Annotated in this window: 26 protein-coding genes and 1 pseudogene; 9 read left to right on the top strand and 18 right to left on the bottom strand. The window is 67.5% G+C overall.

Features of this window, described 5'->3' with window-relative positions; all coding sequences use genetic code 11:
* The 3 genes from HT134_RS24650 to HT134_RS45925 form a co-directional block, all read right to left on the bottom strand.
* The coding region (locus HT134_RS24650; RefSeq protein WP_175602829.1) for a hypothetical protein at positions 1 to 1,440 on the bottom strand (1,440 nt) is incomplete at its 3' end.
* Positions 1,441 to 2,033: 593 nt separating this feature from the next.
* Positions 2,034 to 3,119, bottom strand: coding sequence for a DUF2075 domain-containing protein (locus HT134_RS45930; RefSeq protein WP_312888395.1), 1,086 nt, complete (start codon positions 3,117 to 3,119; stop codon positions 2,034 to 2,036).
* Positions 3,120 to 3,236: 117 nt separating this feature from the next.
* A complete protein-coding gene (locus HT134_RS45925; RefSeq protein ID WP_246365274.1) occupies positions 3,237 to 3,914 on the bottom strand; it encodes a hypothetical protein in 678 nt (225 codons plus the stop codon).
* A 297-nt stretch (positions 3,915 to 4,211) separates the two neighbouring features.
* Between HT134_RS45925 and HT134_RS24640 the strand changes: the two genes are divergently transcribed.
* Positions 4,212 to 5,018, top strand: coding sequence for an HAD family hydrolase (locus HT134_RS24640; protein WP_175602828.1), 807 nt, complete (start codon positions 4,212 to 4,214; stop codon positions 5,016 to 5,018).
* On the opposite strand, the pseudogene HT134_RS45920 reads toward HT134_RS24640, so the two are convergent.
* The 6 genes and pseudogenes from HT134_RS45920 to HT134_RS24615 form a co-directional block, all read right to left on the bottom strand.
* Positions 5,002 to 5,157, bottom strand: a pseudogene (locus HT134_RS45920) (transposase); the annotation flags it as partial. The gene HT134_RS24640 and the pseudogene HT134_RS45920 sit on opposite strands and share 17 nt — an antisense overlap.
* 567 nt (positions 5,158 to 5,724) lie before the next feature.
* Positions 5,725 to 6,612 carry a hypothetical protein gene (locus tag HT134_RS24635; RefSeq protein ID WP_175602827.1) on the bottom strand — a complete coding sequence of 296 codons (888 nt, stop codon included), beginning with the start codon at positions 6,610 to 6,612 and terminating at the stop codon, positions 5,725 to 5,727.
* Between the two features lie 703 nt (positions 6,613 to 7,315).
* Positions 7,316 to 9,127 (bottom strand): MrfA Zn-binding domain-containing protein, encoded by a 1,812-nt coding sequence (gene drmB / locus HT134_RS24630; RefSeq protein ID WP_175602826.1) that lies wholly within the window; start codon positions 9,125 to 9,127, stop codon positions 7,316 to 7,318.
* Positions 9,114 to 12,284 (bottom strand): helicase-related protein, encoded by a 3,171-nt coding sequence (locus tag HT134_RS47730; RefSeq protein ID WP_175602825.1) that lies wholly within the window; start codon positions 12,282 to 12,284, stop codon positions 9,114 to 9,116. Before HT134_RS47730 ends, drmB begins: the two co-directional genes overlap by 14 nt.
* Positions 12,281 to 13,798, bottom strand: a complete 1,518-nt coding sequence (locus HT134_RS24620; protein ID WP_175602824.1) for a nuclease-related domain-containing DEAD/DEAH box helicase — start codon at positions 13,796 to 13,798, stop codon at positions 12,281 to 12,283. Before HT134_RS24620 ends, HT134_RS47730 begins: the two co-directional genes overlap by 4 nt.
* On the bottom strand, positions 13,795 to 18,513 hold the full coding sequence (locus HT134_RS24615; protein WP_175602823.1) for a DEAD/DEAH box helicase: 4,719 nt from the start codon (positions 18,511 to 18,513) through the stop codon (positions 13,795 to 13,797). The genes HT134_RS24620 and HT134_RS24615 overlap by 4 nt, the downstream gene beginning before the upstream one ends.
* 1,533 nt (positions 18,514 to 20,046) lie before the next feature.
* Here HT134_RS24615 and HT134_RS24610 point away from each other — a divergent pair.
* The 5 genes from HT134_RS24610 (at position 20,047) to HT134_RS24590 (ending at position 26,731) form a co-directional block, all read left to right on the top strand.
* The gene (locus tag HT134_RS24610) at positions 20,047 to 22,245 is read left to right on the top strand and encodes a Z1 domain-containing protein (protein WP_175602822.1); all 2,199 of its coding nucleotides are present in this window, start codon (positions 20,047 to 20,049) and stop codon (positions 22,243 to 22,245) included.
* Complete coding sequence (locus HT134_RS24605) at positions 22,242 to 23,228, top strand: PD-(D/E)XK motif protein (protein ID WP_175602821.1); 987 nt, start codon at positions 22,242 to 22,244, stop codon at positions 23,226 to 23,228. The genes HT134_RS24610 and HT134_RS24605 overlap by 4 nt, the downstream gene beginning before the upstream one ends.
* Positions 23,225 to 25,108 carry a hypothetical protein gene (locus HT134_RS24600; RefSeq protein ID WP_175602820.1) on the top strand — a complete coding sequence of 628 codons (1,884 nt, stop codon included), beginning with the start codon at positions 23,225 to 23,227 and terminating at the stop codon, positions 25,106 to 25,108. Before HT134_RS24605 ends, HT134_RS24600 begins: the two co-directional genes overlap by 4 nt.
* A gap of 82 nt (positions 25,109 to 25,190) precedes the next feature.
* Positions 25,191 to 25,985, top strand: coding sequence for a hypothetical protein (locus tag HT134_RS24595; RefSeq protein WP_175602819.1), 795 nt, complete (start codon positions 25,191 to 25,193; stop codon positions 25,983 to 25,985).
* A gap of 41 nt (positions 25,986 to 26,026) precedes the next feature.
* Positions 26,027 to 26,731 carry a DUF6339 family protein gene (locus HT134_RS24590; protein ID WP_175602818.1) on the top strand — a complete coding sequence of 235 codons (705 nt, stop codon included), beginning with the start codon at positions 26,027 to 26,029 and terminating at the stop codon, positions 26,729 to 26,731.
* Between the two features lie 83 nt (positions 26,732 to 26,814).
* On the opposite strand, the gene HT134_RS24585 is transcribed toward HT134_RS24590, so the two are convergent.
* Entirely contained in the window at positions 26,815 to 28,170 is a 1,356-nt protein-coding gene (locus HT134_RS24585; RefSeq protein WP_175602817.1) for a DNA cytosine methyltransferase, read from the bottom strand.
* Between the two features lie 438 nt (positions 28,171 to 28,608).
* Entirely contained in the window at positions 28,609 to 29,037 is a 429-nt protein-coding gene (locus tag HT134_RS24580; protein ID WP_246365271.1) for a very short patch repair endonuclease, read from the bottom strand.
* An 872-nt stretch (positions 29,038 to 29,909) separates the two neighbouring features.
* Here HT134_RS24580 and HT134_RS24575 point away from each other — a divergent pair.
* The 3 genes from HT134_RS24575 to HT134_RS24565 all read left to right on the top strand — a co-directional run bounded on the left by HT134_RS24575 (position 29,910) and on the right by HT134_RS24565 (position 34,994).
* A complete protein-coding gene (locus tag HT134_RS24575; protein WP_175602816.1) occupies positions 29,910 to 34,031 on the top strand; it encodes a LamG-like jellyroll fold domain-containing protein in 4,122 nt (1,373 codons plus the stop codon).
* A 97-nt stretch (positions 34,032 to 34,128) separates the two neighbouring features.
* The gene (locus HT134_RS24570) at positions 34,129 to 34,407 is read left to right on the top strand and encodes an Ig-like domain-containing domain (protein ID WP_175602815.1); all 279 of its coding nucleotides are present in this window, start codon (positions 34,129 to 34,131) and stop codon (positions 34,405 to 34,407) included.
* Positions 34,404 to 34,994: a hypothetical protein gene (locus HT134_RS24565; RefSeq protein WP_175602814.1), complete on the top strand. Its 591-nt coding sequence runs from the start codon at positions 34,404 to 34,406 to the stop codon at positions 34,992 to 34,994. The genes HT134_RS24570 and HT134_RS24565 overlap by 4 nt, the downstream gene beginning before the upstream one ends.
* Positions 34,995 to 35,469: 475 nt before the next feature.
* On the opposite strand, the gene HT134_RS24560 is transcribed toward HT134_RS24565, so the two are convergent.
* The 7 genes from HT134_RS24560 to HT134_RS24530 all read right to left on the bottom strand — a co-directional run bounded on the left by HT134_RS24560 (position 35,470) and on the right by HT134_RS24530 (position 52,167).
* On the bottom strand, positions 35,470 to 38,355 hold the full coding sequence (locus HT134_RS24560) for an NACHT domain-containing protein (protein WP_175602813.1): 2,886 nt from the start codon (positions 38,353 to 38,355) through the stop codon (positions 35,470 to 35,472).
* A gap of 144 nt (positions 38,356 to 38,499) precedes the next feature.
* On the bottom strand, positions 38,500 to 40,530 hold the full coding sequence (locus HT134_RS24555) for an SWIM zinc finger family protein (protein WP_312888393.1): 2,031 nt from the start codon (positions 40,528 to 40,530) through the stop codon (positions 38,500 to 38,502).
* A gap of 47 nt (positions 40,531 to 40,577) precedes the next feature.
* On the bottom strand, positions 40,578 to 44,069 hold the full coding sequence (locus tag HT134_RS24550; RefSeq protein WP_175602811.1) for a vWA domain-containing protein: 3,492 nt from the start codon (positions 44,067 to 44,069) through the stop codon (positions 40,578 to 40,580).
* Positions 44,066 to 45,238 carry an ATP-binding protein gene (locus HT134_RS24545; RefSeq protein ID WP_175602810.1) on the bottom strand — a complete coding sequence of 391 codons (1,173 nt, stop codon included), beginning with the start codon at positions 45,236 to 45,238 and terminating at the stop codon, positions 44,066 to 44,068. Before HT134_RS24545 ends, HT134_RS24550 begins: the two co-directional genes overlap by 4 nt.
* 27 nt (positions 45,239 to 45,265) lie before the next feature.
* A complete protein-coding gene (locus tag HT134_RS24540) occupies positions 45,266 to 50,194 on the bottom strand; it encodes a DNA-binding protein (RefSeq protein ID WP_175602809.1) in 4,929 nt (1,642 codons plus the stop codon).
* Positions 50,191 to 51,051 (bottom strand): DUF4132 domain-containing protein, encoded by an 861-nt coding sequence (locus tag HT134_RS24535; RefSeq protein ID WP_175602808.1) that lies wholly within the window; start codon positions 51,049 to 51,051, stop codon positions 50,191 to 50,193. Before HT134_RS24535 ends, HT134_RS24540 begins: the two co-directional genes overlap by 4 nt.
* 114 nt (positions 51,052 to 51,165) lie before the next feature.
* Positions 51,166 to 52,167, bottom strand: coding sequence for a WD40 repeat domain-containing protein (locus HT134_RS24530; protein WP_175602807.1), 1,002 nt, complete (start codon positions 52,165 to 52,167; stop codon positions 51,166 to 51,168).
* Positions 52,168 to 52,197 lie beyond the last annotated feature (30 nt).

Here is a 52,197-nt window from a genome sequence, read left to right as displayed (position 1 = left end):
ACCGCTCGACACCAGCCCGGAAGTCAACCTGGTGCCCGAGATGTAGGTCGTCGACGAATAGTCAGACCAGATCAGCCCACTACCCTGACCCGGCACGGACGGATCATGCTCCACCTCCACAGCCAAACCGACCCCACGCCCTTCCGGATCGGAAACCACCGCCGAGAACCACGGCCTATCACTCGAAAAGGTCCAAAGGCCGGAACTCAAGGTGCCCAGGGCTGTAGGCGAGGAAACAGCTGGCTTGCTGGTGTCGACCTTGCCCGCCTGCCACTCAGACCAGGGACCCTTGACGGCGTTGTTAGCAGTAAGACCACGCACCCGCCAACGGATCAACCAACCGTCTTTGAGATCATCGCTCGGCATCTCTTCAGAGAACACCCTGCTGCCTGACGTACTGCTAACCGACGAGGCGTCCGACCAGATGAGTCCGCTGCCTTGTCCCGCTGCGGAGGGGTCGTGCTCAACCTCGACGCCGAGCCCGACCAACCGCCCCTCCGGGTCGGTGACGACGGCCGAGAACCACGGCGACGTTCCAGATAAGATCCACGTGCCTGAACTGTACGTTCCGAGTGTCGCGAGCGAAGTAACGGCTGGCTTGCTGGTGTCGACCTTGCCTGCCTGCCACTCAGACCAGGGACCCTTGACGGCGTTGCTGGCAGTAAGACCACGCACCCGCCAACGGATCAACCAACCGTCTCGGAGAGAACCGCTCGACACCAGCCCGGAGGTCAACCTGGTGCCCGAGGTGTAGGTCGTGGACGAATAGTCAGACCAGATCAGCCCACTACCCTGACCCGGCACGGACGGATCATGCTCCACCTCCACAGCCAAACCAACCGCACGCCCTTCCGGATCGGAAACCACCGCCGAGAACCACGGCCTATCGCTCGAGAAGACCCACACGCCCGAACTCAGCGTCCCGAGCGCCGTTAATGCCGACACCGAGGGCTCCGAAGCGGCGGTGCTCACGTCCATAACCTTGCCTGCTGCCGCTTTCGACGTTTTCACGGGCTCATCAGCATCGCGGGTGGACTTGGTCGACTTCGCGGGAGTCGACAAGCCTCCGTCGGCACGCTCGCCGGTCACCTGGTGGTGTGTCTCCAACGGGAGCGAGCCTGCGGGACGTTTCCACTTGCCGGGGCTTCTGACAGGCTCACCGGTCTCGGTGGCCTTGGAGTCCACCAAGTGGGGAAGTCCTTCAGCGGAGCGGGAGGACTTCTGTGGAAGGACGGTGGATGCGCCCTTCGTGGGTGAGGTGGGGATGTCCAAATGGGCCGGAACAGGGTCAGCGGAGACCGGCTGGAATTGCATCTGAACGAGACCGGGGATCAGCGCCATCGTGGCGATCAGTGCTGACCGGACGAGCCGGCGCCGTGGGTCGGCAGGGCTGCGTCCCGTGACGACGGCTTTCCGATTCCGTGCATGCCAGATCGCCATGGGCCACCAATCCCGCCGTAGAGAAGACGAATCGCTGGATCAGCAGGCCCCCGCGCCAGCCATAAGATCCATATAAAGAAGATCACCATATGTATAGACGGAAGGCCACGGGCGGCATAGACGCGAAGGCCTTAGCTTTCAAAAGAGGGCGATCCCCTAGCACTTGCCCCGCCTTTGACGTGGCTCTTTACCGCATGATGTGACAAGAATCACATCTATCTCCATCGTCATAGCCACGCCTTGCCGGACCATCGCATGGCAGAGCCGTAACATCATGATCACAGATGTGTACAGATGATCTTCGTTCGTCTTTCCCGGGTCACCAGGGTCATGGGGCACCGAATCGTTCTCAGTAAGCGAAGATCACGTCGTGTGACAGCGAGCCGGATGTGATGGACTCGGATGCGAGCCGTCCTGGTCCGGATTCCAGAAGAGCAGGTGACGGAATAGCTGATGGTCGAAACAGCGAAGTCATAGAGAAGGATTCGATGCGTCTCCGATCGTGGTCCCGAACGGCAACTTGTCGCTGGTGGGAACCCGGCCCAGGGCCGACGCACTGAATCGATGGGCGCTCTAGATCCTGCGGTCGGCACTCATACACGCGGCTCCAGCAACTTCTCCAAGAACTCCTGCGTAGCCGGATCAACCGAGTACACAGCGGTGCCCATCATGCCGCGAGTCAGCAGCACCTTGTAGGTGTTGCGGATCAGCCGGTCCGCCTGTTCGTCACTGACCTTCTTCCGCATCAATTCCGGGTCCTTGCTGGCATTGCGGACGGTGGCCAGCCTGCCGTCTCGATAGACCAGATCCGGGCCGAAGATCACGCCGTTCCAGTCGTACTCGAAGCCCTGGGCGGTGTAGACGCACCCCACCTGCTCGAACCCGCCGGGTACGGTGGCCCACAGAGCGCTGGCCGGAGCGTTTCCCACAGCCCTGTCACCCTTGACGTTCCACGGCCGCGCCCAGTCGCCGACCCGCACATCTGCGACCAAGCTGTCGTCCCCGTTCGGGGCACTCCAGGGCCAGCAGAACCCCGCCGTCATCCGTGCCGCGTATCCCGCGTCCAGCCGGCTCCTCAGCAGAGCTTCCAACTTGTGGGGCGACTCGGCGAGGGAAACGGTGAAGTGGTCGTCATCCGACCATGCCTCCGGAGCGTCGCCGTCCAGGCCCAGCAGCCGCAGCACCCACTCCTCGTACTTGCGGCTCCCGCCGCAACGGAACTGCGCGTCCAGATCGACCTGGTGGACGGCGAGGCCGAGAGAATGGGCGTGGGCAGTGATGTCAGCGACCCGTCCCATCTCACCCGGCCGTACCACCTGATGCTCGTCCAGCAGGAACACCGGCACCCTTGCGGCGGCAATCAGTTCGTCCAGCTGTGGCCGGCCCGTACGCTCGGTCGACTTGGTGAACCGGTTGGCCGACGTCTCGCGAATGCGGTGGGCCTCGTCACAGATCAGTACATCGAGTTCGTTGGGGTTGGCGGTCATGAAGTTGTTGAAGTACTTGAACATCGCCCTCATCCGAGTCGAGCCCTTGGCGACAACGCGCCTCATCGTCTCGGTGAAGGAGCGCGAACCGGTGGCATGCAGAGCGGAGTAGCCGCGGTCGGAAAGTTCGCCCAGCAGGGACAGTGCGATGACGCTCTTGCCAGAACCCGGGCCTCCCGTGATGATCACCACTTGCTTCGAGTTGCCCGCCCGCCTTCTCCACCGCGTGCAGAACCATCTCGTACGCCAGGCGCTGCTCGGCCAGCAGACGGAACCGGTCGCGGTTTTTGATCTCACCCGCGGCGACCTTTAGCAACTGCCTGGACGGACGGATAGCGCTGGAGAGCAGGCGATCGGCCGCCACAGCCCCGGACTCGGGCGCGAACTGGGCCTTGAGGTAGTCAATGAACTGACCTCGACGCGTCTTGCTGAAGAGCCGGGTGCGTTCGTCTTCGACGTGATCGTAGAGATCGTGAATGTCCGGATCACTGGCGTTGTGCAGGTAGCGACCCCGCGCACCGCGTTCTGGTGTTGGTCCAGGGCTCCGGCGAAATCGGCCAGGTATTCGCAGTAGCCCCGCACCTGCAAGACCGGGTGAAGCTTGGGCCGGTTCCCCATGCCCGACACCAAAACCATGTTGGCGTCGTCCTCGTACAGCTCGGCCTGGCTCCACTGCTTGAGCTCGACGATGAGGTAGGAGTCCGCTCCGGTCCGCCTGTCACGTCCGGCGAGGATGACGTCCGCCCGCTTGCTGGTTAACGGGAGTTGGTACTCGATGAGCATCTCGACGCCACCCAGGCCGGCTTCGACCAGATCCCGGGCCAGAATCGGGATGCTCCGATCCCAGGACTTGCGTTCGCTCCTGCCTGGATTGATCCCTTGGGTGGCGCGCAGGTAGTCGGCGATCACATCACTGAGGACGCGCTCGGGCACCGACTCGGACACCAGCTGGACCAGACTTTCCGCCGAATGCCGGAAAACGGCCACGGATCTACCCCCAGGCAGCACGAAAGACTCGTGCGGTATGGGGGCGTGTCCGCCATCAGAGCGGAAGCCCGTCGGGCCGCATCACCGATACGTCCTGAAGATTACCGGGATCTTCGCTTAATCCAGCCCGATCAGCCAATCAAGCGTGTGGAACGGCGTCCCCGGGTCGTCACCTGTACGCGACCGGAGGATCCTGATCGCTCGATATAGCGCGATGACTTGGAGGGCATCCCTGACGGGATATATCGGATCAGGGACTGCCGGTGCCGGCGAGATGCTCACATCTAGGGTGGCCTCGTGCAGCGCCTCGCCCTCTTCGACCTCGACAGGACTCTTATTGACCTCGACGCCGCGTTCTTCCGATGGGCAGAGGAGTTCGTCGAGCATTGGCGCTTGGGACCTGAGGGCGTGGCCTGGCTCGTCTCTCTGGATCGAGACGGGTACCCGCATCGAAAGATCTTCTTCGGCAAGGTACGCGAGCGCTTCGCTCTGGCGGAACCAGTCGATGAGCTGTGGGCGGCCTACCGCCGGCGTATGCCTCACCTTGTGCGGTGCTACCCCGGCGTTTTGGCAGGTCTTGCCGAGTTGCGCGCCGAGGGATGGCGAGTCGGCATCGTCACGAACGGCATGGCCGACAACCAACTTGGCAAGCTCCGGCGAACCGGCCTGGCCGACGCGGTTGACGGCTATGCGGTGTCCGGAGTCGAGGGCATCCGCAAGCCACAGGCCGGCCTCTTCCACATAGCCGCCGAGCGCTGCGGAGCTGCCTTCAACCAGGGCGGCTGGATGGTCGGCGACAACCTCGTCTCAGACGTGGACGGCGCCCGAAAAGCGGGCCTGGGTGCGATCTGGATCGACCGAGGAAGGCAGGCAATCGACGAGCATCAAGCCGATCACGTGGTCACCAACGTCATCGAGGCCCTACCAGCGGACGTAGGCGACTGCGGACCGGCAGGGACCGCTGAGGCGTTTCGGCTACAGGTAGCGCCTGCGGATTGGGACCAGGGTGGGCCCACCAAGGGTAGAGGACAGGGCCGCGGTGATGAGGATGGCGCCGCCGACAGCGAAGGTGGTGGTTGTGTCCACCTGCCCTCAGAACATTAGTGACCCTGCGAAGCCAGCACCTCTGCTCCTTAACCTGCGGGAACACCTCACGCAACGCCGACAAGAACCCGAGCGCGCCATCCCCGATCGCCAGCACTGGCGCTCGCATCCTACGCCGTTTGTGGTCGTGGAGCAGATTCATCCTCCTACATCAACAAGCGAACGAACCGCATCGCACGTTCGTTTGCTCCTCTCGTCGAAACTACGCTCCCGGATCTCTTGGTTTCGCCGAGATCGCCACCTTTACGGTTTTTTCTGTTACCCACAACATATGCGTAATGACTATAGCAGCAAAGGCAACACCGGCGAAGCACACAACGACGGCGACCCTATTCGCGCTGGCTTCCCTGTCAATGATTAACACAAGGAAGGAACAAAGCGTTGTAGCGGCAGTCCATCGCATACTTCTCGTATACGAGTTGAATAGACGTGGCCATTGCCTAGTGCGACGCAGTATTTCGAATCTTGGAGAGCTTGCGAAACTCAACGCGACTGCGACAGTCGCAATTATGAAGCCAAGAAGGCTACCGTGAAGGCCAAGGATCGCTGCATAGATCTCTTTTCGGCGATCCTTTAGAACGCCAAGGATTATGGCGTCAACCGGGGATATCAGCGATAGCCGATACAGGGCAGACGAGACTAGGGCAAAGACGATGAGTTCACTGGCGAAAGGGGGGACACGCCGACGGACCACCGGTTACACCTCTTAGGGGACATAGTTGGAACCCTCAGAGGACACACTAGCGGACGAGGCCGACAAAAGATCTTCACGCAACTCCACGTAGGCCAAGGCTATCTGACGGTAGGCGTCTTCGCTGTTAAGGTCTCGAGATCGCTCGTTCTGGCGGAGAAATTTCCTCCTGCTAATGAGTTGGTCTTCGAGAAGATTGATCTCATCCGCCCGACCGGTCTCACTATCTACTACCGTCGCTTTGAGCTCCTGAGTCTGGTATCGGAGGTCTTCTCTGCGAATGATTCGCCGCAAGAAGGTGATGAGATCGGACTTGAGATCGACTCGTTTGTATGGTTCGGGCTGCAGAGTCAGCCCGACGACCGCGGCGTCGCTTCCGGCAGCGGCAGTATCGAGGGCCTTACCCAGCGACTCATTCGCTTCCTGAATGACTGACGCGTACGACCTGCGGACACGAATCGTGAGCTTTCGGACGGACTTTGCCCCTTCTAGCTGCCGTGCAACGTCATTCCGGAGCAGGGCTTCGAGTACGAATGAAGGCGCGGCCCCTGACAACGCATGCGTCATATACGCCGGGAGGCGCTTGGCTCTCGGACCGTAGAAGTTATGCTCAACGCCGATGATTCCGTTGGGGAACAAGCAAATATGGGATGTCTCACAGAGCCCTTCATCATCCCCGAGGTTAAGACGCCGGAGAGTCCCCCGCCTTTCCGACTGGGGGAGCGCATTTCTGCGAATTGTTCCAAGGCGGATTTTAGCTATCTCGCTGGAAGTATCGTCGATCCAGACGCACAAGCTGCTACCGTCGGCCTGACTCATGTACCGACGGCTGTCGCCTTCGAAGGGAAGATCTTCTATCGTCTTGAGTCCTGCGAGCAGCTCCGCGTCGATGTTCTTAGGCATGCCAGATTCATCGGAAGCCAGCGTCTATTCGGTAGAAGTAGACACTGCGCTTGATGGTGGGCAGCTTGGGGCGAGACCGCCGAGGCGGGGATGTCGCGGAGCTCATATGCATAGGATGCCATGATACAGAAGCCTTTGTACGCATGGCGTAGTTTCATCGGGTATGCTGCAGGCCCCAATATCCCTTTTGTGTCGATCTGGCCCACAGCGTTCCTCCAGGTGCCGTGTTGCTTGCAGAGTTCCTGCGTAGAGCGCCCGGTGGGGTGCTTGTATGCGGGCACCGAACGAGCATCGATGTGTCCATCCAGCTCGAGGATCATTGGGTGCAGGGAACGAATCGAGGTAGGCAAACATCTGGCTGCCCACATGGACACCGCGTGGCCGTGAGCAGTTGACTCTTATGCTTCCCATAGAAGGCGATCTCGTATCTGCAGGCCGTTGCAACGTTCAGGACGTCGCCGCGAATCGGGGCGGCGGCGATCAGGTGGTGGGTGGCCTCATCAGATTCGGGTACAAACGTGGGATGATCTTTCTGATAGCGTGAGCGCCGCAGAGCTTCTATCCAGGTCAGAGCACATAAGGCAGGCGTACAGCCACCACTCTCCTAACCCGGAACCCAAGGAGGTGTTGTAGGGGACCCGGCCCCCTCTCGATGTCTGGCGCCGCCGACGTTTCCGATTCATATATGACGGGCTGATTCTTCTCAGCCCGCACCAGTCGCCTGGCGCACCTCTGCCAGGACTCCCTCCAGAAAGCCGACGACGCTTCCTCCTCCAAGCAGCAGTTGACGATCGAGCAACCTGTTGCCCGTCTCGCACGAAGTCTCGCTCACAAGGGAGCAGCCGTGGCATGCAGACAGGTTGAGTTGCGACGAGCCCTGCTTGTCCCTCTCGATGCAGACCGGGTCGTTCGAGCAGACATCTGCGTCGTCGAGCGCTGAGACGAGAAGCGGGATCAGCTTCTCGGGCCGGCCCAGCCGAACGAGTCCTCCAAGAGTTCCCTGAACATCTCCTGCCGCGGTGAAAATCAGAATCCCGGCGGTCTTGTCCTTCCGATCGGAGTTCGCATAGATCCGTTCCTGAAGGGAGGCTGACGCATAGCCACTGGCGTATGCAAGCCGACGGATGAGCAGGTGCGACAACGTGTGCAGGGCGATGTAGCGCGGCTCGGGGACGTCGAGGCGCTCCGCCCATGCGATGCCCGCACGGCGCTTCAGGAGGATGCCTGCCCGCGCCTGGACATCTGGTTGCGTCTCCCATTGCGCGAGTTTGTCCTCATCTAACCTCAGGAAGATCCCTTCGCCGAACATCTCCATGGCGGGATAGGTGGGAAACTTTTGGTGGTTGACTCCGAGGTCGGCTGTGATGCGATCGGCTTCCGCGCTGTAGCGCCTGAACCCGCGAAGAGCAGTCACCTCACGTACCCGATGTACCTGTCCGACGCCGGCGATCCGGCTGACGAGGCTCTCGGGGCCCGAGGTTGTCTTGAGGCTCCATCCGTCGACGACAAAGTCGCCACCGGTACGGTCTCGTCCACTGTCGAGCTTCTTCAGGAAGGCGGCCCACTCCCCGTCCTTGAGGTCGAGGAGCACGTCGTCGTCCGGAACATCGCCCCCTGCCACGATCTCGAGCACGGTCTCCGGCGCAACCCCGAGCTCGCCGGCAATCCATCCCGCGATCATCTCCGCCTGAGGGCCACCGTTGTCCGCGACGAGTCTCTCAAAGAGCATATGACCGCGTACTTTGTCGGCGATCTCCGCTGACTGAGGACGTTCCTCAGGGATGTCGAGCGCGGAGATCCGTTCGGCGATGTAGTTTCCCGTCGCTCCTCTCTGGACCGCGACAAGACGATGGTTGCACGGCTTCTTCGTCGGGTCTTTCGGCTCCCAGGGCTGCCGGCCCGCACACTGGAGACCGTCGCGCTGCAGGGCGTCTTTCGTCACGAGCTCTGCCAGTGACCTGGCGTGTCCGCACCCGTAACACTTGACCCGGAGGGAGGCCAGGCCCTCGCCCTGACCGGACAACCTCTCGAAGCGGAGCTCCTTGTAGGACTGACAGAAGCGAACGGCATCATCGAGAGCCGCCTCGCGGCCCCTGTGCGCCCACTGGAACCATGGGACATCCTGGGCGTGGCTGCCTTGTTCACAGATCGCGATGTAGCGCATCGGGACAAGAAGCCCTCCACACTCACAGGTGTTGCTCCACTTGCCGTGCCTCTTGCCGGTCATCTTTGAGAGCTTCGAGCACCTCTCGCAGAATCGCCAGGCGGGAAAGCGCCAATAGAGCAATGCGGCTGTGTCCTTGCCCGCATGGCCGGCGTGGGTCGGTGGCTGCCTGAGGGTACCCGGACCAAGCCTGGCGAGGAGTCGCTCACAGCTGATCTCCGGACAGTACTTCTTGTCCCACCAGGAGGTGTCGGGCGCGATCAGGGACTCACCTCGGATGTCCACGATCGCTCCGACCCCGAAGGGTGTGATCGTCTCCGACAACCGCAGGTCATGCCTAATCTTCTCCACGTTGTGCCTCCTCCTGGGGTTCCTGGACGTTCACGGCCACACTTGGTTCCACCGACCTCATTGAGTCGCCGACGAGCCACCCTTCCCCCATCTGCCCGAACCTCTTGAGCAGCGCGGTGTCGATCTTCCCCAGCCGCTCGTAGCCCAACGTCTCGTCCGTGTCGCGGGCCGAGTGCGCTCGGCGGTCCCAGTCGCGCAAGAGGCTCCAGGCGGCTCGTCGTGTCTCCTCCACCTCGAGGTCGTCGGCTCGTGCCACGTATGTGAGGAAACGATCGAGAAGAGCCGTCACTCCGTCACTGAGTGCCATGTCGTCGAGGTCGAACCGGCCTGCTGTGTCGTTCTCGGCCAGCTGGTTGAACGATTGCCGCACCAGTGCCACGAGTGCTCCGGCCAGTGAGCGCTCCCTCGAGGCCAGCGACCATGGTGTGACGCTCGTGGGTTCGACGCTGCGGTAGAGCGCCTCGTGGTATCCGCGGAAGGTTTCGAAGTGCGACCGGTCTCGGGCACGACTCGATCTGAAGAGCGTCACCACGATGCCCCTGGTGTCGCCGCGCCCGACGCGGCTCGTGGCCTGGATGTACTCCGCGGTCGTCTTCGGCTGCCCGACCATGAGCATCAGGGCGAGCCGGGGAATGTCGATGCCGACGGAGAGCATGTTCGACGACAGGACCACGTCGATCGCCGCCGGGGACTCGTCCACCCGGACCCGAAGGGCCCGCAGATCGCTCGGAAGCTGCTCCGCTCCCCGCCGGCTCGTCAGCTCCAGCACACGCTCCGCTCTGACCGTCCTTGGCGGCAGGCCCAGACGTTCTGCACGGGGCTCGAGTCGGGCCCGTACGTCGTCGACGACGAGCGTTCCGGTACGTCCGAGCTCGCGGAGGGAGTTGTGGTACATAACCAGAGTCCAGTAGGCGTCCCTGGGAACGACAGCCTCCCCACGGCTGGAGAGGACATCGGGTATCTCGATGAGCGGAGTTACCGCGGAGATGACCGCCGAGGGCTGGGACACCGACTGAGGCATGAGTCCGACGTAGAGCCGTCCTTCGCCGTTCTGGACGGGTCGGGAGAAGAAGGTCCGGTCGTCGTCCAGCCCTGATGGCGGATAAAGCGCCACCTTGCGCCCGTAGAGCCCTTGCACCTGTTCGTCCGAGGCACGAATGGTCGCGGTGGAAGCGACGATCTTAGGGCTGGTACCCATTCGGCTCAGCAGCACCTGGATCACGGCGTCGAACACGGCGACGGTGGTACCCAGCGGCCCGGACAGAAGATGCAGCTCGTCCTGGATGACCAGGGAGGGCTGCTTGAACGGGGTCCCGAGGCCCAGAAGCCTTCCCGCGGCGGGTTTGAACTGGAGCCGGGCGAACTTGTCGACGGTCGCCAGGAGGATCGTGGGCGGCTCGTCGTACAGGACCTCGTCGACGACGGCGAGCGGCAGTTCGTCGCTGAATCGACACGAGGTGTCGACACAATGCAGTACGACGTCCTTGCCGAGCAGACGCATGCCGTAGTCCTTCGGCCGTGTGCTCCTGGATTTGGGCACCATCGGTGTCAGGCACCAGGGGCAGCTCTCCACCTGGAACTCGTTGGCCTCTTCAGGTCGCGCCGCCTTCATCAGTCGATCCAGCGCTGCCTTCGCCGCGAGGCGGTTGTTCGGGGTGACGTCCTTGCCCACCCAGAGGCCGATCGTGAAGGGTGTCATGCCCATCACCCGAGGATCCGTACGACGCAACAGCTCCATTGCACAGACGAGCGCTGCTGCTCGCTGGAACTGTTGAGACGTCAGGAGCCGGAGGGTGTACCTGGTGATCACAGCGGTGCCGCCCCCCGCCGTGCCGTGAAGCAGTCGCCGGTGGAAGATCTCGATCGCTGCGAGGCCCAGGTATGCCTCGGTCTTGCCACCGCCGGTCGGGAACCAGATGAGATCGACGAGGTCACGGTCGCCGTGCTTCTCGTCGACTGTGGAGGCGAGCGAGACGAGGAGGAACCCGAGCTGGAAAGGCCTCCACTGTGGTTCCTTCGAACCGGCCTCAGGCCCACCCCTGTTAATCGAGGATTGACTCATCTGCAGACGCATCGCCGCCATGCCCAGAGCGAATGCCGTACGGAGGCGTCCCTGAGCCGGATCACGAAGCAGCGCCACGCCGGCCCGCATTCGTTCGAGCGCATCCTGGGAGCGGCTGGCAATTCGTCGAGCGACCTCCGCCTCGTCACCGAAGCCTTCGGCCCGCCACGTCTGTTCGTCCACCCATTCGGCGAACGCATCGGCGAACGCATCCAGAGACTGCAGCACCGGCTCCGGGTCCGAATCCATCCTCATGAGATGTGCGAGTTCCAAGGACTGCGCTTCGGGGGTGTTCTCCGGGAAGCCCGTGGTCTCGACGGCAGGCACGACGAAGGCCGGCACTGGCTCGAGGAACACTGCAGTACAGCTCCCGTCCGTGACGTCCCAGTCTGCGGCCATCCCGTGACCGACGGCATAGACCTTGCGGTTGCGATACCTGAGCCGAAGCTCGGCTGTCTCCTGATCACCGCCGGACAGCCGGGTGGTGTCGTACTCCATGAACTGCGCGCCCGCGGCCGGACTGACGGACAGCCCCACCTGGAAGAGCATCTGAGGGATGTCGAGACGCTCGTCTCCGGTGGACTCGGACATCACCCTGACGTGCACCGTGACCAGGAAGTTGCCTCTGAAGTCGCGCCAACGCGACCCGATCTCCACAGGCACGTCGCCCACTGTGAGAAGCTCCGGGCGCCGGCCTTTGGCCAGCGAGATCTTGCCTGAGGCAAACGGCCTACGACGCCACTTGGGGGGCCCTTCAACCGACTCCTGTGAGTACGTACCGCACGAGAGGCTTGCTTCCACGGAAGCACCGTCGGTGACAAAAGAGATCGCGACGGATGATGGGCGCCAGTCCTCGGCCAGCGGAACAGCCGCCCCGTCCTCCTCGAGATCTCCCTCGGGTACGTCCGCAGAGATTTCGTCCTGGAGTTCGGTCTGAGCCTGGCCATCGGTCTCCGGAGCGGCGGGGAACAACATCCCGACGGCGTACTGCCGATGCGGGAGGTTGCGCGTCACTTCTTCCGGTCCCGCGTCCGGCCCGACGTAAGTGTCCCGGAGATGCTGCAGTGCGGCACGCTGTGCCTCGGTGAGGTTCACTTCCCGACCTGCTTCCGGACGAGTTCCTGGAGCCGCTGTTTGTCGTCCTTGGACGCGACGACATGGAGCGTGACCCGTGGTCTGGTGACGGCGACGTAGAACCCGGCGAGCCCGTGCTCGTCATAAGCCTCGGGCAGGTCGCAGACGATCACGTGCTCCGCCTCCAACCCCTTCGCAAAGCGCGGGCTGGTCACGGTGAAACCTGCGGCGCCCCGCATGGGAGCGGCGTCGGACGTGGCTCTGATGATCCAGATGCTTTCGTGACGGACGCCGTCGTCGACGAGCTGACGTGCAACGCTCTCCGCGGCGGCTACATCGGCCTCCGCGTCGGCCCATCTCCAGTGCACTCGCTCACCATTGACGATTCCCGGGTCTCCGATGTCGGCCCCCAGGTACTCCTGGACCACGTGGACGATCGCTCTCGTGTTGCGGACATTGCGGTTGAGGTCGAGGAGCAACGCCTCGTCGGACACGAGTTCGTAGACGTCCTGGTCGAAGGAGCCGTCCACGTGTGCCTGGTTGTTGGGGTCGAGGAACATCCGCCACCGACCTTTCGCCCGCCCTCCCTTGATGACGGCGTCCAGCGCGTCCATTCCCTTGGCGTTCATGAGGTCCTGTGCCTCGTCGACGAGGACGACGTCGTACTTCTTCTCTCCGTCGAGTTCGGAGAAGGGGCGTAGGTCGATCTCACGGCCTGTGATCCGCGGTGAGAAGAAGCCGACCAACGCCGGCGAGTGGAAGGTGATCAGAACGGATCTGCCCTCGCCGGCCTCTTGTTTCGCGGCTTCGGCCAGCACGAGGGACTTCCCGGTACCGGCGCCTCCGACCACCATCATTCGCTGGTTGCGTGAGAGTGCGGCCAGCACACGTGCCTGGTCGTCCGTCGCGCGGTTCTGCTCCTCGATCACGGCCCCGCGCTGAGCATCGACGACCGGCATCCGGGTGAACTCACCGAAGAGACGTGCCCGTAAGAGGTCTGTACGCGCGATCTTCACCCCATGCGGCGGCGTCCTCGTCCCGTCGGCAACGGCCTTGAAGGCTGCGGTCATGGCAGCGACGCTCATCTCCTCCTTGGCCCACCAGTGGCTCCCCTTCCACTCGACCGTCGGAGGAGGGGCGTCGATGTCAGGGGTGATGACGACTGCCTCGCTTGCGTACCAGCCGATGCCGTCCTCGTTGAAGATCGCTCGTAGCGCGTGCATCGCCGACTGGGCCTGCCGCATCGGGGATTCACGGAGCCTCTTCCAGTCGCCGCGTCGGTCGACGGTGTACCAGAGGCCGTCGTGCTTGCTCACGCCTCCGCCCTTGACCTCGACCAGGATGACGATGTTCTCCCACAGGACGACGAAGTCGGCCTCCGCCTGTTGCTTGGTCCCGTGGGTACGGAGCGACACCGAGTGGAACGCGACGGCGCCTTCTGGTCCCTCGATCGCATTAAGGACACGTGCGACCCGGCGTTCGGCACCGCTCGTCGCTGTCGCCTCGATGTCCGCGAGGTCCGGAACAAGAATCATGCGCGATGCTCCCGCCAGAGTTGTTCGTACTCCCGGTAGCCGAGGAAGTCGTTCAGCGCACCGAAGTTGTCGGCGATGTCCACGATGAGACACTCCTCCTTGCCGCCGTTCTCCGGACCACGAAGACCCCGACCGGCCATCTGGATGTAGGCGCTCGGGCTGAACGTCGGGCGCGCGATGTAAAGAGCACGGACACCAGGAGCGTCGAATCCCTGGATCAACAGGTCGCAGTTCGCGAGCACACGGATCTCTCCCGATTTGAACTGCTCGATGACATCTCGACGTTCCTGCCGACCGGTCTGGCCGCTCACCGCGGCGGCCTCGACCTTGCGGTAGCGCAGGGTCGCCGCGAGCACCTGTGCTGACAGCACGTTCGGGGTGAACACGAGGATCGGCCATTCCGGATCCTGCTGCATGATGTGATCCACGAGGATCGCCATACGTGCTTGGTCTCGACCGATGCGATCGAGAACCTGTGGTTCGAGCTTGCGCTGACCCCGAACGTTGGCCTCCTCTGCGGGCTCCAGAGCGACGTCGATTCCGGGAAGCACCTCGTGCCGGACGCGGGCAAGCACACCCATCTGGGACAGTTTCCGGTAGGCCTCGCCCCCTTCAAATGCCTTGATCATGCGGCGTCCGAAGCGCGCTACCAGCTCCTTCGTCTGAGTGTCGCTTCCCATGGAACCCTTGAACGGCGTCGCAGAGAGGCCGACGAGAGGCCGCTCCCAACTGCGCCCGTCCACTCCCAGCCATTTGAGGATCTTCGTGTATCTGGAAGAGCCTCCCGCTCGGTGGGCCTCGTCGACGATCACTGCGGACGCGTTGCTCAGCCACGTGTATTCCGGGCGATCGATGACCTTGACCAGCTTCGCGTCCGTGGCGACGACGACGCCGAACTGCGTGTCGGGCTCGTGCACCGAATTGTTCTCCCAGAGCCTGCCGATCGTCAGTGGTCGTTCGTCAGCCAGGCCGCGCCACACCATGCTGAAGGTCTGCACCGCCTGTTCACAGAGCTCGGCCGACTGCGCGATCCAGAGCACGGGTCCGCTCAGGGAGCCGTCGATGAACAGCCGCAGCACCGTCTCTGTCGCCACGCGCGTCTTCCCTGCACCTGTAGGGAGCTCGACCATGGCCTTGAGCGAGTTGCCGTTCGGCTCCTTGAGGATCAGGACGTCCCTCAGGCGGGTGCTGAGGTCTTGCTGGAAATCGTGCAGGGGGTTCAGCTTGACGGCTCCAGGGATGACGAACTCGTCGTCCTGACGCTCGTTCCGTTGGCCGGCGTACTCGGCACCGAACCCCATCTTGCGAAGCCAAGTGATGGTCGGCGCCCCGCCGGCCCACGTCGTGGGAACGTCCGTGTATCCCTCGCCGCGGAACTGGTCGGCGAGCAATCTGATCGAATCGCTTCTGTAGACGGTGAGAAAGAGTTCCGCGACAGAGGTCGCGTTGTTCACCAGGCCTTGTCTCTCAAGTGCCGACCAGAGGCCCTTCGGCAACGCCTCCCGGAGGGTGTCGTCCCCGAAGAACACCTCCAGACGCTCCACGTCGGTGAGGGCTGCCTTCGCGGCTTGGCGCTGCCCCTCAAGACGCTGGTCCAGCCCTGCCTTGAGCACTTCGCTCAGCTGGGCGTTGTCCAACCCCAGACCGAATGCCTGGTTGATGACCTCCAGGACTTCCCGCTCGCCGAGGTCTGCCTGCACGATCAACGTATGTCCGTCGAGATACCTGTCGCGCGACTGGTCCTCCACACCGTCCTCGGTGGTCACACGCTTGGCGATGTGCACAGCCCTCGCCACCGTGGCGTTCATGACCTTGTCCACCGTGTAGGTCGAGCGGAGTCCGGTGTACAGGTCGATGATGCGTTCGCCGTCCTGCTGCCCCTCGATCAGCATGGAGAAGGAGAAACTGTCCTCGAACCTACGGCATCCCACGGCCTCGACCAGAGCTACGGCCTCGTCACCGCCTGCTCGGAGGTAGGGCTTCTGCCGAGACGCCAGGAAGCGCTGCTCCTCGTCGGTGGTAGCGATGTAGACCGTGTCCGGCCGCCGTGATTCGATCCCCTGCCCGATACGAGCCGGGATCCGAGACGGATGTCCTTGCGAGAACGCGAGTCTGCTCGCGGCAATGATGAACTTCGTCAGGGCGTGATCCTTGACGCGTGGCGGGAAGAGCTCTGCTTCGAGAGCTTCCCGCAGCACGTCCGACGGCACCTGAGCCAGCTCACGGGGCAGGTTCAGCTTGTGCTCGATGTTTCGAGGCCCTCGGTACAGCGGAAGCAGGTCCTCGTACTCGACCATGGCTGCCGACACGATCTTCTGTGGAGATTTGCGGCCCCGGGTCGAGGGGAGCACGCCTGCTCGGTCGACCGCCCATCGAAGCGGTGAGGTCACCCGATAGGTCTGACGGGAATCGAGGTCCTCGACGGTCCAGGATTCATCCTCGAACCCCAACAGCTGCGTCGTCCATCTCTCTCGTAGCTGATCGGGCGCGCCTGCGTCCCGCAGCATGAGAAGGACCGAGAAGGGGCCGGGGCCCGCATGCTCGACGAACTCGATGCGCTCGATCTCTCGTTCGCCGGGCCCTCGCCTGGCGTTGAGGAAGTCCCTCACCCATCTGCAGTAGTTCCCGAAGAAGACCTCATCCTCGGTGGGGTACTCCTTCACGGGATCGTGGACGACGCCCACTGCGTGAGCGACCTGTGGGACACACCGGGATCGGTCCAGGAGGCGCCCGCCGAACTCATCCCCCAGTCCGTCCATGTCCACTACCTGGCTGGGCCACGACCACTTACCGTCAAGGGTAGGCACCTTGATGTGTCCCGACGTGTCCTTCGACAGCATCTTCGCGGCGTCTGTCGGCGAAACGTTGACGACCGCGTCCCAGAACCTGGTCAGCGCCTCGTCGTCGGAGTCGACAGAGAGCTTGTTGAGACGTGCTCGCAGGATGGCGAGGGGGTCCAGGTCGCGGAACCCCTGGCCGCGTAGATGCTCCTCGATCTTCGGGATCGCGAGAAAGTCTTCGGCGACGAAGCGTGCGCCCTCGATGTCGACGTCGTCGACACGTCTCAGGAAGACGTTGCTCCGGTCCTTCAAGGAGCACAAGCCATCCGTGGTCGGGATCACCCGCGCGGTCTGAATCCCCTCGATGGCCGAGTGGTTGACGACAAAGGCGAAGGCTCTCGCCGCCGCACCGGGATCCGTGCCCTCGGCCCACTCTCGCAGCCATGTGAGGAGGCCGCGTTTCGGCATTGCCTCAAGAGCTCGCTTCTCGTCTCGCGGGTTGATCTCCAAGCTCTCGGCGACACTGAAGACGCAGAGCTGCCGCAGACGGGCGATTCGCTGTTGGATGGCGTAGCAGCGCCAATGCGGGACGTCGTTGCCCGTGTTCGGAGAACTGATCCAGTTCCTGTGGTCCTGCTCCGAGACACCGCTGACCATGAAATCGAGCGGGCGAAGCTCTCCGGCGAGCCTCAGCCTGCCTGTCGCGTCTGGAACGATCTCGCGCTGCGCCGCGATGCTCGGCACGTGCGTGGAGAGAATGTCGTCCCCGAACGAGAGCGCCTCACGACCACGCGCAGGCATGTACTCAAGGTGGGCGGCAGGGTCGTCACTCGACGCAACCTTGGGAAGCATCCCTACGAACATGTCGGAGAGAGTCTTCAGAATCTCTCGGTTGTAGGTGTTCTCGAGCAGCGTCGTCCGGTCGTCGTTGACGCTCCAAGGAGCGTTGAACAGCGCCGAGGCAGTGGTCTTGTCCTGCAGAGGGAAGTATGACCAGAACTCGCCGATCCTGAGCTGAGTCTGGCGGGACGGCATCGCGACCGTGACCTTGACCTGATCCCGCGAAACAGCCTCTCCGACCTCGAGCCGAGCCTCATGGGACGGAGAGTGCATCCGATGCTCCACGACCCACTCATCACCGGACCCGTCCGGGCGCTCGATCCTGAAGCTACCGTCGCCGAGGTCTCTGGACATGTGGCTCGTGCTGTAGGACTCCTCCTCGGACCCGATGACACGAAGCCGCACTTCGCGCACCTCGGTGACGAACAGGAGGAACTCCGACCGGAACTTACGGATCTCATCTTTTAAACGTTCCAAGTTGGAAGCTCGTGGCAGCTTGACCACCGTGGTTGCCCACTCAGCCAGCTCAGCGAGCACGGGGTCTTTCTCAAACGCCGCCTCAGCATCGATCAGAGTCGCGGTCCGCAGCGCAGGGAGCCTCGTCACAGGCGCTCGGACAGCATTGATCGCCGCCTTTGCCTTGTCAGAGTTGAACTCGAAGGACACCGATCGGCTGTACACCTGGGGAGCATCGGTCACCGCCAGGACCGATTTGAAGCCCAGACCGAAGCGCCCGATCTCGTCACCGCGCTTGCCGCTGAGGTGGGCGTGTGCGATCGACGTCAAGCCGCTCTTCGAGAACGGACGTCCGGCATTGGCGCAGTACAGCGTCGCGGACCGCAGGTCGAGGACGATCTCCACCCGCCCCCCACCGAATTGATCCGAAGACCCCCCGGACATGGCGTCCGCCGCGTTTTGCACCAGCTCAAGGAGCGTTCGGTTGGCGTACCCACCAACCCGGATGGACTCCTCGTGGTTCGCATGCTCGGTGATGAGGTTGGGATTCGCCCGGTACGAGGCGATCGCTCGATCGAACTGTTCCTCGACTTCTTGCGTGAGTCCGACATCCGGTGCCCAGTCCTGCCGCCTCGCCATTACGACCTCATGCCTCTCGCGTCCGGTCCTGAAAGGCTGCCGCCACCCCCGGCCTCACAAAACCGTCGCGGCGCGCATCACACCGCATTCACGCCTAATCGTGCATAAAGCAGCCAGAACAGACCTATGGCCGCGAGGGGGCGTCACCGACATCACCGGCGCAATGATAGACCCGACTACCTCCATGCTGGCAAATACGAAAATTCCTCTTAATCTGCACCGGCAATCACACGTCCCGACTCACCTTGACCGTCGAGGCAGTCAGCCGATGTCTTCCGGCTACTTCGAGGGCATCCCCACCGAGCCGAGGCCGGTCTTGCCCAGGCGCAGGGCGCAGAGGGCCGATCCGATGCAGGCGTCGCCACCCTTGCCAGCACCCAGGAGGCCACCACCCCTGCAGATATTCCGATTCTTATTCCCAATCTTCGAAAAATGCTGGAAAATCCAGCGGCTCCAGGAGCTCCGAAATTCTCCAAGCTCCGCCACTTTCATGGCCGCCTCCAGTGTCGATACGCAGGACTGAACAGTCCGCCTATGCCAGCGGCCGAGATGAAATTCGTCCCACCAGATGAATCTCAGCCTTGGCGGCAAAATACGTCCGCTCGGCCTTCCTCATGACCTCGCCGACGCAAGCGCCGAATCGCGCATCCCCACGCCGGTCACAGATTGTCATGTTCTTTGGCTCGTCAATGGCGAGCTCACCAGCAGCCGGCGCGCCGGACGCCGCCTCCGCCGGCAGATCTTGGAGCCCGGCAGGCGCCGTTTGTCCTGGTCAGCCTGAGCGGCTGCGATACCTACGCACGCATGGCGAGCAACTTCACCACTGAACCACCAGACCCGGCGCTACATCAACCAAGCCGCCAAGCTCCTCGACTTCCACGCCGGCGAAGACGTATACGCCGCCATCGAATAGCAATGCAGCCGTGGCCCAGCAGCACCGAGCCGCCGCAGAACCGTACTGCGGCGGTGGCTGGTCGACCTGCCGGACCTGGATGACCGATCGAACCAGGCACGTATGGCGCCGTGGCCACGTGCGGCCACCTGAGCGCATAGCCAGTATGGGATTTTTCGGCACAAACCGATTCGTTCCAGTCAATTCCCGTCGACGTTCATGGTCGCCTTTGCGCTTCTCGGCTAAATTTCTTTCCCTGGCAAAGGAAAGGGTGAGGAACCTTGGGCCTGTACACCGTCTTCGCGGACTGGGCCAGACGCCACGGCGTCGAGGCGGCCGTCGCCAGCTTTGCGGACTCGTTGTCCGAGGAGGTGGTCGACAAGTTCCGACGTCAGTTCGAGGCCGACAAAGCGAAGGTGCAGGCCGGCGGCCCCCCGATCATCACGGCCGGTTCGGACGACTGGTACAGCGGCCCAGGTGAGTCCGACCGTTACTGGTTGGCTCTGAAGGACCAGTTCAAGGCCGAGAAGTGGCCTGACCAACGCATCAGCTCCGTGGACCACTCGTCCAGCACCGTGGTAGCCCATACCCCCCGACCGGACCGTTCCACATGGGACTCCAAAGGCCTCGTGGTGGGATACGTGCAGAGCGGGAAGACCACCAACTTCACCGCGGTCATCGCGAAGATGGCGGACGTGCGGTACCGCCTGGTAATCGTCTTGTCCGGCATCCACAACGGGCTGCGCCGCCAGACCCAGGTACGGCTGGACGAGTACCTCAAGGACCTCAACCCCGACCGCTGGATGACGCTGACCGGCGAGTCGCGCGACTTCGTCGAGCAGACCCTTGAGGCGTCGGCCGCGCTCAGCGAGGAGAAGACGGTCCTGGCGGTCGTCAAGAAGAACGCGGCCGTGCTGGACAAGCTCATCAGGTGGCTGAGCAAGCCGAACAGCCGGAAGGCACTCGCGTCCGCGCCGGTACTGATCATCGACGACGAGGCTGATCAGGCCTCGGTGGCCACCGGCCGGATCAATCCGCTCATCCGCAAGCTCCTGAGCCTGATGCCGCGGTGCACGTACGTCGGTTACACCGCGACGCCCTTCGCCAACGTCTTCATCGACCCCACGCAGGAAGACCTGTATCCGAAGTCGTTCATCCTCAATCTCCCGCGTCCCGACGGCTACTTCGGCCCCGAGATGATCTTCGGGCGCGACGCCGTCGAGTGGGAGACTGCCGACGAGCAGGGCCCGCCGGACGGTTATGACATGGTCCGCCTGGTCGCCGAGGAGGACGTCCCCTTGCTGCGTCCCGGCAGTAAGGAGCCCGCGGACGGGTTCACCCCCACTATGATCGACGAGTTGGTGACGGCGGTCCGCTGGTTCTGGCTGGCCACAGCGGCACGGCGGGCGCGCGGCGACGACGGCCACAGCACAATGCTCATCCACACATCCGTGAAGATCGCGGTCCACGAGAGCTATCGGGCTCCTTTGCAGTGGCTGCAGAAGCAGGCCGTGGCCGGCCTCGACTCCGGTCATCCGGAGGTCCTCGACGAGTGGCGCAACCTCTGGGAGAAGGAGTCGTCGCGAGTGCCGGCCGAGGACTTCGACCGGACGCAGAACACGTTCGACGAGGTCCTGCCGCATCTGAGCGAGGTCATCGCCACCACGCGCGTCGTCCTCGACAACTACCGCAGCCAGGACCGGCTCGACTACTCCGACGCCTCCGTAGTCGCCATCGCCGTGGGCGGCAACACCCTCTCGCGAGGACTGACTCTGGAAGGACTCGTCGTCAGCTTCTTCGTCCGAGGGGCGACGGCCTACGACACCCTCCTCCAGATGGGTCGCTGGTTCGGGTATCGGACCGGGTACGAGGACCTGCCCAGGATCTGGATGACGCCGAGCCTCGCCGCGGCGTTCCGCCACCTCGCCACCGTCGAGCACGAGATGCGCGACGACATCGACCGGTACCAGCGGGAGAACCTGACGCCGTCCCAGGTCGCGGTACGGATCCGGACACATCCGTCGCTGCGGATCACCGCCAAGATGGGCGCCGCTCAGCCGGCCTTCATCTCCTACGCCGGACGCCGGTTGCAGACCCGGTACTTCAAGCACCGCGACGGGGACTGGCTGGACAGCAACCGCCAGGCCGCGGAGAACCTCGTCCAGGAGGCGGTCCGGCACGGCCAGGTCGAGGACCTGGGCTCCGCCCGACTGATCCACGACGTCCCCGTGTCGCTGGTGAAGACCTTCCTCTCCCGGTACCAGGTGCACGAGGACTCCCCGGACCTCGAACCGTCGCTCATGGTCAAGTACATCGACCGGCAGCTCACCAGCGACCCGCCGAGTCTGTCGATGTGGTCCGTCGCCGTCGTCACCGGCGAGGGCGGGGACGCGAGACTGGGCGGCCTGGACATCAAGTACTCGATCCGATCCCGGCTGAACGACAACAACGCCGAACGCGCCGACATCAAGACGCTGATGAGCAAGCAGGACCGCGCACTCGACCTCGGCCTGACGGCCGCGCAGGCGAGGGCGAAGAGCGAGAGCGAACTCGTCGCCTTGCGCAACAGCCACCCTGTCTGCCACGACCGCGGCCTGGTCGTCCTCTACCTGATCGACCCGACGAGCGAACCCGTAAACCAGCAGCAGAGCGCCGACGTCGAGCACCCGCCGCGCACTGAGCTCGGCGCGGCGCAGCCGGTTGTCGGCCTCGGCATCACCTTCCCCGGGGACGTCCAGACGAAGAGCATCCAGGCCACCCACGTCGCGGTGGACCTCACCGACGTCGAGAGCGAGAACGTCGACGAGGCCCTCGGCGTGGACACCGAGGACATGACGTGACGGACGTAGAAGTGACCATGCTGGAGCGTGCGTGGGCGGTCCTGACCCGGCCGCGCGCGAAGGAACTCGTCTCCTTTCCTCTGGAGGTGACATGCCACGCGAAGCCCTGCCGCGTGGCGCTCGACGGCAAGGGTGCCCGACACCTCCTCGTCCCCGCAGGTGACGAGGAGGTCTCCGTCGATCCCCGGCCGGCGGTGCTCGGCACCGTGGTCCGCAAGCTCGGCTTCGGCGGCGCCGCGATCGCGTACGTCGACGTGTCATGCGCCGAGTCCGATCTCTTCCCGGAGTTCGACGAGGTCGTGACCGACGTGCTGGAGGCCGTGGCGGACGCGCGGCGACCGGCGGCGGCCGCCGTCGCCGCCATCGCACGGTGGCGGCGACTCTTCCGGAGCAGTCTGCTGCGCGGACTGTCGCGTCAGGCCAAACTGGGCCTGTTCGCGGAGCTGGCCGTGCTCTCGGCCCTCGTCGAAGCCGATCCCGGGTTCCCGGTGGATGCCTGGCGGGGGCCGCTCAACGAACCGCACGACTTCGAGGCCGCCGTCCGGTGTCTGGAGGTCAAAGGCGTGAGCACCTCAGGCGACAGCATCACCGTCCACGGATTGGACCAGCTCGACACCCACAGTGGGCGACCGTTGGACCTGGTTCTCCTGCGCGTCGCGGAAGATCCCGATGGCCGGACAGTGAGCGACCTCGTCGAACAGTTACGCGGCGCTGTGGCGTCGCGGGTGGGCCTCCGCACACGGCTCTCGGCGGCAGGATGGTCGGACCGGCCGGATCTACCCGAGCTGGACACGTTCGCGATCGAGGAAGTATTCAGGATCGCGGTCGGCCCCGACACACCTCGACTCGTGCCGTCGTCCCTCGTCACGGGTTCGCTGCCGGACGGCGTCGCAGACATCCGTTATCAGATCGACCTCACCGCTCTGCTTCCGTTCAGTGTCGGGGCGTCCCTGGCCGAGATCGCTGAGGAGGCGGTCCGATGAGCGTTCGTTGGTGGTCCCAGCCATTCGCGCCAGAGGGCTCCGCCGCGGCGGAGGGCATCGTCAAGCAGTTGGGACGACCCGCGCTCGACCCGCTGACCGTCCTGGTGCGGGAGGCGGCGCAGAACAGCTGGGACGCGCACCTGCCCGACGGCGTGGTGGAGTTCCGCGTCGACGTCCGCGTGCTCGGGGACGACGTCCAAACATGGCGTGACCTGCTGCTGCCTGAACCGCCGAGCGAGTCGAACGTCGCCCTCGACAGGGCGCTGCGCCCGGAGGCCGTCGTGCTGGTGGTCTCCGACCGCAACACCAGGGGACTGGGTGGTCCGCTGCGCGCCGGTGAGCGCGCGCACGGCGGAGAGACGCCGGACTTCGTGCAGTTCCTCCGTAACGTCGGGGAGCCCAGCGACCACCAGTTCGGCGGAGGCACGTACGGATTCGGGAAGGGCATCTTCTACCGGCTCAGCCGAATCGGCGCGATCCTCGTGGACACGCACACCGTCGCGGACGATCCCACTGCCCGCCGGCTGATGGGTGCCGCACTTGGCCACAGTTGGTATCTCGGCGAGCGCCGCTTCACCGGCCGCCACTGGTGGGGCCTCGTGGCGGCGGACGACGTACCGGACCCGGTCCTCGCCGCACAAGCCGACACGATCTCGAAGTCGCTGAATCTGCCGGGATTCGACGACGGCAGCACCGGTACGGACATCGTCATCCTGGCCGCCGACCTGGGGACCGTCGGCCCCGAGGGAGACGCACGTGACCGCACTCCTGAGGAGGCCGCGACCTTCATCTCGTCCTCGATCCTCTGGAACCTATGGCCCAAGATGGTCCCGGACGAGCACGGACGTCACATGCGCTTCGTCGTGGGCGCCAACGGGGCGGCCGTCCCCGTTCCCGAACCCCACACCTTCAGCGAACTTGCACCCTTCGTCGATGCTCTGCGCGAGGTCAGGGCAGGCGACGGAGTCTCCTACTCACGTACCGTCCCACCCAAGCACGCCGGCACCTTCGCCATGGCCTTGGACGCCGCCGACAGTGCGAGCACACGCCTTCTGATCAGCGCGGCGAAACCGTTCGAAGGCCCGTCCCATCACGTCGCCCGTATGCGGGTCGCCGAGCTTGTGGTCGATTACCTCCCTGGTCCGCCGCATCCCGACCCCCGCCTCGCCTACGCGGGCGTGTTCAAGGCGTCCGAGGACGCCGACGCGCTGTTCGCCTCCGCCGAGCCGCCCACACACGACGACTGGATCTCCAAGGGCCTGACCGGAACCGCACGAGGAGTCGTCCAGGGAGCACGCACCTTCGTGCAGAAGCAACTGGACGAACGGCTCGGGCTCGGCCCCCAGACCGGCGGCTCAGGCGGCCAGGGACTGGGGCAGCTGTCGGCGCTGCTCGCCGGCATAGTCCCCGCACGGTCGAGCCAAGGTCCGAAGGACGACGACGCCGGTGGCGGAGGAGCCGGGCGAATGAGCACCAACGGCAGCGGCTCCGGTGGCGGCTGGAATAGTGGCGGCCACGCAAGCGGTGCGTCACCACGACGAGGAGGAAGACCTCGATTGCACGGAAGTCCGATGCTGCTGGTTCACGAAGGAAAGCCGTATCTGGTCGCCACCGTCAAGGTCCCTGCGGGGGACGCCACAAGAGTCCTGTCCGCGGACGTCGAGGTCATCGTGGAAGGAGGCGGCCGCGAGAGCGAACCCCCGCTCGGTGCCGCCGTACCGCAGATCATCCAGTGGCAATCCGCTACGGGAGCCGTTGCACGCGGAAGGACCGTCGTGATACCCGCGGGCGAGGAGTCGGACTGGTACGTCTACGCCACGCACGTACCCGACGCCGTCGTCCGTTTCCGAGTGAGCCAGGTGACGTCCGATGCCGGCTGACGTCCGCCCTTACCTCGTCCCGCATCCGGGCACTGTTGTGTGGGAACCGTGGTTGCTGCTCGACGCGGATGAGTGGAGGCCCATGCCGGACGCGATCGACGGCTGGGATCCGGGCACGGATCTGCGAGCAGCACGACGGGTGCGGGTCGATGTCGCTCGCTTCGTTCAGGAGACAGGACTCGATCTCACGGACGTCGCAGTGACCGTCTCCTGGACCAGCTCGACAACCGACATGACGGAGGCCGCGCCATCGGCGATATTCACCCCGAACGGCATGGCGTCGATCGACACGACGCTCGTCGGCGAGCGTCTGTCCGGAACCCTGTCGCTTCGCACCACCATCAGTCTCGCCGGCACCTCAGTCGGGCGAGAAGTAGGCGTGGCCCGGGTACCCGGCTCGGTGCTCGCGGAACACCATCAACGAGTGCTGCTGGAGAGCATGTCCTCCATGTTCCCGGTGCACGAGATCGACTTCTCCCACACACGGCTCTCCCCCACGGCCAGTTGGCATCTGGAAACGAGCACGGATCTGACCGCCCCCTTCTACGGGACGTTTCGCGTGCTCATCAACAAACGTGACCGCGAGCTGCGTACGGCGGTCTCCCGCGGTGCCAAGGACAAACGTCAGCAGGGCCTGGTCGATGAGCTCCAGGCGGGCGTCGCCACCTTGCTCCTGGAGCTCGCCCTGCACCTCCGCGCCGAACTCGCGGAACGCGAGGAATGGCCGCCCGACAGCGTCGGGGATGTCCTGGCGAGAACCATCGCCGCTTCCCCGCTGCATGTCGTCGCCCCGCCCTCGGCAGTGGACCTCGCGGAGTTCAGGACCCAGATCTCAGGTGCGGTGAGGAACCTCGGCAGGGGGCGGATCTTCCAATGAGTGAACTGTGGCCCCATCTTCCCGCAGTCGTGGGGGCAACCATGTACGCCGAAGTCGCGGCGGGGCGACCTCCCTCCCCGCAAGACAGCCATCCCGAGCAGACGTGGGCGCCCGTCGGAGGTCGTGTAGCACCGAAGCGAGTACGGGAGCTGATCGACGCCATCTCGATGTTGGCCAGTGAGTACGGCTTCCCGGCCGCGGCCGGCACCGACGCGCGGATCTCCTTCGACCGGGACGCGGCCAAAGTGATCCGCGGTCAACTGGACCTGTCGTGGGCGGAAGCGGGCAACAGGGATCTCTGGTCCTTCCTCTCCCTTGTGGCCCTACCGCACGTGACCATGTGGCGCTTCGGGGCGAGCAACAAGGAACGTTGGATCGCCACCGACCTCACCCGGCACACCTGGGCCCGGCTGTGGTGGCAGGCCGTGGTGTTCGCCGGCCACGAGCACATCCTGGCCGCGCTCAGCGAGAGCGACCTCAACCAGCTTCTGGAACGTCGGAGCATCGGCGGTGATCCTCGTCTCGTGCGGGAAACCGCCCGAGCGGTCACAGAGCTCACCGCAAATGCTTCCCGCAGAGCAGTAATCCGCGATGTCACGGCCCGACTGCGTCGATACCTGGCTTTCCTGGACGTGCGAGCCCTCTCTGATCAGCAGGTCCGAGACATGTGTCATGCATTGACGAACGAGACAGTCACACGTTTCGAGACCGACGCACCCGGGCTACCAGGAGAATCCCGGACCTGATTTAGCGCGAAAGTGCCCGTCCCGTCCATGACGCTGGCGATCCGCGCCCGTCACCCAACGAGTGTTCTCACGGAGCGCGAACATCAACTGCGAAGAACCGCATAGATGGCTCCGGCGATGGCCCGACCAAGCGGAATGGGGACAGCATTTCCGATCTGCTTTGCGATTTCGAGCTTCGACCCGCACCATCTGAAGTCGACGGGAAACCCCTGGATGCGGGCGGCTTCGTAGTGGGTGATCGGTCTATGCGCGGTGGGGTGAAGATATCTCCCCTTTTCAGGTTTGAAGAACTCCGTCCTGATGGTGACCGAGGGTTCGCCTAAACGAAGCCGTCCCATGACGTCGCCCGCACCCGTCCTGTGACTGTCCCAGCTCTTCGTCGACAAGTATTCCACGCGCGTACTCACACCTTCGGGCTCGGGTTCTCCGAAGATGCGGATAATGCCATCAACATCCAGCGTGTACCATTTGCCATAGAGATCGTTCCTGTTGCCACCAGGAGGGATCGCACGGTAGCGAGCCCGGGACAGAGGCTCAGGGTTACGGCCGATGTGCAGCTCTCCCGTTGTGAAGACGCCCGGGACATAGTCATCGATCTCTGCAAAGCGTACGCGCCGGGAGGGAAGCCCGGTACCGCGGACCCTCATGACTGCCGACTCGTCGAATACGCTGTCGACGGGGAGCCAGTGGGCAGGCCGCGATGAGTCGAACAGAATTCTCTGATCAGCGGACCGCGCGTTTCTCCCTTTTGCCTTCGGGTGCGGGACATGAGATGCAGCCGGATATCTGAAGTCCACAACTTCACAGATATCCTTGCGTATACCGATTACCACGGCTCGTCGCCGTGCTTGAACGGCGCCATAGTCGGCAGAATTCAACAGGTACCTGTTGGCCCAAGCAGCCGGCGAGTCATCCGCTTCCGCACCCGGAGGAGCCGCCAAGTGGTAGCGCTCGAGCAGCCCATGCGGTTGGACTACCTTGAGGAGGTCTTGAAATTCATCCGATTTCAAGAAGCGGTCGACGTTCTCGATGACGAAAATCTTGGGCTGGATTTCCGCCACAATGCGAACGAATTCCTCCCACAGCCGATTGCGCTCCAGGCCGAACTTCTTCCGATTCAACGCCGAGAAACCTTGACACGGAGGGCCGCCGATGATCACCTCTGCGTGAAGGTCCTCTTCGGTGGGTTCCCACTTCTCGATGTCGCCGACGTGGACGCGCGTGTCGGGTCCTACCCGATTGGCGCGGAGGCTGCCGAAGTTGGCAGCGAACGTGGCCGCAGCAGCGGGGTTGTGCTCCACTGCTGTGATGCTGCGGAACACCGGACCCAGGCTTGCCGCTCCTTGAGGGCGGAACTCGTGGAACCCCTGGGTGAAGCCACCACAGCCGGCGAAGAGATCGACGACCGTGATGGGGTCGGTGGTTCCGTTGTTGTGCATGGGCTGATTTTAGCTGCGAAGCGCTGCCGCGATGCTACAACTGATCGCCGTCGCGGCAGGCGTCGTCGAACACGCCGAGCGCGCCGGCGTCACTCGCGCCGCCCACCCGTCATGGCAGCGTAAAGATCATGTTCGACGATGACAAGGCTGAGCCTTGAAGGCATAGCCATGGCTGCTCAATGCTCTCATGAGCGGGGCGCAGGCCGTAGCACCCTACTGCCGCCAGCGGGGACGTCGAACTGCCGCTGGTCATCACCTGCCTTAGAGCTCGGTGAACCACAGAAGCCGGACTGCGATCGAGTGCTCAACATCCTTTCGACACTGCACATAGCCGCGAGGATCCGGCAAGTGGCGAAGGTCTGAAACCAGGGGGACCCCAACGGCGCTGCCGACTGTATTGAAACACGACGAGCTCCATTTGTGGTGGGGGCTGGGAAGTCATGTTCCGAACAAATGCCGCCGCTCTCGCACAACTGCCACAATGCTTTTCGCTGCCTCTGTCGGATCCTCGTGCTCCCAGACACGGATGGGCATCCAGCCAACGTCAGTCAACTTCTGGTCGGTGTCCCGATCGCGTTCCCGGTTGCGGTTGATCTTCTCACGCCAGAAATCGGCATTCGTTTTCGGCCACGTCGCATGCTCAGGGCAGCCATGCCAGTAGCACCCATCGACGAAGACGGCCACGCGCGCTGGCCCGAACACGACATCCGCCTCACGACGTAGATCGGATACGGGCCGCCGATGCACGCGGAAGCGGAGGCCGGCGCGGTGAAGCTCCTTGCGTAGCAGGACTTCGACCTGTGTGTTCCGACTGCGCTGACGACTCATGCGGTGACTCACCGCGGGCGTGGTGGTCAAAAGTCGCATCAGAGCACGCCCTCTCCTGTTAGCCGGCACATGCCGTTCTCGGTTCCACGCAGCGCGATGACTCCATTCCCGTCGATGTAGGCCACGACCGAGCTTCCGCGCGACAAGACGGCCTCGCCCGGCGTCCAGAGGGAAGGCTGCTTCTGCAGTCCTATCCCCCCGACTGGCTGCAAAGGCCTCCTGATCACGGTATACAGCCTGCCATAGCCGTGTGGCAGGGAAAGCACTGAGGTGACGAGGGTGGCTCCGTCGGGCACCTTCCGCATCTTGGTCCCGTGCAGGTGGATGACCGCCAACCCGACTCTTCTGCAGCAGTTTTCCAGCAACGTTTACTCACGGGCGACGCCCTCCCCACGTGCCCGCGACGTGGGGACCTTCATTGGATGCAGTGACATGCGCTGGACAATCTTTGGTCAGGCAGGGAGTGGCGCGAGGCATCTCCGCACGTCGGAGCGATAAACCAGTCATACAGCAACCGCCCCTCTACTGCGGACGCCGATCAGCCTGGGCATCACCGGTCACTTTGGGTTACAGGCCACGGCTTGAGCGATCTGCTCCCTCTGTCCCCTTGGCGCCGGCGGCAACAGCCGGACCGAAGCCACTCCGCGCGTCGCCAGGAACTGCGCAGGTGTGACTTTGACCGACCGCTGCCATGGTCGAGACCGCTGGATGGCACAACCGGACAGCCATGACCCGGATGCTGCAACTGATCAGGAACCGCGCATTACCCCTTTCGGCCTTGTGTTCGATATAAAGCGAATGTAAAGATCAACAAGCTTTTTCCCCTCACACCGATTGAGGTGTTCTTGAACGCAGCAACGCGATCACGACGTGCCCGCAATCGATTACTGTCCGCAGTAATCGCGCTGTCCATGACCACACCCTTCCTCCTTACGAATCAAGCAGCCGCCCAGGAATCTCCCACACCGAGTCCCTCCGCGAAGGAGGCCACGCCGCTCGCGCCGGTCGACGCGGCCAAGGCGGAGGCGAAGAAGGCCGGCCGCCAGGTGGAGATCCCCAGCCTGCAGACCGAGGCCTCGACCACCTACGCCAACAAAGACGGCAAGACGCTCTCCACCGAGTTCTACACCGACCCCATCCGCGTCAAGCAAGGCAACAACTGGCAGCCGGTCGACACCACACTGGTGACCGAGAACGGCACCATCAAACCGCGCGCCACCAAAGCCGGCCTCACGCTCTCCCCCGGCGGCAGCACAGACTTGCTCACCGCGAAGAACCAGTCCGACGGGGCAACCATCAAGATCTTCGCCCCCCGTAAGCTGTCCGCTCCCAAGCTGTCGGCCAACAGAGCCGAATATCCTGACGCTTACGGCCCAGGCGTCGATCTCGCGGTCATCGCGACGCCCACGGGGTTCCGGCAAGAAGCGATCATCAGACAACGACCGGCCAACCCGCTGGAACTTCCCGTCCCGGTCCAGCTACCCGCCGGCCTGACCCTTGACGAGACCTCGTCGGGCAAGCCGGTCTTGCGCGACAGTGCCGCCAAGGCCAAGCGCCGCACCACCGAGATCCCAGCCACGCAGTTGATCGACGCCGGCGCGAATCTCAAGGTCGGTGAAGAAGGCCATGTCGGCAAGGTGACCACCGCGGTCGAAAAGACCACAGCGGGGCAGGCGCTCATCTACAAGCCCGACGCGGGCTTCCTCGCCAGTCCGGACGTCACCTACCCGATCACCCTCGTCGTAGCGGACGACACCGTCTGGACCCAGCTGCCCAACGGCAACGACACGTTCATCAACAACTCCTCTTACCAGAACGGCTACGCCAACAGCGGCGCTTACCACCTGCAGGCCGGCATGACCAACAGCGGAACGGTCCGCTGGCGGACTTACATCCGTTTCGAGGACATCCCTCAGGACTCTCCGCTGCGCGGCGGACGGGTGACCAATGCCGACCTCGTCCTGTGGAACATCGACTCCAACGACTGCGGCCTACGAGTCGGCTCCGGCATCACCGCCCGCAGGATCATCGAGCGATGGGACGTCTCCACTCTCACGTGGAGCAACCAGCCGAGGGTGACCGACGAGGCTGCCAACACCGAACTTGGCGCCTACAAGCCGGGATGCAGCCGCGGCTACATGAACTATGAGCACGACCTGATCCATTACGTGAACGGCATCGCCCAGAAATGGGCTGACGGCGAGCCAAACTACGGATTCCAGCTCACCTCCGGCAACGAATCCGAGAACACCAACTGGCGCGCGTACCGCTCGAAGGAGTACGTCTCCACCGGCGACGCCCACGGCCCCAAACTCATCATCGGGTACGAGCCAAAGGCCGTCGACGTCGACAGCTGGCAGTACGGCGAATTCGAGCCGACGCCTGAGCAGCTCAATGACATGCACGCCAGGCAGACCGAGGACACCGTCGCCCCGTTCCGGATTCCGACGGAGGAGGAGTCCCGCCAGGCTGCGCTCACCTCCCCTCACTACGTCGTGGTCAAGGCCGAGGATTCGGTGCCTCCGGCTGAGCTGACACCGGAGGAACTGGAGTGGGAGGCCACCCAGACCGGACCGGGCTTCGAGGAGGCGCCAGAGCCGGAAGAGCCCGATGAAACGCCGCCTACAGTGATGAGCAATCCGGGTCACGGAGCCGTCGGCGTGCCAACGGATGTCAAGGTCCGTGTGGCCTTCTCCGAACCGGTGACCGGTCAGACCTTCGCACTGAAGGAGTCGGCTGGAACCGACGTCCCCACCACAGTGACGGCGCTGTCCGAGTCGGAGAACGAAGGCTTCGAACTGACTCCGGAGCAACCGCTGAAGGCGGGGACCGGTTACCGGCTGGAAGTCCGGGCGGCCAAAGACGCGGCCGGCCACACGATGACGGACTACACCGCCTCGTTCACCACGAAGGGCGACGGCACCTCACCAGAGTGCACGGTGCCGGCATGGAGCGCTCAAGAGCAGTATTTCTACGGCACCAAGGTGTCTCACGACGGCAACGTGTGGCAGGTGACCTCGATCCAGGCGCAGGTTGGCGTCGAGCCCGACCAGAGTCCGGACTGGAGCAACCTCGGACCATGCGAAGGCGGGGAGCCGACCCCTGTTGAAGGGCTGGTTGCCGCTTATGGCTTCGAGGAGGGCACCGGGACGGTCACGGGCGACAGCTCGAATCACGGCAACAACGGCACAGCGTCCAGTACCGAGTGGGTGACCGGCAAATACGGCAAGGCCCTGTCTTTCGACGGAGAAAGCAGCTTGGTGACCATCGCGGACGCCGAATCACTGCATCTGTCGGACGGGCTGACGTTGTCGGCGTGGGTGAAGCCGGCGTCCATCGGCACCTGGCGCTCGGTACTGATGAAGGACCTCAAGAACGGTGGTTCCTATGGCCTGTACGCTTCCGGCGGCAGCGGAGCCCCGTCGGGCTGGCTGACTCCTGAGGGGGGCAACGCCGCGAGCTTCTCTGCCGATCAGCCTCTGGCACTGGAGCAGTGGAGCCACCTCGCGCTCACTCACGATGGTTCGACGGCACGGCTCTACGTCAATGGCGAGCAGGTGGCCGTACAACCAGTCGGAAGGCTCCTCCTCGATGAGGGCGCCCTGCACATCGGCGGCAACAGCGCCTGGGGCGAGTTCTTCCACGGGATCATCGACGAAGTACGCGTCTACAACCGGCCGCTCGACGCCGCTGCCATCCAGGCCGACATGGCCGCGCCGGTGGCAACTCCAGGACTTAGCCCGGCCTCGGTCCCATCCTCGACTCCTTCCGTGCGCGCGAGTGCGAAGGTGATCGCGAACGCACGAGACAGGGCGCTGGCCGCGGCGGATGACGACGCCCGCGTCGTCGACTGCTGGAAGAACGAGGCCAAGGCCAGAAGCAAAACCGATGACGGATACCTCGCGGGACGGCTCAACTGGTGCGCCATCCAGAGCCTGACGAGCGGCTCGTTGGCCTTCGGCCCGCCCCCGCCGGGAAGTGACACGAGCAGCAGGTCTGGTAACGGCATCACGTCGACCGTCACGATGATCGGCTACACCTATCCAGCGGGAAAGGGAAAGACGGACCGCATCATGCAGTTCAGGATCTCCCTGAAGAACGTCATCCCGATCGGCCTGACATACAAGCAGAAGGCGTACATCGCCTTCGGCTCCAAGAGCGAGGACGGCTGCAAGACCCTTGGGGACACCTACGTCCAGGGCAAGTGGGACGAGTGGAATACCGGCAAGGTCGCCGCATTCACCTTCCAATCGGAGGAGTCCAACGGCATCGGTCCGGACAAGATCGAGCACTGCCATCCGAAGTTCTATGCGAAGGTGTGGTTGCCTGACATCCCGTCGACAAAGCCCCGCTATTTCTGGTCCGACGCCACCCCGCAGGTCCGCTGCGACTCGGCGGCATACATCTCCAAGCTAAGGGGCAGCGGCTGCGTCTTCGACAAGGCACAGCTGGTCTACAAGACCACCGAGATCTATGGCGGCAAACCCTGGCAGGCAGATGACCCACAGAACGTGGAAACCGCATACCGCAACGTGCCAGGCCACATCTGGACGGCTTTCAACAAGCCCCAACTGACACAACCGGCGACGAACACGAACAAGGTGATCCCGGGATCGATCAACGGGCCCTACCCCGGCCTCGTGCGTACCGCGAGGGCTTACTGGAAGGAGAAGAACAACGAAAAGGTACGCAAGTTGTGCCGAATCCTCTTCTCCGATTTCGACCGTAAGGACGCGGTGCTGGGTAAACCTGCCACCGACAAGGACGGCAACCCCGCAGCGGACCGGCGCGTTTACGAATGCGACGAGTACCCGTTCGAGTCCACGATCCAGGGCGCTTGGACGTCACGCAACAGGAGTGAACAGGACGGACTGCGCTACTCGATCAGACCCGTCTACTGGCGGAACAACGGGCGTGATGGGAGCCAGCTCGGCTCCTTCTACAACGACAACCGCGTACTCGGCGTCGATGGCAAGGAGCGCCAGAACGAGCAGGACCGGTTCTTCGTGGACGTCAAAGTACCCGGCTACTAGCCTGTAGCCCTCATCAGCGGACCCGGCCGATCTCGGCCGGGTCCCATCGCCTGGACAGGAGACCACCACCATGGCCGCCCCCCAACCATACTTAGGCGTGCAGTTCGTCAACGACGACGGTGACATCGCCATAGACGGGGAGATCAGGATCGCCTTCCTCACGCCGGTGACGGGTGTCAGCGTCACTCTCCACGCTCCCGAAGGCGCCGACGTCCCTCTCTCGGTGACTCCTATCGAAAAGGGCGAGGGATACGTCGTGGTCCCGCTGAAGCCGCTCGCGCCGGCGACGACCTACCAGCTCACGATCAAGGGAGCGATGGACAAGGGCGGTAACGTCATGGATGACCACACGGCGCTCTTCCGGACCGCTCCGTGAGCTGGGCGTCGGTCGTCGACTACTACGCAGGCATCGGAGAAGACGTCCTGCTCCTCGATTCCTTCTGCTACACCCTCACGCTACCTGTCGACGGTGTGCTCACCGTCGAGGAAGCGGTCAGACGACTCGGTCATGACCCCGCCGGCCTTCGCATTCCGCCGGATCCGTACCTGGTGGACCAGGAGCACGATCTGGCCCTCGTACAGATAGGGCCGGGCGTGGCCACCATCGACTTCGGGTGCCTCGGCATCGGCACGGCGATCTCCGGCCGACTGGCCGGACCAGAGATGCGGCACTGGTTCGCGGCCTGGGACATCGACGGCAACACCTTTCTTGCCAGCAGACAGCCGGACGGCGGCGGCTACTGGTCCCATCCGGCGAACCACGAGAGCGGCGACTACGGCGTACTCACGCCGTACGCCGGACTCCTGCGTCCGGCCAGTGACGAGGACGACGACGGGGTGGACGGCGACCTTCCGCCTCTCGTACTCGCTGTCGTGGAACAGGAGAGCGGAGTCCGGCTGACCCGCGACATGCTCGAGGGTGCACACCCGATCCTCCGCATCCCAGACGCCTGGGCCGAATGATCAGCGCCTCCACACGATGACAGCGCTCTGAGCCCGCGGATCGCGTGGTTGCTCTAGCGATCGGGCTCGGGACATACTCGGGATGATCTTGCACGATTTATGTGCCGGATAGGCTACCCGCCCAGCTCAAGAGGCCTGAGCAAGCAGGGCAACCCCCACTCTAAAGCGGGTGTCGCAGATTTGAATGTGTTGGCGACTGCCTCGAGCTCTCTGCCGCAGATCTTCTGCTTCTCAGGTCCTGCAGGTCTCCAAGGAGCACCCGTATGCAGCTACAGCAACATGCTTACGGAGACTCACATCCGGATGGTCTTGCGAAAGCCTTGCCTGGTCAGGCCCCAGTTCGAAGCCCTCCTGATGGCTTCGCCAAGCCCGTGACAGCTCGGATCACGCGCCGTACAGCCGGCAGCGTCCTCATCTCCCGCCAGTGCCGTTGGTGGTGGTTTCCGGGGATGGGGAAGCGGCGGCTTGGCGTGTGTCAGGGGGGCGGCGCCGGGAGGCAGTGGGGTGCGCACTGGGACAGGACCTGGCGGAAGGGGTTGGCCCAGCGGCGTTTCACGCGGAAGTAGTAGGCGCCCAGCAGGGACAGGGCGGCGGCCGTTGCGGCGTAGGCGGTCCAGCCCGTGTGGAAGCCGTAGGGGGCGAGCCAGTCGTTGAGCATCGCTCCGCTGTAGGTGATGAGACAGGCCGAGGCTGCCGGCAGTCCGAGGAAGAAGATCCAGGATCCCAGCTTCGAGCGGATGGTGATCACGCCTCCGATGGCGGCTGCCACGGCGATCACCGTGGCGATCGGCAGCCAGCCCGGCTCCCACGTCCGGTGACCTAGCACGGCGTTCATCGCTCCGAAGAGCCCCGCGCCGGCCGTGAAGAGCGTGCCCACCGTCACGCCCGTCACCAGGAGGCGGCGTAAGAACCGGGGCTCCGGCCGTTCCTCTGCCAGCAGGCTCCACCTCTGCCGGCCGCCCCAGGGTCTGTCGAGGCGTCCGGCCACGGCGGCGAAGACCGTCCACTCGAGGGCGGGCAGGCATTGGAACGTCGCGGGCCGCATGGGGCGGTGCTTCATCACGAAGTCGGCCAGGTGCAGGGCGGCGCTGTGCAGCCGGGCGTTGCCGGCGTGTTCCGCGGTGACGGCGGCCAGCCCTCGGTAGACCCGCTCGGAGAGCGACCGTTTGTGCAGGCTCGGCGGCAGCGTCCCCGCTCGCTCGAACCAGTAGAGCGCCTGCTCCTCCTCTTGGGACACGGGCAGCGGCGCCGTCCCCGAGCCGATCGTGTCGTCGCAGGCCAGGACGGCGAGAGCGACGGGTGGGAAGACGGGCGGCAGGTCCAGATCGGCGGGTCTGGCCGCGTCGCGCACGCGCAGCTCGCTGACCACCGACTCGAAGATCTCGCACAGCCGAGGCGGCCAGTCGTCGCGGTAGGGCCGGCTGATCCAGGTCGTCCCTCCCGCGCTTTCCCCTGACCACAGGGCTGCGCGGATGTCCTCGCTGTTCAGCAGCGCGGCCAGCCACCACACGGCGCGTGTGTGCTCGGTGAGCCCGGTCAGCGCGTCGGCCGCGGCCGGTGTCCCGATCCGCCCCAGCTCGTCGATGGCCCAGTCGCGCTCCACGCGTGCCAGCTCCGGAACAGCCAGGTCGCCCATCGCGCGCAGCGCGCCACGAGCGTGGGTGGAGGTGCCTGCCGCCTCCAGCAGCCGGTCCAGCGCCTCGCGCCGGCCCGAGGCGGCCAGCACGTGGTAGATGGCCGGGTAGTCGGCCTGCGCGCTGCCCATGAACTGGGCGAGCACCTGGTTGCCGCGGGCGTCGTCGACGGCGGCCAGCGCACCGAGCGCGCGGAGCGCGGGCCCCGGCAGCTCGATGCCGCGCGAGACCGGGCCGACGGAGTCGAGGACGACGTCATCGGCGAAGGCCGGTTCGACGTGCTCGGCCTCGGCCAGGCAACGCAGGACCAGCACCCGTGAGCGGGGGTCGGCGTAGAGCTCGCGCAGCAACCACGTGCAGTCGTGGGGGACGATGGAGCACCACAGGCGGACGACCTCCTGCCAGACCGCGGGGGAACGCCGGTAGTGATCCAGCAGTTCCTCGCCCCGCCCGGCCAGCTCGACGGCGGCCAGGTACTCCTGCAGGGTGAGGTGGCGGAAGACGTAACTCCGGCCGCCGCTCTGCCACAGGCGGACCAGCAGGCGGCTGCGGTCCACGATCTCGTCGATCAGCCGGTCCGCCTGCGCGTCCTGGAGGAGGTCCGCGGCCTCCGTCCTGATCAGCGCCACCAGGTCGCGGTGGCCGACCGTCCGCCCGTCGTCCTGGTTCATCAGCAGGAGCGCCAGGCGCCGCAGGATGACGAGCTTGACGTCAGGGTCGAAGCGGGTCATCGTCTCCAGCCCGCGCGCGGTGTCGCGGCCCAGCAGGTACCGGATGGCCAGTTCGTAGAACCCGGCCCGGGACCTGGGCAGTTTCTCTCCCTGCTCGCCGAAGACGCCCTCCAGGAACAGGTAGGAGATCATGGTGAGGAGCATGGGGCTGCGCGCGAGTTCCAGCACCGGTCTGGCGTCGCGCAGCGCGGCGATCAGGTGGTGTGCGCGTACGTCGTCCTTGACCAGGTGGCGTGAGAGCGCCCGCAGCGACGCGTCGTCGAGGTCGGCCACCACGACCGGGGCGCCGAACTCCGCGGCGAGCGCTCCCTTGTAGACCGAGTCCCGGCAGGTGACCGCCATGGGGCAGCGCTCGTAGCGGCTGGCCAGCTCCCTCAGCTCCCCGAGCACGGTGGGCAGATGGTCGCGGGCCACCTCGTCCAGCCCATCGAAGTACAGGCGCAGCCGCCCGTCCTGCAGCGCGTCGTGCAGCCGGTCGGCGCCGATCGGCTGTCTGCCGTGACCCAGCGTCTCGGCCAGCAGGTCGCGTAACGTGGCCGTGCCGAAGCGATGGAGGTCGATCAGTACGGGCACGCGGCGGTCCCGCCGCGGATCATCCGCCCAGTCGAGCATGAGATGTTTGAGCAGCATCGACTTGCCCGCGCCGGGCTCGCCCAGGAGGACCACGCGGTCGCGTGACCGGACCAGCCGCTCGATGTCCAGCCGCACGCCGCGGGACTCGTACTGCAGCGGTACGTAGACCTCCTCGACCGTCACCGGGGCGTCGCCCGCGCGAAAGCCCATGGTGTGCGCGCCGAACGTGTGGCGAACGAGCTTGGCGTAGCGGCCGAGCGCGCGCCGTCCCAGCGCCGGCTGCCTCGGCCCGCGCAGGAGGCCGTCCAGGGTCCGCTTGCCGAGTTCTTCGACGATGCCGCCGGTGAACTTGTCGAGCAGCCACAGGACCACGAACAACCCGAGCAGGGCGCCGCCGTAGGGCAGCAGCTGGCTGGTGTCCATGACGGTAGCAATATCAAAGAGCCCATTGTCCTGGTACGGGGACGCATAGATTCGGCCTTGGCCGTCGGCGGTGTGATCGCCGACGGCCAAGGCATGGGCCGGACGGCCACCCCGTGACGCAGCGGGCCGTCACCCGTACCGTCGTCAGTCGCCGGTCTGCCAGGACGACCGGACGAGGGCGCGTTCCGTCGCGACCAGGTGGGTGGCCGCGGCGAGCCAGGCCCGCGCGTACCGGTCGAGTCCGGGGTCGGTCAGGCGGCCGAACACGTCCCGTTCGCGCCGATCGGCCTCGGCCGTGAGGGCGGAGACCAGCTCGGCGGCGGACTTGAAGCCGGCTCTACGCAGCGACGCCTCGTGCGTCCGGGAGTCTCCGCCGCGGCCCGACTCGGCCACGGCGCGGCGTCCGCCCGCGACGGCCAGCTCGACCAGGCGCCGGACGCGCCACAGTGGCGCGCCCGCCAGCGGGTCCGCCTCCTCTGGGGAGGCCGGCAGGCCGTCGAGAGGGCCGGGCGGGGGAAGGTGGGCGCCCTGCAGGCGGTCGTAGCCGAGGTCCGCCCGGTCCTGCCACTCTGCGGGCAGGCGCAGCGTCATCTCGGCTCCCGGTACGGGTCCCACGGCGAACGGCCGTAGCGTGGTCGCGCGGTCCGGTTCCACGCGTCCCACGACGCGTACGCACAGCCCGGGGCGGGAGGCGAGTCGTCCGAGGTTGGCCACGTGCGCCAGGTCCTGGTGCCGGTTGGCCGGCACCAGGCGGATCATCGGCCCGGTCAGCGGCCGCATCTCCCCGTCGACCGCGCGAGAGCCCGCGGGAGGGGCGGCGGGAAAGGCCGCGGGAGAGCCTGCGGGAGAGGCGGGTTCCGTCGTCGCAGGCGTCGTAGTCCCTGCGCGGTCCGGCGTTGGGGTGAGGACGCGGGCCAGGACGTGGTCGCCGGACGCGCCGACGATCATCAGGTCGCAGGCGACCGGCTCCCGGGCCACCTCCTCCGTGTCCGACTCGCTCCACACCTCACCCGACAGGCGCGCCAGAGCCTGCTCGGCCAGCGGGCGGGCGAGCAGGGCGCCCACGGGTCCCTCGGACCACGGCATGCCGGCGACCGGCGTGGCGCGGACGCCTCTTCCCGCCCCGAGCCGGCCGTCCGGGGAGATCGTGGCCGCGACGATCAGCAGGCCCGACCTGGCGAGCTGCGCGTGGTTCAGCGTGGCCGAGCCGATCGCGACGCTCGCGGTGGCCGCGCCGCGGGCGCGGGCCGCGCCGCCCGGCTTGACGTCGGCGACCGAGAACCACCGGCCGTCCTGCGCGACGACGTGGGTGACCACGCCGCCGTAGCCCGTCGCGCTGATCACCGGCTCCCTGAAGACGCCGTGCACGCGGAGGCTGCCGCCCTGCTCGTACGCGCGCCGGACGGTGCCGGTCAGCGCCGGGTCGGGGTCGCCCGCGGCCAGGCGGCCGGAGATGAGGAGCAGCTCGCGAAGGGCGGACACGAGGTCCGAGAGGCGGTGGCCGACGCGCTGTTCGCGGGCCGACCTCAGCCCTCGTACGACGCGGAGGGCGGCGGCCTCGGCCCTGGGCAGGCCGGCGAGGCGGGCGGTGTGGGCGGCGCGGAGCAGCTCGGCCTGTGGCACGGCGCCCGCTGCCGACACCCCGGCCGCCAGCACGGCCGTCCCGGCGGCCCACAGTCCCGCCGCGGCCGTCACCTGTGCCGCCGTCAACGTGGAGGAGGGTCCTCCAGCGGGCGCCGCCACCGGTCGCTCCGGAGGTGACGCTGTGGACGGATGTTCCGGGGTGGAGGGGCGTTCCGGGATGGACCCACATTCCGGGGCGGAGGGCGGTTCCAGTGCGGGTTGCGGTTCCGCTGTGGACGGCGGTTCAGCGTCGTGAGCGGCCGGCTCCACGGGCGTCGGGTCCGCCAGCGGGCACGCGCTCAGCACCGCCGCCCGGTGCAGGCATCTCGGCGCGAGCAGGCAACCGCACCGTGCCTGGCCCTCCTCCGCGACCACGCCCGAAGCACCGGGCGAGAGCGTGACCACCGCGTCCTCGCCGCACGTGATCCGCACCCCCTCCCCGTCCACCACCGCGACCGGCAGGGCCGCGTACTGCGCGACGGCCGCGTCCAGCTTCTTCCGCAGCCGGGAGGTGAGTCCTTCCACGGCCGCCGCCACCACGTGCGGCGCCACCGGTGGCAAAGACGGCGGCAAAGACGGCGGCAAAGAGGGCGACATGTTCACCGGTTCTCTCCACGAAGGCGGTCGCCCACCCAGCGGGCGAGGGCGAGCGGGCTGAGCGCGGCGACCTGCATCCCGGCCGCGACGAGCTGCTGGGCGACGGGCAGCGAGTAACGCGGCGCCCCGCCGTCGTCCAGGGCGGCGCAACCCAGCAGGTGTACGCCGGAACCCGCCAGGGCGCGCACCTCCGCGAGCAGCCCGCCGATCGGACCGCCCTCCTCGAAGTCGCTCACGACCACGACGAGCGTCCGGCTGGGCACGGTCACCAGCGAGCGCGCCCGGGCGAGGCCCGCCGCGATGTGCGTGCCGCCGCCCACCCGCACTTCGAGCAGCAGCGAGAGCGGGTCGGTCACCTGGTCGGTCAGGTCGATCACCTGCGTGGAGAACGTCAGGAAGTGGGTCGACAGCGTCGGCACCCCCGCCAGGACGGCGGCGGTCAGTGCCGACCAGACCACCGACGCCTCCATCGATCCGGACACGTCCACCACGAGGATCAGCCGCCAGTCGGCCTCCTGACGCGCCCGCGTGCTGAACACCGGTCGTTCCGGCACCACCACCAGCCGCCCGTCGTCCAGGCGGCGGCTGTGCTGGAGGTTCGCGCGCAGGGTACGCGGCAGGTCCAGGGGGCCGCCGGGGCGGCGGGTGGGGCGTGGGTTGGCCAGCCCGGTCATCGCCGGGCGCAGCTTGGTGGCCAGCTCGCGGGTGAGCTCGGCGACCAGGCGCCGCACGAGCGGGCGCAACTTGGCGAGCTGCTGCTCGGGCATGCCCCCCGCCAGGGACAGCACGGACGTCAGCAGTTCGACGGACGGCCGGACGGAAGCCGGGTCCAGCTCCGCCAGCACGTCGACACGTCCGGCGTCGGCCGCGCCGGCCAGCACCTCCTCGCGGACGTCGGCCCCGAACAGCGCCTCCAGCTCCTCGGCCCACTCCCGGGCCGTCGGGAACGACTGCCCCTGGCCGCCGGTGTCGCCGCCGTTCGCGGGGTCGAAGTCGTCCGAGCCCTCGCCGCGTCCGGCTCCGTACAGTTCGTCGAGGGCGCGCGCGTAGGCACGGGCCTGGGACGGCAGTTTCCGCGACTCGCGGCCGAGCAGCAGCCGCCACCGATCGACCGGCGCCAGCATGGCTGACACCTCGGGTCGGGGTTTCCGCTCCTCTTTCTCGCTGGGCGGCGTGGGCTCCTCCGCCTGCACGGGCAACCCCAGTGAGTGCAGGACGGCCAGGGCCGCCGCGTCGGCCGCGGTCCACAGGCCGAGCAGTTCGGGTGACGCCTCCAGCGACAGGTCGGGCCGGTCGCCGAGCCGTTCGGACACCGTGCCGAGCAGTCGCGTGCGCGCCGCCGGCGTCAGCGTGTCGAATCCGCCGCGCAACGCCGGCAACCGGTCCAGGAACTCGTTGTCGGCCAGGTCGTCGATGCGGTCCATGAGGGGATGGAGCACCGCGGGAGCCGATTCGAGCAGCGGTCCGGCGGCGGTCAGCACGCCGGCCAGCAGGCGGCCGAGGCGGCGGCGGCCGTCCGGGCCGGTGGCGGCGTCGATCCAGCCCGCCGCCCGGGCTCCCAGCGCGTCCGCCCCGTCGAGGTCCAGCAGGACGCGGGCCGCCAGCGCCGCGCCCTGCATGAGCGGCGACGCCGTACGGGCCAGCTCGTCCAGCATGCCGTCCATCCGCAGTCCGAGGCGGTCATCGCCGCTCCGGACGGCCAGCGCGACCAGGGCCGCGGCGTCCTCGGGCCGGTCGCTGCCCGCCAGGCCCGGAAGCGCCCGGATCGCCGCCTCCAGCAGGGTGCCGGCCAGCTCGACAGCCTGCCGGCGGGCCTGCGGCGTGGTGCCGGGGAGGTGTGCGCGGCGGAGGGCTTCGAGCAGGTCGAGGGCGTCCAGCAGCTCGGCCGGGGTGGCGGTGGCGGGCAGCACGACGGCGGCTTCGGCGAGGCGGTCGGCGACGAGCTCGGGCAGGTCGCACTGCGCCGCCGCGCGCAGGCCGTCGAGGACCAGCCGGCACGTGGGCCCGCCGTCCGCGGACTCTCGCCGGTACGTCTCCCGCAACGTGCCCGCGGCGGCCTGCGCGAGGGTCACGCCGCGTACGCCCGCCAGGTCGAGCAGGGCCGGGACCGCCGGGGACCAGGCCAGCCGCCACCTGGTGGTGAGCGCGGAGGCGTCGCCCGTGCCGGTCACCTCGATCGGCTCGCCGTAGGGGACGCCGCAGGTGAGCAGGCGGCGCAGCAGGATCTCGCGGCGCGCGTCGAGGCCGGACCGGAGCGGGTCGAGCCGTATCTCCCGGCGTTCCGGATCGTCCGGGCCGGGCAGCCGCAGCGCCTTCAGCTCGGCCTCCACGGCGGGACCGAGGCCCGAGCGTGGCGTGCCGGGCGAGGTCCGGCCGCGTAGCGTGCCGACGAGGACGGTGTCGAGGGCGCGGGCCAGTGCCCGGCCGCGGCCGAGGGGTTCGCCCTGGCCCAGGACGGTCGTCACCGCTTCCAGCAGCTCGCCGCGGCCGGGGGCGGGCAGGTCGCGCAGCCGGGCCAGGTCGCAGGCCATGCGCAGGGTCTCGGCGGCCTCTCCCGTGCCGGCGGTGTGGCCCGCCTGGCGCAGCTCCCGGCACAGGTCGGTGATGGCGCGGGCGGCGGCGTCGGTGATCCGGTCGGGATCGCCGCCGGCCTCGAACACCGCCTGCTGCCAGCGGGGGTCCCGGATGCCGGCGGGGTAGCCGGAGCGGGAGTCGAGCAGGTCGAACGCGTACGGGACGAGCGAGACGACCGTCTCCGGCCGAGGATCGGGCCGCTCTCCGGTGGCCGACGGCGTCGCCGGCTCCAGGAGGGCGGGGGCGTGGAAGGCGCCGATCACCGCGGCGACGCGCCGGCCGCCGGTCGCGGCCTCGGTGATGACGCGCCGCATGCGGGCCTCACGTGCCAGGTCCCTGGCCGGTACGCCGCCCGACTCCTCCGCGTCCCTGCGCAGGGCCCAGCCGACGCCGAGCGCGGCCCGGCGCACGGCCTCGGGCTCGCTCTCGGGGGCGAGGACCTCCACGGCCCGGTCCCACATGTCGTCGCCCTCGCGACCGGTGCCGGACGCGGCCAGCGCGTCGGCGAAGGACCGCCGCCTCGGCACCGCCGCCCCAGGGCCCGGTTCGGAAAGGCCGGGCGCGTGCCAGTCCCCGTCCGACAGCGGCAGGTCGCAGCACACCACCTCCGCCCCACGCTTCCAGGCCCACCGGACGGCCACCAGCTCCGGCGAGAAGTCGGCGAACGGGTAGAACCCGAGCCGGCCGTCCGCCCCCGTCCCCGCCAGCGCGACCGGCGCGACGGTCTCGGGGGCGGCCAGGTGTTCCAGCCACGGCTGGAAGTCCGCGGGCAGCTCGACGCACACCACCTCCGCGTCGGCCGCCTCCAGCAGCTCGGGCAGGACCACGGACAGCGCCGGGCTGTGGTGCCGTACTCCGATCAGGTACGGCCGGGCGCAGCCGGCCAGCGCGGCGAGCGCCTCCCTGGGGTCAGGGGTCACCGGAGGTTCTCCCGCAGGTCCCACAGCCGCCGCCACATCGCCGAACCGTCCTCCGCCCGCCGCCGTACCGGCCCGTCCCAGTAGCCGAGCAGCCGCCCGTGGTCGGCGGGATCGTCCTTGCGGACCACGCCGAGCAGGTGGCCGGGCACCAGGTCGAGCACGTCACCCGCCGGCAGGTACGCCGTCGCCACCCCCAGCGAGGCGGCGACCTGCACCGCCTCAGCGGTGGACATGACGGTTCCGGGCCGCTCCACGTCCCACCCCTCGGCGGACCGCCCGGTACGCAGGTCGCGGAAGACCGTCACCAGCGCCTCCAGCACGGCGTCGTCCACCCCGAACGCCGCCCCGGCCCGCTGCACCACCGCGGTCGCCTGGCGGCGGACCAGCGCGGTCTCCGCCGTGGCGTCCGCGATGGGCCCCACGGTCTCGAAGCTGAACCGCCGCTTCAGGGCCGCCGACATCTCGGACACGCCGCGGTCGCGCAGGTTGGCGGTGGCGATCACGGTGAACCCGGGCGCCGCGGCGACCTGCGCGTCCGCGGTCCCGGCCAGCTCGGGTACGCTCACCCGCCGGTCGGACAGGATCGACACCAGGGCGTCCTGCACCTCGGGCAGGCAGCGGGTGATCTCCTCCACCCGGGCCACCCGTCCCGTGCGCATGGCGGTGAGCACCGGCGAGTCCACCAGCGCGCTCCGGGACGGGCCCTGGGCCAGCAGCAGGGCGTAGTTCCAGCCGTAGCGGAAGGCGTCCTCGGTCGTGCCGGCCGTGCCCTGGACGGTGAGGTCGCTGGTGCCGCACACGGCGGCGGCCAGCAGCTCCGACAGCATCGACTTGGCGGTGCCGGGCTCGCCCACGAGCAGCAGGCCGCGCTCGCCGGCGAGCGTCACCACGCATCGCTCGACGAGCGAGCGTTCGCCCACGAACTTGGCTTCCAGCTTCAGGCGCTTCGGGACGCCGTCGCTCTGCCGCTCCTTGGGCAGCTCGAGCGTCTCGCCGCCGCTGCCGCAGATGAACGTCACCACCGCCCGCGGGGTCAGCAGCCACCCGGGCGGGCGCGGCCCGTCGTCGTGGGCGGCCAGGAAGGCCAGCTCGGTCGCGTACCGCTCCTCGGCCGCGAGCACCTGGCGATCCGGAGGGGCCGCCGTCGCCTGGTCATCGGTCATGGTCATGGGGAGTCCTCACACAGATAGGGGGGTTCATCGGCGCCGTCCGCGCCTGACCTTCAGCTCCTCGTAGCGGGGCAGGTCGCCCTCGCGTACCCGTGCCCACGCCCTGGCGTACAGGTCGGCGGCGGGTTCGAGCGGCACCAGGGGCGCGCCCGGGCACGGCGGGAACATGGACAGCTTCCACTGCTCGACGGGGAGGCGGGGCGCGGCCTGGTCCGTCCATCCGCCGGGCAGGAACAGCGAGCGCCCGGCCCGCCGCCTGTCGGCCTCGACGACGAGGTCGGTGGCGGCCAGCTCAGTCCGGGCCGCCTTGAGCCGGGCGGGCTTCCAGCCGGTCCACCGGGCGACGTTGCGGTCGGTCGGGTCCGGCATGGCCAGGAGCATGAGGTAGAGGGCCGCGGCGTCCGCGCCGAGCCCGTGCGCCGCGGCCGCCTCGGCGACCAGGCCGGGGACGGAACGCGTGGGGTCCTGCGGCCACCACTGCTCCTCCTCGCCGCGAACGAGGCCGTCGGCGCGGGCGGGGCCGTCGGCGCCGGCGAGCAGGGCCGCGAAGCGCGGGTCCCGCGCCAGGCGCAGGGCGGTCTCGGCGGCGAACGGCCGCTCCATGCCGAGCAGCGCCCGCAGGTACGGGTCGTCCCCGTCGAGCAGGGCGACCCGGATGCCGGGCGAGGGCCGGTCGTCGGCGGTGGGCAGGATGAGGCTCCCGTACCGGACGAACCCCTCGCCGGTCTCGGTCGGCGCGCCCGCGGCCCGCACGTACTCGGGCAGGTTGACGTAGCGGTCGAGGTCGAGCACGAACCCGGGCGCGGCCAGCCGGTCGCGGACGGCGGCCAGCGCGGCGGGCAGCCCCGCGCGGACCGGGTCGCCGACGGGCAGCCGGTGGGCCAGCCACGCCGCCATGGGGACGACGGAGACGAGCGTGTCCGCGTCGAACCCCGCCGCCCGCCCGTCCACCGGGCGCACGCGGTCGCCCTGGACGGACCAGGACAGGTCGCGGCTCAGCTCGGGCGTCGCGGCCGGGTCGATGAGGGCGCGCAGCGCGCGGCCCGTGTCCCACTCCGCCCTGACCGCGCGGCCCGCCTCGGCGACCAGCCATTCGGGCACGGCCACCTGCCGGCCGACCCGGGCGTTCCACGCCTCGGCCGCGGCGGCCACGTCGGGACCGTCGGTCCAGAGCCGGACCGGGTCGGCCGGCAGCAGCGCCGAGACGACGGCCTGCCGCACCCCGGCCTGCAGGTCGCGCAGCTGGTCGCGGGCGACCGCCGCGTCGGCCACCTTCACGCCGAGCATCGCGCGCGCCTCCTTGGCGAGGAAGCCGCGCTGGTACGAGTCCACGTCCGGCATCCCGGCCACCACCAGGCCGGCGAGCGTCCGGGAGACGCCGGTCAGCCGGGCGAACTCCTCCGCCGCCTCGGCCCGCCACGGCGCCGGCCCGCGCGCCTCCAGCTCGGCGAGGAACGCCTCGGCCCAGCCGGACGGCAGGTTCGCGCCGACCGGGGAGGAGGAGGTGACGGTGTACGGCGGCGGCACCTCGAACCGGCCCCGCGGGTCGTGGAAGAGCGCGTCCCAGGTGACCCGGGAACCGCTGTGGTCGAGCATGGTCGTGAAGAGCACGAACGCCCCGCCGCCCAGGGGCAGCGGCCCCACCCACGTGCCGTCGCGGTGCTCGCCGTTGAGGTCGGTCACGTGCCGCTCGTCGAGCTGCACCGTCATCCGCCGCCACCGGTCGGGGGCGGCCGACAGCGGCAGGCCGTGCTCGCGCAGCCCCGCGAGCAGCGTCCGCAGGGTGGCGCGGTGCTCGGGGCCGGTCGTGGCGGACGCCGCGCGGAAGGCCACGGCGGGCGCGTGGTCGAGCATCGCGAGCCAGCGCAGGCGGGAGCCGGGCAGTTCTGGCAGGTCCAGATGGGTCCGGGCGGGCGGGGCGGCCTGGCCGCCGTCCGACTCCGACAGCAGCTCGCCGACGGCCTGGACTTGGCGGACGAGGCCGTCCCGTTCGGTGCGGTGCCAGTAGCCGTCGGCGTGGACGTTCAGGCCGCTGAGCGCCTCGACGATCACGTCGTCGGAGGGCCCGGCGGGCCCCCGCGACCGGCCGCCGCCCGCCAGCGCCTCCCCGAGCCTGGCCGCGACGCCACGCAGCGCGGCCTGCTGGTGGGCGGCGAATCGGGCGACCCCGGCGATGCCGGCCACCAGCGCGTCGTCGGTGACGCCCGGCAGCAGCGCCCGGATCTGGGCGGCCAGGTCGTCCCCGTCGGACGCCTTCCCGCCACCGGCGGACCCGGCGGCGGTCCCGCCGGCGGACTCGGCGGCCTTGAGCAGTGAAGCCGCGGTGTCGCCGTCGATCCCGCGCAGCACGGCCGACCCCTCGGGGTCGCGGGGCCGGAAGTACGTCCAGTACCGCACCGGCGGCAGGATGACCGTGCCCTTGCCGAACGAGCCGGGCTCGCGGTCGGTCTTCATCACGGCCGTGAGCACACCGTCGGGACCGACCAGCTCCACCCGGTAGCTGCCGCGCATCACGGCGCAGGGCCGCTCGGCGCCGGGGAACCTCAGCGCCGACACGGGGATCCCGGCGCCGTCCGGCACGGTGACGCTCATCCCGCCGGCGTCCTCGTACCGTACGGACCTGTCGGGCAGCCGCACCACCCGGCAGCCGAACACGCCGCCCACCGGCGTGCCCACAGGCGTGGGCGTGTCGGAGGGGGCGGGAAGCAGCCGCCCGGTCACGAACTCGCTGCCCGCGGGTGCGTCGCGCAGCGCGTCGGCGAGGAACCCCGGCATGCCCATGCGGCCCCGCCGCCCGCTGACCGGGTCGAACTCGTACCAGCCGACGGTGGTGCCGCCGCTCTCCTCCCAGGACCACACCCAGAACGAGGTCCCGTCACTGATCACCGCGCGCTCGGACGGCACCGCCGTGTCGCCCCGGTGCAGCACGGCATGGCCGGTGGTGCGGCCGCCGCCGGGCAGCGCCAGGCTGACGGGGTCGTCGCCGTGGTGGTAGTCGAGCTTGACGCCCCGGACGCCGGTGTCGCCCTCCAGGTCGAGGATCCGGTCGGGGGCGGTGTGCCAGTAGCCGCGCAGCCGGTAGTCGCGGGACCGCGAGCGCCAGTAGACCAGCAGTTCGCCGTCCACGTAGTGGAAGCCGTGCTCGCCCCACGTGTCGTTCGCCGGGACGCGCAGGTCGTGGGTGAGCACGGTCCCCTCCGGGCCGAGCACGCGAACCTGGCCGGGCCCGGCGGCGATCACGTACGGCCAGGCGTCGGCGACCACCATGTCCTGGGGCCTCTCCCGGGGCACGAGGGTCGCGACGGCGTCGTCCCAGGCCGGCCAGCCGTACTCGTCGATCAGCCCGGTGCGCAGGGTCCCTGCCAGCACCTCGGCGACGTCCGCGGCGGCGGCCTCGCGCACCTCCTCCTCGGCCAGCGTCAGCGCCTCGCCGGGCAGCCAGGCCAGGCGGCGCATCGCGTCGGGCAGGTCGGGCAGCCCGGCGGCCGACGAGCGCCGCGCCACCTCGCGCATCCACTCGGCCAGCATCGGCCGCCCGCCCGGTGACTCCGCCAGCAGCCGGATGGCGCGCCGGCCGCTCTCGTCGTCGCTGAACCGGTAGGCGGACGACCGGAACGAGGCCCGGAAGCGGCCGTCGGCCTCCAGCGCCACCAGGTCGCGCCGTCCCTCGCCGTCCGCCCACTGCTCCAGCCAGAGCCAGTGGTGCTCGCCGGGGTCGGCGACCGGCACGTCCACGGACAGCAGCAGGTCGAGCAGGTCGACGTCCTGCGGAGCGCCCAGCGTGCGTCCGGCGGCGGTCAGCTCGGCCCGCAGCGGGCCGCCCAGCCGCTCGACGAGCGCGTAGAGCCCGGGCAGGCGCGATGCCCGCCCGTACGCGCTGTCGCGGAACCGCAGGAAGCGGGTCAGCCAGCCGGCGACGCCGTCGGCGGGCCGCAGCGCGCCCTCGGCCAGGTCGCCGCCGGCTCCCGACGACTCCAGGATCTCCAGCCACACGGCCGGCATGTCGTGGTCCCTGGCCTCCGGCATGATCTCCAGCAGCGTCGCGCGTACGGCGGGGTCGTCCTGGGCGAGCGCGGCGATCGCGGGCGCGTGCGACTTCCACCAGCCGGTGGCGGCCCGCAGGGTGGCCGGCAGGGCGATCAACTCGGCCAGGTAGGCGCGCTCGGCCACGTCGGCGTCGGTCTTCGCGGCGCGGGCGAGCTTGCGCAGGTCCTGCGCCATCTGGGACGAGGGCGGCAGCCCGCCCGCGGTCCGCCGCAGGCAGAGCCGGGTGAAGCGGCGCAGCGCCTCGTCGGCGGGCAGGCGGCCGGCCAGCTCCCTGGCGTACCCGGACAGCACCTTGACCGGCAGCGCCCCCGCCAGCGCGAACTCCAGGAACACGGCGTCGAGCCGGTCCTCGTCCACGTCGAGCCCGTACTGCGCCTCCGCCCGGCGGGCGTGGGAGAACATCTGGCCGGCGTAGGTGGCGTTCTCCACGCCGGTGAAGACGCGGCCGGCCTGCTCGTAGAACGTGGGCAGGAAGTGCGGCACGGACGCGCCGAGCCGGCCGGCCAGCTCCTGGTACGCGTCGAGCGCGGCCTTGGGCTTGGACTTGGCCTGCCGGGCGATGCGTTCGAGCTCGGGCACGACGGCCAGCGCCTGGTGGCCGTCGCCGGGGTGGCGTACCAGCACCCACTCGGGGAAGCCGAGCGAGCGGCGCTGGCCGACGCCGACGACCTCGGGCTCGCCCTCGGGCTCCAGCCCGAGGAACCCGGCCGCCAGGTCCTCGGCCGCGAGCAGCTCGTCAGCCACCAGCCGGACGACCACCCGATCGTCCAGGCCAGGGTGCCGGTAGGCGCGGGCCACCAGCGGCACCGCGTTCTCGCCCGCCCCTTCGGCGCCGGGCGGCAGCACGGCCCCCGCCTTCAGCAGCTCCCGCGCCGTCTCTCCCGCCGTCGGCTGCGACGTGCCCGTCACGACCCCTCCTCGATCTGCCGGCCGGCGTACAGCGCCGCGGCCATCCGCATTCCCTCCGACCAGGCCACCGGCCCGACCTCGGACAGCGGCAGCGACCTGCCGTCCTGGTCGTGCCAGGTGAGGTCGCCGGTCTCCATCTCGCTGTCCCAGTACGGCTCGCCGATCCACACGGCCGCCTCCGCGACGCGTCCCCCATCGCGGACCCGGCACGTGGCGTAGCCGCCGGACACCTTGTAGCCGAGCTGCGTGGCCCGGGCCGCCAGCCCGAACCGGGAGGCGTACCTGCCGCCGGCGAACTCCGTCACCCGCGTCGCCCGCGGCTTCACCTCGGCGGGCTTGCGCCAGGTGGCCCGGTGGATCTGCTCCACCTTCTGCGTCACCCCCAGCTCGGCGGCGAACTCCCGCAGATCGTCCAGGTCGGGCAGCAGCACCGGATGAGGCAGCGTCACCGTCTCCGGGGACAGCCGGACGGTCTCGCCGTCGAGGTTGACCACCCGCAGCTCGCCCGAGGCGGTGGCGTCGCGCAGGAACCCGACCTCGTCGGGGTCGTCGCCGACGACCGCCAGGTCGCGCAGCGCCGCCTGCCACGCCTCGTCCGGCCACACCCGGGCCAGCAGCCCGGTCGGGACGGGCAGGGAGGACACCATCCAGGTGTCCACCTGCGCGACGCACGCCGCCGCGTGCCGGTCGAGCCACTCGGCCAGCCGGCGCAGCCGGTCGACCTCGGGATGCTCACGCAGGGTCCTGGGCAGGGACTTGAGCTGCCGCCCCGCCGCCCGGCCGCTGGTGGAGCGTGCCACCACCCGGCCTTCCATGAGGGCGACCTCATATCCGTCGCCCGCCGCCAGCCAACCCAACGCGCCCGCCTTTCAGAGGTCATGGGGATGCCGAAACGCCACGACCTCCGTCGCGACGTTGCGGGAACGCTAGCGGCCCGGACCGACAAATGGATCACTTTCGGGGCGCGGACGTCACCGGCCGCTGACCGCCTCGCCGGCGGTTCGGGCGATGGCGTAGGCACGCTGCGGACGCGCCGATCCGCTGGGGATCTCGATGCCGTAGACCTGCACCCGCACCGGCTTGAAGCCGACCTTCCTGACCATCCGCAGGGCGGAGTCGCCCGTCCAGTCGAGCCGGACCTCCGTGTCGGCCTCCACGATCCTGTCCTCCGCGGGGTCGCGCTCGATCTTCTGGCCCGACGCGGGAACGGGATACGTGGCGGTGACCAGCCCGGCCTGCAGGTCGTACAGGGCGATCCTGGGCTTGCGTCCGGTGACGTAGACCGCCACGGTGCGCCCGTCGGCGTTCAGCGCGGCGGTGGCCGCGTTGTCGCCGATGAGCGGGGGCGGCACGACGGCGGCGGTCCGCCTGCCCTTCAGGTCGTGGACGCTGAGCGTGCCGGACTTGTCCTTGTCCGTGCTGACGAGGATCTGGTCGCCGTCGCCGCTGAAGCTCAGGGCGTCCTCGTGCACCGACACGCCCGGCACCTTGCCCAGCAGCGCGCCGGTCGCGGCGTCGTAGACCCGCGCCGGGTGCTCGGTGTAGCCGGCCCAGCAGCAGTCCACCGCCACGAGCGATCCGTCGTACGACATCCTCACGCGCGTGACGTCGAGCTCCGACTTCGACGGCCACGCCTTGGCCCGTGACGCCCGTGTCCGGCCGTCGAGGTCCCGGATGACGAGCCGGGCGTCCTTGGCCCTGATGTAGGCGAGGCGGCGGCCGTCTCCGCTGACGGCGACCGGCTGCGTCGTGCCGGCGACCCCGTCGAGCCGGTGGCGCCTGCCGTCGGTCGTCCGGTACCACCACGGGCCGCATTGTGCGGCGTCGTGCGGGTCTTCGGCGCAGTCGGAGACGGCGGCGTACTGGATGGGGGCGACCGGCTCAGCCGCCGGCACGGCCGCGCGGGCGGCGCCCGGGACGGCCACTGCCACGAGAGCGGACAGGACGACGAGCGCCCCGCTGAAGATCTTCACACGGGATTGGATCTCTCGTCCCCGCGCGAG

This window comes from Nonomuraea rhodomycinica (assembly GCF_013363995.1).
Classification (GTDB): domain Bacteria; phylum Actinomycetota; class Actinomycetes; order Streptosporangiales; family Streptosporangiaceae; genus Nonomuraea; species Nonomuraea rhodomycinica.
Note: the sequence above shows the minus strand (reverse complement) of the source record. Positions and strands in the feature narration are given on the sequence as shown.

Coding starts and splice junctions, on each gene's coding strand:
- HT134_RS24635 (WP_175602827.1), bottom strand. CDS start 6,612: ATGCCTAAGAACATCGACGCGGAGCTGCTCGCAGGACTCAAGACGATA.
- HT134_RS24620 (WP_175602824.1), bottom strand. CDS start 13,798: ATGATTCTTGTTCCGGACCTCGCGGACATCGAGGCGACAGCGACGAGC.
- HT134_RS24615 (WP_175602823.1), bottom strand. CDS start 18,513: ATGGCGAGGCGGCAGGACTGGGCACCGGATGTCGGACTCACGCAAGAA.
- HT134_RS24600 (WP_175602820.1), top strand. CDS start 23,225: ATGAGCGTTCGTTGGTGGTCCCAGCCATTCGCGCCAGAGGGCTCCGCC.
- HT134_RS24595 (WP_175602819.1), top strand. CDS start 25,191: ATGCCGGACGCGATCGACGGCTGGGATCCGGGCACGGATCTGCGAGCA.
- HT134_RS24590 (WP_175602818.1), top strand. CDS start 26,027: ATGTACGCCGAAGTCGCGGCGGGGCGACCTCCCTCCCCGCAAGACAGC.
- HT134_RS24585 (WP_175602817.1), bottom strand. CDS start 28,170: ATGCACAACAACGGAACCACCGACCCCATCACGGTCGTCGATCTCTTC.
- HT134_RS24580 (WP_246365271.1), bottom strand. CDS start 29,037: ATGCGACTTTTGACCACCACGCCCGCGGTGAGTCACCGCATGAGTCGT.
- HT134_RS24575 (WP_175602816.1), top strand. CDS start 29,910: ATGACCACACCCTTCCTCCTTACGAATCAAGCAGCCGCCCAGGAATCT.
- HT134_RS24560 (WP_175602813.1), bottom strand. CDS start 38,355: ATGGACACCAGCCAGCTGCTGCCCTACGGCGGCGCCCTGCTCGGGTTG.
- HT134_RS24545 (WP_175602810.1), bottom strand. CDS start 45,238: ATGACCATGACCGATGACCAGGCGACGGCGGCCCCTCCGGATCGCCAG.